We start from the raw sequence: 56,159 nt of genomic DNA, 5'->3' as shown, positions 1-56,159 counted from the left end.
GCAAGCGCGGCCGCTTTTTTTACGATAGCGAGCGCATTGATCATTTCCTCATGGATACGGTACCCGGTAATCGGAAAGTTTTCTTTCGCCCGCAGCGTTTGAATTCCGTAATACACATCAGCTTCGATTTGTTTTTCTCCAAGAAAATCTTTTTCCTGACGATATTCTTTTTGCCCGTTTGACATGCTAAAACCCTACTTTCTCTTTGTTGATGGTCATTGTTTTACAGTACAACGTCGTCTGCGATCGGTGTTTCCATAATTTTTTTGACTTCAGCCAAACTGTGTGACTGGCCGAGCGCCCACATTAATTTCGGCACGATGGCTTCTGTGTTCATGTTTCTGGAGCGGATAATGAGGTCTTGATTGACTCTTCGGCCGACTTCATACACGCTCATGTCCTCTCCCTCTTCCAAGCATTGTGTCGTAATCACGACGACAATGCCGCTTTCGATCATTTCATTGACCTTGGCAAGGATGTCCCTTCCTTCGAACGGCACGCCTCCGCTTCCGTAGCTTTCAATGACGATTCCTTTGTACATGCCCTTTAACGCATCAAGCATTTCCGGTTTGAGTCCCGGATGAAGCTTAAGGAGGCACACGTCTGTGCATAGTGATGTATTCACAGTAAATGAATCGTTTTCGGGTACATGCACATGTTTATTGTATTCAATTCCGTCCTCTGTGATAAACGCGATATACGGATAGTTAATGCTCTCGAATGCATCATAGCTTTTTGTTCTCAGTTTAATGGCGCGGGTGCCTTGAATGACTCTGCCGTCGAATACGACGTATACGCCGCCCACTCCTTCACATGCGAAGCGGATCGCATCTGTGATATTTTTTTTGGCATCGGTTTTTTGAAATGTAATCGGAATTTGCGAACCTGTAATGACAATCGGCTTATCAGCATGCTGGAGCATATAAGACAATGCCGCTGATGTGTAAGCCATCGTGTCCGTGCCGTGAGTAATGACAAACCCGTCATAAGCATCATATTTCTCTTTTACGGCTTCAGCTATATCGGCCCAATACTCAGGCTGCATATTTGTGCTGTCGATGTTCATTAACGAATGGGTTTCCATCGTGTAATCGTTATCAAGTTTTGATACGTAAGTTAACAATTCATCTGCTTTTACCCCGGGTGCAAGCCCGTTTTCTCCTTCGACTGAGGCGATTGTTCCTCCGGTTGTTAACAGCAATAATTTTTTCATACCCTGCACCTCTTCATCATTTCTCAAGATGTATTAAGCATTCGCTTTTCGCATACTTTTAATCAAATTATAGACAGACAAATGAAATTAATCAAGCTATTGTTATTCAATTCGCGTACACTTTTACATATCGATATGATATAATTTGCTCAAGTGAAAAGGAGCGGTTTTGAATATGAATTTAGATCGTTTAACTGAACTGAGAAAAAAGAAAAACTGGTCGCTGCAGTATACAGCTGACCGGCTCGGCATCGCCAAAAGCACGTACGCCGGATATGAGTCAGGCTACCGGCGTCCGTCTTTTGAGGCGCTGGGTACGCTCGCTGATCTGTTTGATACGACATGCGACGATTTACTCGGCCGTGCTGAAAAAAAAGCAAAACCCTTCGCCCATGCCGTTGAATTAACGGAAGCAGCCGAAGGATCAGGGACGCTGACTGTTGACGGACAGCCGCTGACTCAGGATGAGATCATCCAATTGATCGCATTTATCCGAACGAAAAAGAAGATTCAAGAGGAGCTCGGATAAACACCGCCTTTAAGGCTTGAGCCGTCCATACGTTCCTCCGCCTCCGGCCTCAAGCCCTATTTGTCCTGTGCGCGCTTTGTGGATGACGGCCGCTATTTTACGCGGCACCACGCGCGCTAAGTCCTCTTCTTCCGCCTGATGCAGGATCGCCATCTCGGTCCCGAAGGCCAGCTTCAGCTTTTCCAATGTTTTCGGCCCGACGCCGGGAACAAATTGCAGCGGGATTTGATGGATATACGGGGGCCGCACAGCGCGGCTTTTTTTTTGATCGCTGAGTTCTTCCAGCCGCTCACTGACACCCTTTGTAAATGTTTTGCCGCCGCACTCCGCACAGACTCCATCCCCTTTTTCAAGCGGACTTCCGCATGTATCGCAAGCCGTCCGGTAATACTTCCCAAGCTTCGGGTTCAGTCCGTAATTAGCGGCGATCTTTCTGCCGTCTTTCCCTTTTAACGCCAGAGAAAATTCCGTAAAATTCGCTTCTTGAAGAAGCAATTGATTATATTCTCTGCCGATTTTCCCTAAGGAATGCGCATCAGAATTTGTTAAAAATGTATATCGGTCAAGCTCCGATAACCGGGAGGCCATTTCCGTGTCACAGCTTAAACCGAGCTCAACCGCATCAATGAGCGAAGGCTCGAATACTTCAGCCAAGGAAGCGTTGACGCCTTTCCCGTAGAGACTTTTGTGCGGAGTGAATATATGGGCGGGAATAAACAGCCCGCCCAACTCCTTCGTTTTCGTTTGAAGATTCAAACCGGTTTCGTAAATGCGCTGTGAGCTGAGATGAATGTTTTTGAGCCGCTCAGCCAGCCACGCGGAAAATTCCTTCATCTCCGCAAGAGCCGGCATAAAGACCAGAACGTGAATCGGCCCGCGGCAGGATTGATCATATATCTCCAGTTCACTTCCTAACAGAAGCGTTGTATTCCGGTAACGGATACCGCCCTCTTTCAGCTCATGGTATTTCCCTGAGTCAATTCCGTGTTCAATTTCTTGAATGACTTCCGGAGAATGGCAGTCAATAATGCCTAACAGCTCAATTCCTTTCCCCTCGCTTGCTTCAGCTAATATCCGGTCCAAGGTCAGCGTTTTGGCTCCGGTGATCTTGACCGGTCTCCCCGTATAGGTACGTCCGATATGAATATGCAGATCCGCATATACGGTTTTCATCATTTTCTCTTCAGCGCTTCCTTCAGCTGAAGATACTGAATTGCATACGCCGTTTTTGCATCGTACACTTGGCGGGATTCCGCCAGCTCCAGCGCTTCTTCAAGCGTGACCAGCATCACTTCGACAAATTCGTCCTCATCAAGCTCCCGTTTTTCTTCAAGCGGGGAAAGCCCTTCGGCAAGGAAAAGATGCACGATCTCGTCCGCAAACCCGGGCGATGTATAAAAAGCGGTGATTTTCGTCAAGGTTTCCGCCGTATACCCCGTCTCTTCTTCAAGCTCTCTTAATGCCGTATGCTCCGGCTCTTCACCTTTTTCGAGCTTACCGGCCGGAATCTCAACGATTGTCCGCTCCAGCGGCTTCCTGAACTGGCTGACCAAAATCATTTTTCCTTCTTCCGTCAACGCGAGCACTGCAACTGCCCCCGGATGCTTGACGATTTCCCGTTTGCTTGTTTTTCCGTTCGGAAGTTCTACATCCTCCAAGTAAAGGTCTATTACTTTCCCATTATAAAGCTGCTTTTTAGAAAGTGTTTTTTCTTCTAAATGTTTCATCATTTCATCTCCCGTTCTGTCTCTCTATTATGCCTCATACATTTTATCATACATGCATAATAGGGAGGTGCTTTTCGCTTGAAGGTGTACCGGATGGAAAAAAGCATCGTTTTGGTCGGAAAGGCTTGGGAAGTGCGGGCTAAGCTGAAAGAGTACGGGCGCACATTCCGTTATGTCGGAGATTGGATCGCCGGGCCTTAACAGTTGAAAACTTCGCGCCTTTATATTACGGTCAATAAAAGACCAGAAAAAGGAGCGAAACCATGAGAAAACGCACGTTAGGCCGTTCTGATTTAGAAATAAGCGAAATCGGGCTCGGCTGCATGTCACTCGGTACAGACAAAAACAAAGCGCTGTCCATTTTGGATGAAGCGATTGAACTCGGCATCAATTATTTAGACACCGCCGACCTTTATGATTTCGGCCGGAATGAGGAAATTGTCGGGGAAGCCATTCAAAACCGGCGGCACGATATCATTTTAGCCACTAAAGCCGGGAACCGCTGGAGTGATGAAAAAGACGGCTGGTATTGGGACGCTTCAAAAGCATACATAAAAGAAGCGGTCAAAAACAGCCTTGCCCGGCTGAAAACGGATTATATCGACCTTTATCAGCTGCACGGCGGCACGATGGAAGACAACATTGAGGAAACGATCGAAGCGTTTGAGGACTTAAAACAAGAAGGAGTGATCCGTTACTACGGCATCTCCTCCATCCGTCCGAACGTCATCAAAGAATATGTAAAAAAATCTAACATCACAAGTGTTATGATGCAATTCAGCCTTCTCGACCGGCGCCCTGAGGAATGGCTGCCTCTTTTGGAGGAGCACGGAATCAGCATAGTCGCAAGGGGCCCGGTCGCAAAAGGGCTGCTGACGGAAAAACCGCTGGATCAGGCAGGCGGCCGCGTGAAACAGCACGGTTATTTAACGTATTCTTTTGAAGAATTGGCCGACACCAAAAGAGCCATTTCCGGTGTCGCCCCGGATCTCAGCATGACGGAATTGTCTCTTCAATACCTGCTTTCACAGCCGGCTGCCGCCTCTGTCATTACGGGAGCAAGCTCACCGGAGCAGCTCAAAGAGAACTGCTTGGCGGCAGAGGCCCGCCGTTTAAGCGGACAAGAAATAAAAGCACTGCAATTTTATACAAAACGAAGCGTATACGAAGCTCATCGCTCCTAAACAAATAAACCAGCATCTTTTTCAGATGCTGGTTTATTTATATTTGTGCCAATCAAGATTGCTTTCATTCAGCAGTTCTTCAAAGCTTTTATTCTTTTCGATTTCTTTGCGTTTTCTGATCTGTTCCGCCTTTTTTTGCGCTTGTTTTTTCTCACCCTCTTCCTTCAGCTCACTTTTCATTTGCAAAAGCTTGGCCTTCAGGTCAGCTTGCAGGTCGTCTTTCAAGCTGTGTTTTTCCTTAGATGACTGCTTCTTTTTCATCATTATGCCCCCGTATTCGGATGATTGTGAAGCAAGTGTATCACGGACGCGGAAGGCGGACAACTATCTTTCCTCTTGTTCGGCAAGATGTGCTGCTGCCTCATCAGCATCATTTGAAATATGTTCGGTAAACCATTGCATCCCTTCTTCCTCATGCTGATAGTGCCATAAAAGTGACAGTACATTATCGCTGTCAGCCCGACTTTTATTCTTGATCATTGCTTCCGCTCGGCTGATGGTATCAATTGCTTTGTCTATATGTCGTCTTTTGTTCATAAGCTGTTGTTTATGCTTGATTAATGTGTCTATTACTTGTTGTGCAGGTGAATGTATGTATTTCTTTATTTCTGCCAGAGAACAGCCGATAAACGTTAATGCTAATATCTTATTCAATTCAAACAATGATCCATGTGAATAAACGCGGCGGCCGTTTGCTTCGCAGTCCGCGGGTTTACACGCCTTTTTGGTCGTAATATCTTAAAGTGCGTTCTGTCAGTCTTGCAGATTCCCCTACTGTATATGTTTTTTCCCCTCCATGTTCGTTATATGTTAATGATACGGCATGACGCTGCGTAAAGAGCAACGTTCACCTGAAGGATTTTTTGAAAATGTGTCATATTAAACCTTATGCGTTATTCAGAAAGGAGAATGCTTCATGAAAAAATGGCTGGCGGTGTTCGGTTCGGTTTGCACCGTTATTTTGGCGGCTGGGATTGGGTTTACGAATGTGATCATGTTCATTAAGAAAAAAACCGATGAAGAGATTATGAAGAAGGAAATCGCAGACGGGCACGACATATTTGAATCCTTTCACACGATGGAAAAAGAAGAAGCGGTCATCCCGTCCCGCCACGGGTATGACATAAAAGGCTATTATATCGCGCCTTATGATACGGCAAATACCATCATCATCTGCCACGGCGTCACGGTAAATGTGTTCAATTCACTGAAATACATGCACTTATTTTTAGATTTGGGCTGGAATGTGCTGATGTATGACCACCGCAGACACGGAAAAAGCGGCGGCAAAACGACGAGTTACGGATATTTTGAAAAGGATGATTTACATGAAGCGGTAAACTGGGTGCGCAAAAAAACCGGAGCCGGCGGGCTGATCGGCATCCACGGCGAATCGATGGGGGCCGTGACGGCTCTCTTATACGCGGGAGACTGTCAGGACAACGGCTGCGCCGATTTTTATATAGCTGATTGTCCTTTTGCCAGCTTTCGCGGACAGCTCGCCTACAGGCTGAAGCGCGAGTTTCGGCTGCCTCCATGGCCGGTTTTGCCTTTGGCTGACGTCTTTTTACGGATAAGGGAGGGGTACTCCATCCGGGATGTGTCGCCTTTATCCGTCATAAGCCGCATCAGACAGCCTGTTTTGTTTATTCACAGCAAGGAAGATGACTATATTCCTCCCGCTTTCTCGGAATTACTGTACCGCAGAAAACGCGGGCCGAAGATGCTGTATCTTGCCGAAGCTGGCGGCCATGCCATGTCATATTCGAAAAATCCGGAGAGCTACCGAAAAGCCGTGAAAACATTTTTAGAAACGATAGCGCCAACTTAAAAAAGCGAAAGAACGATTCTGTTCTTTCGCTTCCCGTCATAAAACGTCGGTAATTCCGTCCATATGCTCCCCGATCCAGTCAATGGCAAGATCTATTGTCGTAAACTCCTGGGCTTCAAAGGTCATTTCATCCTGAAGCAGCCAGACATCCTTCTGAACGGCTTCGGCGCCTCCGATAGACCAGTGCAGCAGGCTGTACGGGTGATTTTTATTCAGGAAGGATACCCACGTTTTATGCTGTGCTGTTTGTTTAATGGCTTTCAGCTTTTGATCCACTTTCGCTTTCTCCCTGCTTTACTAATATACTCATTCTCGGGCTCAGCATCTGCGCCGGGCTTTTTAAGGCCAGCGTTTTTGCCTTTTCATTGTAATCGATTGTCATTTCCTCGTCAAAAAACACTTTTTGTGAGGTTTGGATATAAAGCGGGAGCCCGTTTGTTTCAATGCGTTCACATTCTCCCGTTAATTCTTCCGCCAGCCAGATTGTCGGCACGCCGCTTACGGCGCAGCCGCAGCCTTCAGCATCGAAACGGAGCTGAGCTTTTTTTCCCGGGTTGGCATCCATCGCCGGCTGGAGCGTTTGTTTGGCCGCATCGGTCACATGTATTTGCATAAGGTGATCCCCCGTTTTTTTCATTTTCGCCATTGTAGCATACCGCACGGCTGGATGCACCGTTTCTGTTTCATTTACAGCCGTCTGCTTCCCAGCTTTTCGCCCTTTGTTCAGCAGCCTTGATCCATTCATTTTTCCCTTCGATATACTTTGAAATATCGTCCGGGTATGTATCGGCGAGCTGCCGTTTCAGCTTTATATATTCTGCGGCTTGCCCGGGGCAGGCAGTGAGATAATCCCTGAACAGCAGATGCCGCTTGATTTCCGGATGCCCGGATTCATATATGTGAACATGGTGCGTGCGCTGATTGCCTCCCTTTTGAAAAAAGCGCCGGTCCTTGATCCCGTTTTCCCCTTTTGCTTCATAGCCGAGTGCTTGCATCTGCGGACAATAACGGTCCGCGGCATGGATGTTATCGACCTCTGCTACTATATCAATGACAGGCTTTGCGGCCATATTGGGGATGGAGGTGCTTCCGATGTGGCTGACAGATCGGAGGGCTGAGCCGAAGACCTGAATCAGATTCGCTTTTTCTTTGTTAAACATCGCTCTCCACTCAGGCTGATACGGAATGACTTCCACTTTTCTTTTCGGACAGAGCTGAAAAACCGAGAGTGTCAGTCCTTCTGCCGCCTCGATCTGTTTTGTTTCTGTGAATCCGGCCCTTAGATAGAGAGAGACTGCCGGGGTATTGTCTTTGGCTGTTGTCACTTCTATTGTTTCAGCGTCTACATTCATGTCTATCACAAATTGAACAAGCGCCCTCCCGATTCCTTTTCTAAAGCCGGACGGATGCACCGTCAGCCGGCATATGACAAGTTGATGCCCTTTTTTTTCATACGAAATGACGCCGAGGAGCTGTTCCTTTTCTCTAAAGCCGGCAAACGTTTCCTGTGATCGTTTTACATCGGTTTCTGTCTCATGCAGAGCCGGAATGCCGAAAAATCCGATCAGCTCGGCTTCTTTTTGATATGAGCAGCGCTGAACCGCCACAATTTCCCGCGCCGTCTGTTCTTGTGTATGCGGTAAAAATGTAATCAACCTTCTGCTCCTTTTGGCGCAAAAACCCGCTGTGACTCCGCCTTCGTAATGCGGACGGCATATGATTCATACCAGGTACTTCTCCCTTTTTGTTTCGCCGTTTGATGGTCAGTATGGTCTTTCCACCGCTTAATCGCATCCATGCTGTCCCAGTAGGAAACGGTGATGCCGCGCCCGTTTTCCTCCCGGACGCTTTCAACGCCTAAAAAGCCCGGCTGTCCGCTTGCCAAAAGCATCATCCGCTCTGCCGTATTCTCATATTCTTCATCATATTTTCCCTTTATTGATGAAAAAATGACCGCATAATAAGGCGGCTCCGGCGTATTGGCTAAAAAACTCATACTCCGCCTCCTCTCTAAATGTGCTTCACAAACAGAACCCGGTCTTGACCCGAACCGTCGTAATTCGCAAAAACAGGGATTCCGTTTACGGTTTTGGTGCCTTTTTCAACCTCGAATCCTAATTTTGTATGATAAGCAATTGACACTTTATTGACAGGCGCCGTGACGCAATTGACTTTTGTGCAGCCTCTTTCTTTAACCGTTTCAATAAATCGGTCATAGAGCTGTTTCCCAATTTGCATTTTTCTGAAATCAGGGTGCACACCTGAAAAATGAATGTAGGCTGTCTCAGGATCTGATTGTGACTGAAACCCGATTAAAAAACCGGTCATTCCCTCCTGGCCGTACGTAATAAAGCTTGTGTCCTGAAAATGTTCAAAAAACAAACGCGGCAGTTTTTCTTTTATCTGTCTGCCGCCCCACCATTCATTCAAAACAGACGTAACCATTTCATAGTCTTCAGACGTGATTGTTCGAATGTCCATTGTCAATTGACTCTCCTTTTCGCCCGGCAAAATGAATGTCAGCTCTTTTTACTGGAATATAAAAAATTATATGTGGGTTGTTAGTAATTGTAAATGTTTTCTTTTCAGGAAAAAAGCAGTCCGATAGACCGGCCTGAGAAAGAAAAAAGATAAACATCGAAATAACAGCGGTTTACAGCTTCTTTTCTTTATCCCATCCGAAGAACTATTTACCAGTATAAACGCCGTCATACTTCGGATACAATAAAAATAGAACAAGTGTTCCTAAAGGTGGTTTTTTTATGACTGAGATCCTTCTTGTGGATATGGAATCATTTTACGCGTCTGTTGAAAAAGCGGAGGCGCCTCATCTCAAAAGCCGGCCCGTGATTGTCTCGGGAGATCCAGCAAGGCGCAGCGGCGTCGTGCTTGCAGCCTGTCCGCTTGCCAAACAATTCGGCGTAAAAAACGCTGAACGGCTGTGGGAAGCGCAAACCAAATGTCCGGATGCCGTCATTGTCCGCCCGCGGATGCAGCGGTATATTGACGTGTCCGTCATGATTACCGAGCTGCTTGAGCGGTATACAGATCTGGTTGAGCCCTACTCCATAGATGAGCAGTTTCTCGATGTGACCGGAAGCAAGAGGCTGTTCGGCGATCCTTTTACCATTGCCAAAAGCATTCAAACGGCGATTATGAATGAATTTGGCATTTATGCCCGCGTCGGCATCGGGCCGAATAAAGTGCTCGCGAAAATGGCTTGCGACCATTTTGCCAAGAAAAATGCGTCAGGCATTCACAGATTGGATCTGTCAAACATCCAGCAGGATCTGTGGACTCTGCCGGTCGGAAAACTATTCGGCGTCGGAAAACGGATGGAACACAATTTAAGACGAATGGGCATCAGCACGATTGGCGGTCTTGCCGAGCACCCTCCCGAACTGCTGAAAAAGCGCTGGGGAATTAACGGCGAACTGCTTCAGCGGACAGCGCACGGCATTGATCCCTCACCTGTCACCGTAAACACGCACAGCCGGCAAAAAGCGGTCGGCCATAACATGACTCTCCCGAGGGACTACTGCAGCTTTGAGGATATTAAAGTCATTTTACTTGAGTTAAGCGAAGAAGTGGCCCGCCGCGCCCGCTTTAAACAATATATCGGCCATACAGTTTCCGTAAGCATCAGAGGCGCTGATTTTGATTTCCCCACAGGGTTTCACAGACAAAGAAAGCTCGCTTCTCCAACAAATGTCGGAATGGATATTTTCAAAGAGGCGGTCAAGCTTTTTCGCGAGCATTGGAACGGCGAGCCCGTCCGAAGCGCCGGAGTCGCCCTCTCCCAGCTTGAGCCCTGCCATTATTTTCAGCTGAGCCTGTTTGATGCCCAGGAGAAAAAGATCAGCCTCGGCAAAGTATTGGATGATATTCACGAACGATACGGCCCCGCGGCGCTGCTTCACGCCGCCTCTCTTACTGAAGCCGGCCAGGCTTATCACCGGGCTGAAAAAATCGGCGGGCATTACAAATAATCGAGGTGGTATACATGAATCCGAATAAATTAACGCCCGGGTATAATGTCATGTGGGAATCAAGCCGAATGATGCTGCCCGAGCACAGAGAACAGCTGCTTGCCAAAAAACGAAAAGAAGAGGAATTCCGGTTCCCGGAGCTGAGCGAGGATCAAACGAACGATATGAATTGCATCATCACAAAGTCGATCGAAGAGGACAGAGCCATTATGGTCACCTATGCCTCAGCTCAAGGCCCGCTCCGGTTTTGGGGGTGGATAAAGCAAGTGATGCACCATGAAAAACGCTTAAAAATCATCAACGATGAAGATGCGTTAACTTTACCTTTTCACCGTATCATATCAGTCGAATTGGAATAACTAAAAAGCGGTATTAGCCTGACAGAAAATATGATGATACAAGGGTGTGAGAATGGCATCATATCTAGTAGAATAAAGGCGAATCATAAGAATAGGAGAGTAAATGATGGATCAATTTATAGAAAAAATGATGGGACAGGCTCTCCGCCAGTATGGGCGGAATGTGGCAACAGACCCGCTGAGCCCGTATGAAAAGCAAAGCTTAAAAAAAGCCTTGGAAGAGAGAAGAAACGAAGAGCCCGATGAGGATCTCCATGCCCATGTAGAGGATATTATTTATGATTATGTCACCAATCAAGGGCAGTTTTCCTGACAGGTACACGTTTATGCGCCGGGCAATAAGGAATCGTTCGGGGGTGAACCTTTCAGATTGCATGGTGCAAGTGTGTGCCTGTCGGGCCCTATTTCAAAATCGGTTATGCCGTTCTTTTGTTATGTCTCATTATTTATCTCGGAACATTAATAGATTTTTTGTTTTTGCCTATTATCATTACTCTTAAAAACCTTGTTTCGCCCATTGTGTTATCTGACGCCCTTTACTTTATGCCGTCCGCTCGTCCGGCTGCTTCAAACGGGAGCAGAGCTGCCGAAAGGAATCGCCGTTTTAGCGATTTTTGCGGGCGGACTTTTTGCGCTCTTTCTCTTTACGGCTTGCAAACTTTATAGATCATTTCCAGAGTGACCGCACAGGCTGAAAACTGGATCGGACAAATTCAGAGCACCCAGAAACTGGCGATTCTATCCGCTGACTATCATTTTTCTTTTGCTTGCCGCCGATAAGTTTGCAGGCATTATCGGGATGCTGCTAGTGGTGTCAAAGGTCATTGTCAGTCCTCTGCAAAAGCTGTTCATTCTCAGAAAATAGCTCTGTGAAACTGTTCTGGATTCTTTTTTGATTGGAAGAGGAAATTTTTTCTTGTATGATAGAGAAAGATGACATACAGGAGAGAAACAGATGAAAAAATGGAGAGAGATTCATCCCATCAGTTGGACCATTATTATCGGAACCATCTTCGGCCGCATGTCTACGTCAATGAGCATCCCTTTTTTGGCGATATATTTAACAGCCGAAAAGGGAGCATCAGCCTCATTTGCGGGGCTTGTCATTGCCGTGAGCTCGTTAGTCGGCATATTGGCCAGTTTTTACGGCGGGTATATATCAGACAAACTCGGCAGAGAAAAGGTGATGCTCGCAGCCATCTTCGGCTGGACATTTGTATTCGCCGGTTTTGCGCTCGCATCCCACATTTGGATTTTCATAGTAATGAATGCTTTAAACGGGCTATGTAAAGCTTTGTTCGAGCCGTCCTCAAAGGCTCTGTTATCCGCTATGACAAAAGAAGAAACGAGATTGCTTGTCTTTAATTTAAGATATACGGCCATCAATATCGGCGTTGTGTTCGGCCCGCTCCTCGGATTGTATCTCGGCTCGTCGCATTCCACCGCGCCGTTTCTCGCGCCCGCGGTCATTTACGCACTGTACGGGCTGATGCTGTTCATCCAGTTTAAAAAACACCCGGCCGGAACGGGAGCCCGTGTAAATGGAATCACCGTCCGGGAGGCTTTTTTCACTGCAAAAAACGATCGGCTGTTTACAATCGCCCTCGCCGGAATCATTTTATCTGCGTTTGGGTATTCGCAATTAAGCTCCACTTTTCCTCAATATATGGCAGAGAGCCCGTTTATTGAAAACGGAGCAAAGCTGTTCGGGTATATGCTGACATTAAACGCTGTGGTGGTATTGGTGACGCAATACCCGATCGTCCATGCCGCCAAGCGGTTTCCGCCGCTGTTTTCGATTATGCTCGGCAACGTGATGATCAGCGCAAGTCTGCTCATTTTCACAATTTCTCATAGTCTTTCTTCCCTTGTGGTGATTGTGATACTGTTTACGGTCGGAGAGGTGCTTCTGTTTTCAATGATGGATCTGTTTGTCGACCGCATTGCCAAACCGGATATGAAAGGAACGTATTTCGGAGCGATGGGTTTTTCGCAGCTTGGCAACGTAATCGGACCGTGGGCCGGAGGAGTGTGCATTGATTTATTCGGTCCAGATCATCCGTCCCTGATTTTTTCCGTTCTTGCGGGAGTGACGCTTCTCGGCATGCCGCTTTTAGCATTGGCTTACCGGCAAGTGAGGACAGCCGCTCACAGCACGCCGGAAATGGAAAAACCGCTGTAAAAAAAGGCGGGCTCTTAAAAGCCCGCCGCAAAAGCGAGGTGAGACGATGAATATTGGTGATGTAATCTTTCAATTGTTTTCGTTTGTCATTGCCGCCCTTTTCTTTTTTGCCGTTGTCTATGTATTCAGAAGTTTGAAGCAGCGCAGCGTGCAATTAGACAGAATCGAAAAGAAGCTTGATGCGCTCCGCAAAGAAGAAAACGAAAAGTTATAGTTCAGAAGCAGGAGCAGCCAATTCGACCTTTATCCGATCCGGGTCCTCCGTATATACGGCGTAATGCGTGCTTCCGCCCGCATACGGATGGCGGTCCCTGTAAAGCACGGGGCAGCCTCTGGCAAACAGCTTTTCCGTCATCTCGTCCACCTGCTCTCTTGATGCAGCATGAAAGGCCAGATGGTTCAGTCCGACCCGGCATCTGTGGTACTCCGGCTTTAAAAAACGCTCTTTTGTCTGTACAAGCACTATATAAAATCCGTCTATTTTCCAGCTGATGCCAGAGTCCCACTTTTGAAATTCCGTATAACCGAGTTCACCTAAAAACCACTCCCAAAACTGCGAGGAGGCCTTCAGGTCAGATACATACAATTCAATATGATGCACCATAGCATCCGCACCCTCCTCAAATCAAATCAGACTCTTCTTACCAACACCTCTTCCACCTTATGGCCGTCCCCTTTTCGTAAAATCAGATCAGACCTGAATTTCGTCGGCAGAATATTTTCGTACAGATTAGGGCGGTTGACGCTCTCCCAGATGGAGGCGGCCATCGCATCCGCCTCCTCGTCAGACAAGTCCTTAAATTTATGAAAATAAGAAGCAGGGTCCTGAAAAGCGGTTTCCCTCAGAAGGCGGAAACGCTGTAAATACCACGTGAAAATACGGCTTTCTTCCGCATCCACATAAATCGAAAAATCGAAGAAATCGGATACAAAGATGCGGGGGTTTTCCCTGTCATCTTTTAAAGTCGGCGACTGCAGGACGTTGATTCCTTCTATTATGACGATGTCCGCTCCTTCCACCACTTCGACAGCGCCCTCTTCCCTGTCGTAGGTGAGGTGGGAATATACCGGGGCTTCCACTCTCTCTTTTCCCGACTTCACATCATTCAGAAATTCAAGCAGCGCCTTTACGTCATAACTCTCAGGGAATCCTTTTCTGGACAGGAGGTTTTTCTTTTTTAATTCGGCTGTCGGGTACAAAAAACCATCGGTTGTCACAAGGCTCACCTTCGGCCTGTCCGGCAAACGGGAAAGCAGCTTTTGCAAAATTCTCGCCGTTGTGCTTTTGCCGACGGCAACGCTGCCGGCAATCCCGATGATAAACGGTATTTTCGCTGAGTGGGGATGCTTCAAAAACACGTTTACATGCTTGTTCCGTCTGGCGGCAGATGTCACATGAAGATGAAGCAGACGCACAAGCGGAATATAAACCGTTTCCACTTCCTCCACCGATAAGAAGTCATTCAGCCCCTCTACGGCCTTCGCCTCGGCCTCTGAGACAGCAATGGAGAGGTGGCCGCCGAATCCCGACCACGACTCGCGGCTGTGCTGCGTGTACAATGTATGTAAGTTTAACTCTTTACTTTTCACAATTTACACCAATCTCTCTGTATAGCTTCCGGTTTAAACAAACGCTTACAAAGATTGTAACGGAAATCCGCCTCACTGTCTGCCCATTTTTTTTGCAAATGAGAAGCCGATTCGGCAGTACTCTTCCATTTCTTCCGGCGGGACCATGCTCCCGCCCGTGCTCCAGACAAGGTGGACGGCATTTTTCATATTCAGTCCGCGCTCTTTCATATAGCGTTTGCCGGCTTTCGTTTGATATAACTTGACAGGCCCGGCCATCCCGGCGAGTGCAGAAGGCTCCAGGCTTTTATCTTCGGACGCTTTTAACTTATAAAGAAGCGAAAAAAGCGTGCTGTCATCCGCGGTGTAACAGCCGCTGAGCAGAGGCTCCATGAGCGGTCCGGCTAACCCGGACGGCCTTCCCACCGCCAGCCCGTCGGCGGCCGTTTGATTATCGAGGCCGATATCCTGCACGCTGATGCCGTCATGCAAACCGGAAAATAAACCTAAAAGCATACACGGGGAATGTGTCGGTTCACCGAAAAAGATATGGACATTCTCTCCATAGATAAGTTTTAAAGCGAGCGCAACTCCTCCCGGCCCGCCGCCGACACCGCACGGCAAATAGACAAAAAGCGGCTCATCAGCGCCCGGAGTTATATTCATGTGCTCCAGCTGTTTTTTTAAACGGCCGCCCGCTGCCGCATAGCCTAATAACAGATCCCGCGAATGTTCATCGTCAATAAAATAACAATAAGGATCTTGTTCAGCCTGCCGGCGTCCCTCTTTTACCGCCTGGCTGTAGTCGGCTTTGTATTCTATCACGGAGACCCCTTTTTCGCGCAGCAAATCCTTCTTCCACTGCTTCGCGTCACTAGACATATGAACGGTTACGCGAAAGCCGAGCTTTGCGCCGATTATGCCGATACTTAAACCTAAATTGCCTGTAGATCCGACAGCTATTGAGTAGCGGGAGAAAAAAGCGGTAAACCGCTCGTCATGTAATATGCTGTAATCATCATCGTGTTTCAGCATTCCCTCTTTTACCGCAGTGTTTTCAGCATGTTTCAGCACTTCATAAATACCGCCGCGGGCTTTGATTGAACCGGAAATCGGCAGGTCATGGTCACACTTTAAAAGCCAGCGCCCGGGAAAAGCTTCACCGCAGTCTTGTTCCAGCTGCTTCTTCATGTCATTGATGGCGGCAAGCGGCGATTCAATAAGACCGCCTGCCTCTTTTGTCTCCGGAAAGGCAGAAGCGATGTATGGCGCAAACCGGAGCAGCCTTTCTTCCGCATCGGCAATCTCCTCTTCCCACTTAGCGCGATTTTTTACCGCCTCGTCTGTTTTGTCCGGGTTGATCCAAAAAACTTCATGCGCCAGCGCCAATTGTTTAACAAGCGGCTCTTCCATAAGAGATGTGCGTATATCCCGACCTGACATTTTATTTCTCCCCTTTTTTACTTTTTCTTTAATACGCGTCCCGCCAGTTTTTCTGCAAACGAAGGAAAGAGCTGGTACAGCTTCGTTCCCGCATTCATCCAGCGCGGAAGGTTGATTTCCCGTTTATTCGTTAAGATCGCTGACGTAATGCGCTCCGCAACGCTGTCCGGATCAAGCATCCATCTTCCCACGCTTTTGACATAACCGCCCTCTTTGTCAGCAATCGCAAAGAAATCAGTTTGGATGGGTCCCGGATTGACGGTCGTCACAAATATCCCCGTGCCGGCCAATTCCATCCGCAGCGCGTTGGAATACCCTAAAACGGCATGTTTTGTAGCGGAGTAAAGGCTTGATTTCGGCGTCGCCAGTTTGCCGGCCTGTGATGCAATATTGATAATGTGACCGCTGTTTGCGTGAAGCATAACGGGCAAGCAAGCTTTCGTACAGGCGATTAAGCCGAATACATTGACTTCAAACATGGCTTTCATATCCTCTAATGATGAATCAGCCGCAGTCTCAAATATGCCGAACCCGGCATTGTTGATCAATACATCAACGGATCCGATCCGGCGCCGCACTTCTTCAGCTTCTTCTATGTTGCTGACGTCAAACGGAAACACATCACACCATCCGCCTCGCCCGGTGATTGTTTTCTTCACTTCTTGTAAGCGATCCTCGCGCCGGGCGGACAAAAAGACATGCGCTCCTTCTGCTGCGCATAAGTACGCAAGCCGCTCGCCAAGCCCGCCGGACGCTCCCGTGATCCAAATCCGCTTTTCTGTTAATCGGCCCACTTCCTTCACCCCTTCACAGCTTTAAACATCAGAGTATTTCCCGACTGACAGGAAACAACGCTCCCCTCTGCAGTCAGCACATCAAGATGCCCGATCGTTTCTGACATCGTCAAAAACAATTCATTTTCATACACAGCCGGAAATAAACGCCGGCATACTTGATAAGCGGTCAGCGTTTCTTCTGACAGCATGTGCAGCACGTACTCCGCCCGGTTTCTCTGTTTTTCTAATCGTCTGTCAGCTGCCGGTCTTACTTGTGTCAGCAGATCCCCGTGCCCCGGATACGCAATGGACGGATTTATGTCATACAGCCGCTTCATAGATTTTAAATAGTCGAGCATCGGCAAAGTGCGGTCGCCCTCCTGCTCGGGAGCCTCCAAAATCGGATTTGTAGAACTGTTTGATAACAGAAGGTCTCCGCTGAACATTTCGCCGCTTTCTTCATGGAAGAGCGCGATGTGAGAAACGGCATGGCCCGGCGTTTCAAGCACCGTCCAGCCGTCAAGGCCGTCGATTTTCCCGTTTTCTCTCACCGTTTTTGTTAAAGAGCGCTTAGCGGAAAATAAGTATGACATCTTGATCGTTTTATGTATGTCTTCAGGGGTGAGAGGAACGCCCATATCAGTCAAAAACCGCAGAAAAAAATGTTCCTGCTGCGCCATATACGACTTATCCTGTGTGATGTATCTCTCATTAAGCGGATGCCCGATAATTTCCGTCTGTTCGGAAAACAAATGCAGTAAACCTGAATGATCGGCGTGATGATGAGTCAGCACCACCTGCTCAATATCCGAGACAGCGGCCCCGTTCTCCGCGAGCTGCCTGCTGAGTGATTCAGCCGCCTCCTTTGTATTCGGGCCGCAATCGATAAGGGTCAGGGCTTCATCCTTTACTAAGTAGACGATAACGTCACCGACTGCAAACGGAGTCGGCACACGCATCGGAATGATTTCTCTCGCTGCCATTTTTACGCTCCTTAGTTCTTTAATTCCTGAACACTCATATTTTAGCCTTTTCTTTTCGCCGTGTCATTATTGCCGCATATCAGAAAAAAAGATTGACATCCCGCTGTGCCGCATAGCATAATGAACAACAAACTATGAAAAACACGGAACGCTATGACGGGGAACCAGTATATAAACAACGGCAGCAGAGAGCGATGTCCCAGGCTGAAAGACGTTGCGGCCCTCTTGTTTACAGAACCTGTCCTCAGAGCGGTTAGGAAAACCTAAACGTATCCCTCGTTACGGGAGTTGAGCTGAGCACGGCCCATTCGTGCTAATATAAGGTGGTACCGCGAAACCTTTTCGTCCTTTTGACGGGAAGGTTTTTTTGTGTTTTGGAAAGAAGGAGGATTCATATGAAGAAAATTGGCTTTATCGGAGCAGGATCAATGGCGGAGGCAATGGTTAACGGGCTATTGCAAAGCGGAATGACGAAACCCGAACATATATATATGACAAACCGGTCAAATGACCAAAGGCTTCATGAGCTGAAGGAAACATACGGTGTGCAGCCGTGCCGGGATAAACGGGAGTTTTTCAGCCAGACCGACATCATCGTTCTCGCTTTTAAGCCGAAGGATGCCGCAGAAAGCATTGAGAGCATCCGTGATTATGTGAAAAATCAGCTCGTCATCTCTATTCTCGCCGGATTGACAATTGATACCATCCAGCATTATTTCGGCAGAAAGCTTACCGTCATCCGGGCGATGCCGAATACATCGGCGGCAATCAGAAAATCAGCGACCGGCTTTTCCGCAAGCCCTGAAGCGAGTGAGGATGAGATCAGCTTGGCCAAGGCGCTTTTGGAAACGATCGGGGAAGCTGTATTATTTGAGGAAAGGCATCTTGATGCAGTCACAGCCATTGCCGGAAGCGGCCCCGCCTATGTGTATCGATATGTCGAAGCGATGGAAAAGGCCGCCCTTCAAGTCGGCTTACCGGAAGAAACGGCGAAACAGCTGATTTTACAAACAATGACAGGTGCGACTGAAATGCTCATGAAAAGCAGCAAACGCCCTGAACGCCTGCGCAAGGAAATCACAAGCCCCGGCGGCACAACAGAAGCGGGTCTGCGCGCATTAAGCGAACGCCGTTTTGAAGAAGCCATTATTTACTGCATTACAGAAACAGCTGCACGGAGCGCGGCCATTAAAGAACAATTTGCCGGAGCCGCCTTGGAAAAAACGAAAAAATAATGTGACAAACAAAGCATGGGCCATTGCCCGTGCTTTTTTACTCTATTTTTCTGCGGAATCGTACCGCACACATCGTTTATCAAAGAACGCCGCGCTCTATTTCAGCGAAGGAAAGGCGCCCAAATTTAGTTTAATCATTGGTTTATCGGTGTTTGATGAAGCAGCGAGAGGGGGATCAATGTTAACGTTAAGGCTTACAGCTCACTGAATCAGCCATTCTTATGAAAATTTCAAATGGAATGTTCGGGGCGGTTATTTACATCAGCAGTATTTTTATCCTTTCTAACTGGTTAAAAGCAGGCTACGCTGTTCTCGGTGCGTTTATCATTTATATCTCCTATATGATCGGCTGTAAATGCCTTTTATGAATTGGCATGAAAAACCAGTACAATACAGCTGCTTCACGCTTATGTATAAAATGACTCCTATCCTCAAAAATAAGAAAGCTGCCCTCACGCCCATACCCGCCTGAGCAGTTTATATGACGGGGAAGAATTGAGTTGTTATAATCAATGTCTAAAAACATTACGGGAGGCGAAAGAAATGGCCAGAAAATTATTTACACCTTGGACGATAAAAGATGTAACGATTAAAAACCGCATTGTCATGTCACCGATGTGCATGTATTCTTCTCATGAAAAGGACGGAAAAGTACAGCCGTTCCACATGGCGCACTACATATCACGTGCAATCGGGCAGGTCGGACTAATTATCGTTGAAGCAAGTGCGGTCAATCCGCAGGGCCGCATCTCCGATCAGGATTTAGGCATTTGGAGTGATGAGCATGTTGAAGGCTTTGCTGACCTGACTGAACAGGTCAAAGCACAGGGTTCAAAAATCGGCATTCAGCTTGCGCATGCCGGCCGTAAAGCCGAGCTGGAAGGAGAGATTTACGCTCCTTCAGCCATCCCTTTTGATGAACAGTCCGACACACCCGTTGAGATGAGCGCGGAGCAAATTAAAGAAACAATACACGAATTTAAACAAGCTGCAGCGCGTGCAAAAGAAGCCGGCTTTGACATTATCGAGCTACACGCGGCTCACGGCTACTTGATACATGAATTTTTATCGCCGCTGTCCAACCATCGCACAGATGAATACGGAGGCTCACCTGAAAACCGCTACCGTTTCTTAAGGGAAACGATTGATGCGGTGAAAGAGGTGTGGGACGGCCCGTTATTTGTCCGTGTATCTGCATCTGACTACACAGACAAGGGTCTAGACATCGCCGATCACATCGGTTTTGCGAAATGGATGAAGGAACAGGGAGTCGACTTGATTGATTGCAGTTCAGGCGCACTTGTTCAAGCGGATATTAACGTCTTCCCGGGCTATCAAGTAAGCTTCGCTGATAAAATCCGCGAGCAGGCCGAAATCGCAACGGCCGCTGTCGGCATGATTACGACAGGAACGATGGCTGAAGAAATTCTGCAAAACGGACGCGCCGATCTTATTTTTATTGCCAGAGAACTTTTGCGCGACCCGCATTTTGCAAGAACCGCAGCAAAGCAGCTGAATACAGAAATACCTGTTCCCGTCCAATACGACAGAGCCTGGTAACAGAAGAGACAGCCGGAAACTTTCTTTCGGCCGTCTCTTTTTTTATTTTGTGAGAAACGATTGCCGAAGGTTCTCCGTCTTCCCTATAGAACCAATTAGAGGAGATGACTCCAATGAATGCAGCATGGATGGAAAAGACATATCTGATTGACGGCTGTCCGTTTTATACGAAACACCGCAAAGGAACCAGCGAAGTAACGATCGTCTTTGAAGCCGGCTACGGCATTTCTTCTGAGACATGGACATCATTAATCACTGACGTGGATGAAGAATTTGGGGTTTTCACATACGATAGAGCCGGAATCGGCAAAAGCGGACGAAGCGCAAACAGCAGAACGGCAGACCACATGGTTCAGGAATTACAAGCCTTGCTCCACAAAGCAGGCGTAAAGCCTCCGTACCTTGTCGTCTCTCATTCATACGGCACGATTATCAGCAGACTATGGGCCAGCCGGAACCGCCGGGATATTATCGGCATGGTCCTGCTTGATCCGGCATCTGAAGATCAGGAACAAAAAGTATTGCCGCTTTTGCCTGAAGAGATGAAAGCCGCCTATTTGAAGCAGTTTATGCTGGAAGGATCACACGCGGAATTCCGTGCCAGTCTTCGGCAGATGAAGCAGCAGCAGCTCCACTTAGGCAATATGCCGCTTTTGATTTTATCTTCGGGAGAACGAAATGAACGTTTAAAGACAGCACATCAGCAATGGATCAAGCTGCACAGAAATCTCCTGAATTTTTCTCATCAGAGCGGCTGGATACAGGCAACAAACAGTTCTCATGCCATTCATCACGATGAACCGCACATTGTTCACCTTGCCATTTACGATGTATGGTGTGCGGCCCGCCAGCAATTGAACGTTCCGGCTTATCAGGCAGTGAACTAGTAAAAAAACAAAAGCCATTGTGGGATATGCACAATGGCTTTTCTTCTTGTTCGATTATTTTGTTTCACGATGCACGGTATATCTTTTTAACCGCGGTGAATATTTTTTAAATTCCAGACGGTCTGGATTTGTCCGTTTATTTTTCGTTGTGATGTAATTTCGGTCCCCTGTTTCTGTACAAGCCAGTGTAACGTTTACCCGCATGATCTTTCCTCCTAACAAATCGTAATAATTACGCTTTATTATACATGAACAAACAAACTTGTCAACTGCTCTTTTTTAAGGCTTTTCCACAATGACTTCCATAAAATCGGATGCAACCGTACTGTTTTCAAAAACCGCTCTCGCCTCATTCTGCAATCGTTCAAGCGGGGCTTCTCCCTGATATCTGGCGCTGATATGGGTCAGAATCAATTTTTTGGCCCCGGCCTCCTTTGCAGTTTGTGCTGCCTGCTCTGTCGTTGAATGATAATAATCATGGGCAAGCTTTGCATCCTCCTTGGCAAACGTCGCTTCATGGATAAGCACATCTGCATCATGCGCAAGCTCTGTTACATGCTCTGACACTCTGGTATCCCCGGAAAAAGCGACAATCCTTCCCTTCTTTGGCGGTTCCAAAAAATCCTTTCCATTTATGACTCGTCCGTCATCAAGCGTGACGGTTTCGCCTTTTTTTATGTCCTGATAGACGGGACCTGGCGGGATGTTCATTTCTTTCAGTCTGTCTGCCTTTAAAGCGCCTGGCAAATCCTTTTCCTGAACCCGATAGCCGAACGCCTCTACGCCGTGAATAACTGGTTTTGCGGTAACGATGAATTGATCATCCTCAAATACCGTTCCTTCTTCGATTTCATAGACGGCAAGAGGATATGTCAGATGAGTCGCGGTCACTTTCAGGCTCGTTTCAATAAACGATTTTATGCCTTTTGGTCCGTAAATGGCCAGCTCCTCTTCCCCGCCCTGAAACGACCTGCTTCCTAAAAGCCCCGGCAGGCCGTAGACGTGGTCGCCATGAAGATGGGTGATAAAGATCTTTTCAATTTTCCGCGGTTTGATGGTTGTATGTAATATTTGGTGCTGAGTGGCTTCCCCGCAATCAAACAGCCAGACGGAACGCCTTTCTTCAAGAAGTTTCAGCGCGATGGACGTTACGTTTCTCGTCTTGGCCGGCATGCCGGCCCCCGTCCCTAAAAATAATAATTCCACATTACTTCCTCCTAAATCTTTGTACTACTAAGAATACAGGATCAGGGTGAAAATGTGAATTCAATCAGGGTTCAGCCGCTCCGCATCATTTTTTTCAGCATTCCGCAAAAAACAGGCTGAAATGTTTGCTTTCAACGAATTTTAGATTTAAAATGAAGAAAATATGCGGGGTTTTAAACCATGCTTCAGATAAAGTGAGGTACTCTAAGTGAAAACAAACGACAAACCAAAAGCAGTTATTGTAATATTTGGTGCCACAGGGGATTTAGCAAAACGAAAACTTTACCCATCCATTCACCGTTTATATAAAAATGGTCAAATTGGTGAAGAGTTTGCAGTTGTAGGTGTTGGCAGAAGACCTTGGTCAAATGAGGATCTCCGGGAAACCGTTAAAACGTCTGTTTCTCCATCAAGAGAAAAAGATATAGATGATTTCACATCTCATTTTTATTATCACCCGTTTGACGTAACGAATCCAAGTTCCTATCAGGAGCTGAAGGGCCTGCTTGATCAGCTTGAAGATACATATGAAATTCCGAATAACAGAATGTTCTACCTTGCGATGGCGCCTGAGTTTTTCGGCACAATCGCAAAATCGCTAAAAAATGAAGGCGTCACAGCGACAAAAGGCTGGTCCCGACTCGTGATTGAAAAACCGTTCGGCCATGACTTGCCAAGCGCCAAGGAACTTAACCAAGAAATTCGCGAAGCGTTCACAGAGGATCAAATCTACCGAATTGACCACTATTTAGGAAAACAAATGGTTCAAAATATAGAAGTGATCCGGTTTGCCAACGCGATTTTCGAACCGCTGTGGAACAATCGCTACATCTCAAATATTCAAATTACGTCTAGTGAGGACCTCGGTGTCGAGGATCGAGCGAGGTATTATGAAAAATCAGGCGCTCTACGGGACATGGTGCAAAACCATATTTTACAAATGGTTGCTCTCTTGGCGATGGAACCGCCGATTAAACTGAACACTGAAGAAATCCGCAGTGAAAAAGTGAAGGTGCTGAGAGCCCTCCGGCCGATTGCCACAGATGAAGTTGATGATTACTTCGTCCGCGGCCAGTATCAAGCCGGCAGCATTGACGGCGATCCTGTGCCGAGCTATACGGAAGAGCACAACGTAGCACCTGATTCAAACACAGAAACCTTCGTGTCCGGGAAGCTTTTAATCGATAACTTCCGCTGGGCGGGCGTTCCGTTTTATATCCGCACAGGTAAACGGATGAAAGAAAAATCAACGAAAATCGTCGTACAGTTTAAAGACATTCCGATGAACCTTTATTACGGCAATGAAACGAATGTGAATCCGAACCTGCTTGTTATCCACATCCAGCCGGATGAAGGCATCACTCTTTATTTGAACGCAAAAAAATTAGGCGGAGCCGCTCACGCTCAGCCTATCAAACTCGATTACTGCAGCAACTGCAGTGATGAAATGAATACACCGGAAGCCTATGAAAAATTAATTCACGACTGCTTGTTAGGAGATGCGACAAACTTTGCGCACTGGGATGAAGTGGCGCTTTCCTGGAGCTTCGTCGATGCGATTTCCGAAACATGGGCGGCAAACAAAACACTCTCTCCAAACTATGAAGCAGGCTCAATGGGCCCGAAAGCTTCTGATGAGCTTTTGGAGAAGGACGGCTTGCATTGGTGGAACATATAAGAAAAAAGCAAAACCGCGGCGGTTGATCATAACTGCCGCGGTTTTTTCATAACAAAAACCCCCGCATTTGCGGGGGTTTTGTTTTATTACTTCATCCACTCAGTGTGGAAAATGCCTTCTTTATCCGTACGCTCATATGTGTGCGCGCCGAAGTAGTCGCGCTGCGCTTGAATTAAGTTCGCAGGAAGCACAGCCGTGCGGTAGCTGTCATAATACGCAAGTGCGCTTGAGAATGAAGGTACCGGCACACCTTGGGCTACGGCAAGTGAAATCACTTGGCGCAGAGCTCCTTGGTAGCTCTCTGCAATATTTTTGAAATAGCTGTCGAGCAGTAAGTTATCAAGCTCAGGCTCACGGTCATACGCATCTTTGATTTTTTGCAGGAATGCAGCACGGATGATGCAGCCGCCGCGGAAGATCATAGCGATTTCACCGTATTTCAGATCCCAGTTATATTCATCAGACGCGGCTTTCATTTGTGCAAAGCCTTGTGCGTAAGAACAGATTTTACTCATGAAGAGCGCTTTTCTGACTGCTTCAATCAGCTCTTCTTTACTTTCAGTAACAGGTTTCACGTCAGGTCCAGCCAGAAGGCCGCTCGCTTTCACACGTTCTTCTTTCATCGCTGAGATAAAGCGCGCAAACACAGATTCAGTGATGATCGGAAGCGGTACGCCTAAGTCTAGTGCGCTTTGGCTTGTCCATTTACCCGTACCTTTTTGGCCGGCTTTGTCAAGAATCACGTCAACAAGCGGTTTGCCTGTTTCTTCATCTTTTTTAGTGAAGATGTCAGCCGTGATTTCGATCAGATAGCTGTCAAGCTCGCCTTTATTCCACTCAGCGAATACTTCGTGAAGCTCTTCAGCAGACAGCCCGAGCACCTGTTTCAAGATGAAGTAAGATTCAGAAATGAGCTGCATGTCTCCGTATTCAATACCGTTGTGCACCATTTTCACATAGTGTCCCGCTCCGTCCGGGCCGATGTATGTCGTACAAGCATCGCCGTCAACTTTTGCAGAAATGGCTTCTAAAATCGGCTTCACGAGCTCATGCGCTTCTTTTTGTCCTCCCGGCATAATAGAAGGCCCTTTGAGCGCTCCTTCTTCACCGCCCGATACACCCGTTCCGATAAAGTGAATGCCGCTTTCGGCAAGCTCTTTGTTTCGGCGCTGTGTATCTTTGTAGTATGTATTTCCGCCGTCAATCAAAATATCGTCTTTTTCCAGGTGCGGAAGAAGAGATTGAATCGTCGCATCTGTTGCAGTTCCTGCTTTTACCATTAATAAAATCTTACGGGGTTTTTCCAGAGACTGGACAAATTCCTCAATGCTGTATGTACCGACAACGTTTTTGCCTTTTGCCTCTTCCAAAAACTCTTCCGTTTTACTGCTTGATCTGTTAAACACAGAAACAGAAAATCCCCGGCTTTCGATATTAAGAGCCAGATTTTTACCCATTACCGCAAGACCGATAACTCCGATTTGTTGTTTTGACATATTCTAACGTCCCTTCTAAAAACGTTTAACCATTTTAAAATTTAAATTAAAATAAAATGATATTTATACTAAAGAAATTATCATACATAACCCCTTTTTTCAAGTTATTCAGCTTTTCTTTTCATCCTGAAAAAAGTCTCTGTTAAAGCTCGTCCCTTTTGTTTTGCTTTCTTCTTTTTTTAATGTGACGCCTTTTCTGATCAGGTTTGAGCCATACTTCTCATTCAGCTGATTTATCATTTGATAAATCGGTTCGTCCTTTGCGTCCTCTTTGAACGAAAACAAATCAAGCTGTTTGTAAGCCTGTTCTTTTTCGACTAGTTCAGTGCCGGTTATGCCGAGGAGCCTGACAGGATTCTGATTCCAATGCTTTTCAAACAGCTGCATCGCCGCATTCAGAATGTCTTTTTTTTGATCAATCGGGTTGGTAAGGGTCATGCTTCTCGTGACCGTTTTCCAATCCGCGTAACGGATCATGATAAACAGCCGGCAGGCCATGACTTCCTTACGCTGAAGACGTTCGCTTACAGACAGCGCCAGTCTTTCAAACACACCGAATAATTCGCCCTCGTCTGTGCTGTCATGCGAAAGAGTTGTTGAGTTTCCGACGCTTTTGAATTCATAAATCCGCTCAGGGTCAACCTCCGCATGGTGAATGCCGTTTGCTTTTTCCTTCAGCCGCGGTCCGTTAATGCCGAGCAGCGTTTTCAGCGCGTGCTCATCCCCCTTTGCTAAATCTCCGATTGTAGTGATGCCGAGTGTTTTTATTTTTTCCGCGGTTTTCATTCCTATACCGTACATTTCTTCGATCGGCAGAGGCCACAATACAGCCGGCAGCTCCCTTTTTCTTAAAATCGTGATACCGAGCGGCTTTTTCATATCAGACGCCATTTTTGCGAGAAATTTATTCGGGGCGATGCCGATGCTTGAGGGGAGCAGCAGCTCTTTTTGCAGCCTCTCCTGAATTTCTTTCGCCGTTTCATACGCCCGGCTTCTGTACGGCGTATCCGTTATATCCATATAACCTTCATCAATAGAGACAGGCTCGACTAAATCCGTATACTCACGGAGGATGCTGAACATTTCTTTTGACGAGCTTCGGTAGCGGTCAAAATTGGGAGGAACCACGATCAGTTCCGGACAGTTGCGTTTTGCCTGCCAAACAGGCATCGTGGTTTTCACGCCGCGAGCTCTTGCTTCGTAGCTGCAAGTGACGACGATTCCTTTTCGTTCCTTGACGTTTCCGGCAACGGCAAGGGGCTTTCCCCTTAAAGACGGATCATACGCCATTTCAACTGAAGCATAAAAGCTGTTCATATCAATATGAAATATAATTCTTCCTTTTCCAGTCATCGCCGCCCCCCCTTTCATTCGATAGACAACCTCTTATATATATAGTAAAATAAGGACTGAATGGATGTGATAAAATGATTCTTGAGTCAATGAATGACTTTTTATTCTTAGTCGATTTTTTCACAATTATTCTTCCCGCTCTGACTGCGATCGGTATCGCTTTTCTTTTACGTGAGTGCCGTGCAGGCGAGCATTGGAGAACGAAACGCATAGATGAACATCAAACAGTCGTTCAGCTGAACCGAACAGACTTTCTTATTATTATATATCATCGCATTACCACGTGGATACGTAAAGTCATCCGCATGAATTCACCGGCGAATGATGATGAAGATGTCAGCTTCCTCCTTTTATAACACAAAGCAATGATTAAAAGGAGGAATTATGATTGTCTAAAACATATCAAAAACTTATTGCGTTCGGACTATTTTTCATCGTGCTGTTCACAGGCCAGTCGGCTTTTGCCGCGACAGCTCAGACTCAGACGGGAGGACTCGGGAATATCGGATTTTTCCATCATTACCTGATTGAGCCGTTTTCCGCACTGTTAAAAGGAGTGGCCGGCCTGTTCCATGGTGAATACGGCCTGTCGATTATTCTTGTGACGATTATCGTCCGTATTGTTGTATTGCCTTTGTTCGTGAACCAGTTTAAAAAGCAGCGGATGTTCCAGGAAAAAATGGCTGTGATTAAACCGCAGGTAGACAGCATTCAGGCAAAAATGAAAAAAAACAAAGATCCTGAGAAACAAAAAGAACTTCAGATGGAAATGATGAAGCTGTATCGTGATCACAATCTGAATCCGATGGCGATGGGCTGTCTTCCGATGCTGGTGCAATTCCCGATTCTGATCGGTTTTTACTATGCCATCCGTTCGACACCGGAAATCGCTTCGCACTCTTTTCTGTGGTTCAGCTTAGGGCATTCCGATATCCTTGTATCACTTTGCGCGGGTGCCATGTATTTTTTACAGGCTTATATTTCTCAAAAATTAAATGCGAAATATTCACCGGCCGCTCAAAATCCGGCCTCTATGCAGTCTGCTAAAATCATGGTCTTTCTCTTCCCTGTCATGATGACGATTTTTTCGCTTAACGTGCCGGCCGCACTTCCGCTTTACTGGTTTACTAGCGGATTGTTCCTGACCGTGCAAAACGTGCTGTTACAGCAAACTCATCATAAAAAGAAAGTAACGGCGGCTCAAGCGGAGCCTGCAAAATAATACAGAAACCTGCCGGAAGGATTCCGGCAGGTTTTTCTTGATGGACACCAGGAAAATGTTTCCCCTAAGGTGTTTTTTTCACAAAGAATATATCACCAAAAAGGACATGATAGGATGCGATCTGCGCAGAAGCATCCTGTTATAATCTGTATGTTCAGGTTTAGGAGATTACTTGCGACGACAGAACCATTTTAGTGAACATTTACTAATAATCTTCAGCAATCCGGAGCGAACTTTACTCTAAAGCCATGTAAATAAAATAACAAGGACAAAAGTGTTAAACTAGACTTTTGCTTCTTACCTATTTTCTCACTGTTTTCTTAAAAAATATCTATAACCCAATATTCTCCATCCGATTCATCTTTCTATGAGATTTGCGCATAAAAAAGCACCCAAGTCATCTTGGGTGCTTCGTCTTTAGTTTGCCGCCACTTCGATCACTGCAACGACCATTTCTGCTGTTTTGACAAGCTCTTCAATCGGCATTTTTTCGTTTTTCGTATGAATTTGTTCGTAGCCGACTGACAGGTTGACTGTCGGAATGCCGTGGCCGGCAATGACGTTTGCGTCACTGCCGCCGCCGCTTGTCTGAAGCTCACTCGGCCGGCCGATTTTCGCCGCCGCTTTTTTAGCGACTTCTACAACTTGGTCTCCGTCCTGGTATTTGAAGCCGGGATACATGACCGCTATGTCCACTTCAGCGCGTCCTCCCATGTCAGCTGCAGCCGACTCAAAGGCCTCTTTCATTTTTTGCACTTGCGCTTCCATTTTTTCAGGGACTAATGAACGCGCTTCGGCGAGGATGTCGACTTGATCGCACACGATATTGGTTTGCGTGCCGCCTTCAAAACGCCCGATATTTGCCGTCGTTTCTTCGTCAATTCGGCCCAGCGGCATTTTTGAGATCGCTTTTGACGCAATCGTAATGGCTGAAATGCCTTTTTCCGGTTCTACTCCGGCATGGGCCGTTTTGCCGTAAATCGTCGCTTTTACTTTCGCTTGTGTCGGTGCGGCTACAATGATATTGCCGACTTTGCCGTCTGAATCAAGCGCAAAACCGTATTTTGCGGTAATGTCTGAACGATCCATCGCTTTGGCTCCGACTAATCCTGATTCTTCGCCGACTGTAATAATGAATTCAACCGTGCCGTGCTCAATATTTTGTTCTTTCAGCACTTTAATGGCTTCAAACATTGCAGCAAGGCCTGTTTTGTCATCGGCGCCAAGAATGGTCGTGCCGTCTGTTTTCACATAACCGTTTTCTACGATCGGTTTTACTCCGTTACCCGGGACAACCGTATCCATGTGTGATGTAAAATAAATCGTATCTGCTTCTTTTGTGCCTTTCAGCGTACAAATTAAGTTGCCGGCTCCGTGCCCCGTCACATTTTTTGTATCGTCTTCTTTTACGCTCAAGCCTAAATCAGTAAACTTTTGTTTGAGCACCTTGCAGATTTCCGCTTCATGTTTTGTTTCTGAATCGATTTGAACGAGCTCTAAAAATTCGTCGAGCAGGCGTTTTTCGTTTACCATTTGCTGTTCCCTCCGTTTAAAGCGGTATATTACCGTGCTTTTTTTTTGGTCTTTTCTCTTCCTTATGCGCAAGCATGTCATATGCTTGAATCAATTTTTTCCTCGACTCTTCCGGCCTGATGATGTCATCCACCATTCCGCAGGCTGCGGCTCTGAACGGGCCTGAGTTTTCCTTTTGGTATATGGCTGTTTTTTCGCGTTTTGTTTTTTCCGGGTCATCAGAAGCTTTAATTTCTTTGCCGTATAAAATCGAAGCGGCTCCTTCCGCTCCCATGACGGCAATTTCTGCATTAGGCCAGGCAAATACAAGGTCTGCTCCGATCGCTTTCGAATTCATGGCGACATAAGCTCCTCCGTAAGCTTTTCTGATGATCAGCGTTACTTTCGGAACGGTCGCTTCGGCGAAAGCATACAGCAATTTCGCTCCGTGCCGGATAATTCCGCCGTGCTCCTGCTGAATGCCGGGCAGAAACCCGGGGACATCTGCTATCGTTAACAGCGGAATATGAAACGCATCGCAAAAACGGATGAATCTTGACGCTTTATCAGCGGCGTCAATCGTCAGGCTTCCCGCCAAATGTTTCGGCTGGCTTGCGACAACGCCCACTGTGCGCCGGCCGAGCTTCAGAAAACCGACAACAATGTTTTTGGCAAAATACGGCTGAATGTTAAAAAACGTTCCGTCATCCGCCAGCTCTTTGATCACCTGTAACACATCGTAAGGCTTCGAGCTGTCTGGGGGAACGCGGGTGTGTAATAACGGCCTGACGTCTTCCTTTTTGGCAGGGGAAGGTGCTTCTGCGCCATGCGGGAGATAAGAAAGCAGTGTTTTTACTGCGGAAAGCGCCTCTTTTTCCGTTTTTGCCGAATAGTGGGCATTTCCGCTTATGACATTATGTATTCCCGCACCGCCTAAGCTTTCCGCGTCAATCTGCTCACCCGTTACATGCTCAATCACTTTCGGTCCTGTGATAAACATTTGCGACGTGTTTTCCGCCATAAAGATAAAATCTGTCAGGGCGGGAGAATAAACGGCGCCGCCCGCGCAAGGACCTAAAATGACCGAGATTTGCGGGATCACCCCTGAGTAAAGGACGTTGCGCCTGAAGATATGGCCGTATCCATCTAATGATACCACACCCTCTTGAATTCTCGCACCACCTGAGTCATTCAGACCGATCATCGGGGCTTTATTTTTCGCCGCAAGATCCATCACCGCAGCGATTTTTTTCGCATGTGTTTCACCAAGCGTACCGCCAAGCACAGTAAAGTCATGGGCAAACAAATAGACGGGCCGGCCTTCAATCGTGCCGTATCCGGTAATGACACCGTCCCCGGCTGCGCTTTGAAGCCCCGGTATGCGGCTTTCTGCGAATGGTTGGAACTCTGAAAAACTGTCTTTGTCCAATAAATATGTAATTCTCTCTCTTGCCGTCAGCTTGCCTTTTTTATGCTGTTTTGCATTTCTGACGGTTCCGCCGCCGTTTGTTAAAAGGGAACGCTTTTCATTTAAGTTTCTGATATGGTCACTCATGCTCATCGTGAGGTTCTCCTTTTTCAATTGTTTCGCAAAGCTCAATCAGGACCCCGTTCGTTTCCCGGGGAGAAAGAAACGCGATTCTTTTCCTGCCGGCCCCGGTTTGCGGCTCTTTGTTGATCATCGTCATGTGTGATGCTTCAAATTCCTTTATCGTCTCCGTTATATCATCGCACTGAAATGCGAGGTGATGCAGCCCTTCGCCCCTTTTTTGCAAAAATGAAAAGACCGGGCCGTCATCAGACAGGGGTTCAATGAGTTCAATCCTTGTTTCTCCCGCCTCCAAAAAACAGACTTTCACCTTTTGTTCCGCAACCAGTTCATCTCCCATATCCTTCAGCCCCAGCATACGTTTGTAAAACTCTTTTGCAGCCTCAACGGAGCAGACGGCAATGCCGATATGATCAAGTTTTTTCATAGCGTAACAGACCTGCTTTCCGCCATAGGATATGGCTTGTTCATACACGCAAAACACGTTAAAATGTAGACAGTAAAGATAAGGAGTGAAACGATGTCCCAGAAATTCATAAAAAGCGCAGTCATCGTCATTTTGAGCGTATTTATACTGTCAACAGTCCTCTCAGGCATCATTATGTATTTGCAATAAAAAAGCAGGCACCTCATTGAACGGGTATTTCCTGCTTTTTTATGAGGGCATTCCGCTCTTTTGCAATGTCCTCAAATGAACGGCTGCCTTTCGTAATGAATACCTTTGTTCCGGCAGGGATGATTTGAAATACGTGAATGACATCCCGGTTCCTCATGCGTATGCATCCGTTTGATACAAACCCGCCGATCAGCTCTTCTCTGTTCGTCCCGTGAATTCCGTACATTCTTCCGTCAGTTCCTTTGGCGTCAAAGCCGATCCACCGGACTCCGAGCGGGTTTTCAGGCGCTCCGCCCTTTACGTTTTTCTTTCGGTAAAACGGATTAACAGCTTTGACCGTAACCGTAAACTCACCCTCCGGCGTCAAATCATCTGTTTTCCCCGTCGCCACCTGATAAATACCTTCTATCTTATTGTCTTTCACAACGGCCAGTGCGTTGGTTGTTTTATTGACGATGATATAAGGGTCACCCGGCAATGGATTTGCGCCAAGCGGCCAGAGCGGGGACAGCAATAAGGCAATTGAGCATAAAAAAAATCGCATGAGCTCCTCCTTTTTTCATTAGAATGACCAATGAAGGAGGAGCTCATGCGATTATCCAAGTGTTTTTTGCAGCCTAATGCCTTTAAAATAACTTTTAATGACCAAGTATTGTTCCATCTCACCGAGCAGGTGGAACAATGCCGCCCGTGCTTCAAACTCCTCGCGTGTTGCCGGAAGCGGCATTTCTTCAAATTCCATTCTCATTTCAGCAAGTCTTTTTAAAAATTTATGGGCCGTATTCCCCGGGTGAATGGCTTCCCTTAATTCGTGAATGAAATGGGCGATCATTTTTCCCTGTTCTACGGTCATTGAAATAGATGTAATCTTCGGCAGCAGCCTCTCAATGATTTCAAATTGCTTCTGTCTCATTTTAAAATAATGATAGTAAAGATTTTCGTGGCGCATGATATGGTTTTGCACGTCACGATAGGCCAAGTTTTTCGCCTCTTGAATCAATTGGTGCGTTTCCGGTATTTCCTTCCCGGTCCAATCTTGCTCACCAGTTAACAAATAACGCTCGATTTCGGCAAAGATGACAGCGAAGTTATCCTCGATTTTTTTTCGGTACGCAGCGAGTTTTCTATCCAGGCTGGGCATATACAGGTTCATTAAAAGCGCTACGCCGATGCCGACCGTGATTAACTGAAACTCATTCCAGATAAACGACATCGTAATGCCTCCGGACATATATAAATGAAGAATAATAACTGAGCTGGTGACGATTCCTTCGTTAATTTTTAAGACGACGGTAGTCGGAATGAACAGCACCAGCAATACTCCGATCACAAACGGTTGATACCCGATCAGTCCAAAAAAGACATAAGAAAAGACGATCGCCAATAAACATGCGGCAAATCGGGCCCATGATGCTTGAAGTGATCGCTTTTGCGTAATTTGTATGCACAAGATGGTGATAATGCCTGCGGATGCGAAGTTTTGCAAATGCAGCTGCTGGGCTAAATAAATGGCCAATGCCGTTCCAAGTGCCGTCTTCAGTGTGCGATAACCAATTTTAAACATTGCTGACTCCATTCTGTTGTTTCTTTCTCAATAAAAAAGAAGAAGATATAACCTTCTTCTTTTCTCACAGTTTTATTTTATAATATTTTTTCTAAAAAGTCCTGTGCTCTTTTCGACTCCGGAGAAAGAAAAAATTCCTTTGGCGGTCCGTCTTCAACTATTGTTCCCTCGTCCATAAATAATACGCGGTCGGCCACTTCTTTGGCAAAACCCATTTCATGCGTAACGATGACCATGGTCATGCCCGTTTCAACAAGCTCTTTCATAACCTCAAGCACTTCTTTTACCATTTCCGGATCAAGGGCTGAGGTCGGTTCATCAAACAGCATGATGTCAGGGTTCATAGCAAGAGCCCGCGCAATGGCGACACGCTGCTTTTGGCCTCCTGACAAACGGTTCGGATAGTCGTTTCGTTTCTCAAGCAGTCCGACTTTTTCAAGGAGCGCGCAAGCCTTTTCCTCCGCTTCTTTTTTTGAAACCTTCTTCACGTTTACAGGCGCGTACATGATATTTTCCAGTACCGTTTTATGGGGAAACAGGTGGAAATGCTGAAAGACCATTCCGATATTTTCCCGCACCTTCAGTGTATTCGTTTTAGCAGCCGTAATTTCTTTTTCTTTAATCGTAATTGTTCCGCCGCTTGGTTTTTCCAACAGGTTTAAACAGCGCAGAAATGTTGATTTCCCTGAACCTGAAGGCCCGATTACCGCTACGACTTCCCCCTCGCCTATCTGTGTCGAGATATTTTTTAACACTTCATGTTTTCCAAATGATTTTGACAGCTTGTCAACTTTAATCATTGGCTTTCAGCTTCCTTTCTACGCCTTTGCCGATAAACGCTAAAATCAGCACGAGCACATAATAGATTAAACCGGCCGCGATGAGGGGCTCCAAATAGTTGTATGTCGCCGCTCCCGCCTGATAAGCCCGTCTCATAATGTCGCCGAGACCGATGACTGTGACGATCGCCGATTCTTTCGTCAATGTGATTAATTCATTAATGATTGCCGGTGAAATATTTTTAAACGCCTGAGGCAGCAGCAAATCTTTCATCATTTTTCCGTACGGCACGCCAAGGGCGACAGCCGCCTCTTTTTGGCCTTTGTCAATCGCGTTAATTCCGGCCCTGATAATTTCAGAGACGTAAGCGGCAGAATTGAGCGATAATGCCGTGACCGCCGCCCAAAATTGATCAATCTGAAAACCGAGCAGCTGAGGCATTCCGAAATAAATGATCATCAGCTGCAGCACGAGCGGCGTGCCGCGGAATATTGAAGTATAAAAGTCCGCAATCCATTTAAGCGGACTGAATGTGCTGATTTTAAATAAGCTGAGCACAATTCCTAATATAAGGCCGATCACTGCTGAGACGAGCACAATTTTCAATGTAATCGCGAGGCCTTCTAATATAAAAGGAATTTGGGGTATTGTCGCTGAGAAATCCAAATTCATACGCTTTATCTCCTTTATATTCATTCACGATAAAAAGCTCAACGAAAAGTTGAGCTTTCTTTTATTTCTCGTTGCTGAACCATTTTTTCTTCAGTTTTTCAATGTCTCCGTTTTTCTCCATTTCTTTGAGCGCTTTGTTAAATTTCGCTGTTACATCGCTGTCTTTGCGGAACGCAATCGCGGAGCCGGATTCGTCTGATTTTGCATCCTCGGCCGTAAAGCCCTGCAAATCGTTATTTGAGCTGAAATAACCTTGCGCTACGATGTCTTCAATAATCGCGGCATCAAAACGCCCGGATTTGATTTCCTCGGTTAGGTCTGAAATGCGGTTGCGGTCTTCAAGCTGAAATCCGTATTTAGAAGAAAGCTGTTTTCCTTTTTCCTCTTGAATGGAACCGAGCTGAACGCCGACGGTTTTGCCTTTTAAATCTTTCAGGGATTTGATGCTGCTTCCCTTCTTCGTAACGATCATATTATTAGCGGTATAGTAAATATCAGAAAAATCAACTTGTTTTTTTCGTTCCGGTGTAGGTGTCATTCCTGATAAAATCATGTCAACCTGCTTTGATTTCAGTGCAGTAATCAAACTGTTAAAGTCCATATCCTGCACTTCAACTTCATACCCTGTCTTTTTGCCCAAAGCTTTTGCCAAATCAACGTCAAATCCGACGATTTTATCTCCATCTTTATATTCAAACGGTTTATAATCAGCCGATGTACCCATAATCAGTTTTTTCTTTCCGTCTCCTGAGTCCGAATTGCCCGATCCGCAGGCCGACAGCGCAAAAGTGATACATGCGGAAATCAATACCAACAGCCATTTTTTCATGATCATTTTCCCCCATATCTTTTTCTCTCGTAAACTTGAATATTTATTCGTTAATTTGTATTTTAAACACTTTTTAATTGTTATGCAATACTATTTTTAAAAAATATCTACCCCTTTCTATATTTATTATTGCAATAGATTTAAAAATAGATTACTGTCGGGTGCAACGTGAATGAACATTAATATTTATGCATTCTTAACGCAAAAAAAACCCCTCAGCTCCAGGCTTCGGGGTTCGTGTTTCTTTATACTTCTTCACAATATTCTTCAAATGCTTCTTGCAGTTTTGTCACAACAGCCATCGGTTCGTGTCCTTCAATTTCATGACGTTCGACCATTTTCATAATTTTTCCGTCTTTTAGAACAGCAAATGACGGAGAAGACGGCGGGTAGCCTTCAAAGTATTCTCTCGCTTTCGCTGTCGCCTCTTTATCCTGTCCGGCAAATACCGTGACGAGCTGATCCGGGCGTTTATCGTAATGAACGGAATGGTATGCCGCAGGTCTTGCAATTCCGCCTGCGCATCCGCACACTGAATTGACCATGACAAGCGTCGTTCCTTTTTTCGAAAGCGCTGCGTCCACTTCCTCAGCTGTTTTCAGCTCCGTATAACCGGCCGCCGTAATTTCCTGACGGGCTTGACGCACAACATCATTCATAAACAAATTAAAATCCATATTCAAGTAGGACCTCTCCTTTTTCGTCATCTCTTCTTATGATAGCAAGGAACCTGCCGAATCGGCAAATCACACCGCTTCATTTGCCATTGTTTTTCTCACTTTTATGTTTCGGATAACAGTTTATGACCATTCAAAAACGGGAAACGTGATAAAGAGATTGACTGAGACAAAGGAGCAGTTGTATGAGCCAACGGAAAGCTGTTTTAATCTATAACGGAAACGCAGGTCAAAAACAGATAGAAAAAACACTCGGCACGGTCGTTCCCATATTAGCCCAATCAGTTGATGAGCTTCTGATTAAACCGACTAAACATCCGAATGACGCCCGGCAGTTTTGTGAGGACCTTGACAGCTCGGTCGATGTATTATTCATCCTGGGCGGTGACGGAACCGTTCACCAATGCATCAACAGCATCAGCACGCTTAATCACAAGCCGGCTGTCGGCATTTTGCCGGGGGGAACGTGTAATGATTTTTCTAGAGCGCTCGGCATACCACAAAACCTTCAAAAGGCCGCTGAAGCGCTCGTATCCGGAAAAAGGCGGAATATTGATGTCTGTAAAACGGATGACGGCTTTTTCCTGAATTTTTGGGGTATCGGGCTGATCACCGAAGCCTCCAGCCATATCAACGAAACAGAAAAAGCGCTTTTCGGTAAAATCAGCTACTTGACAAGCGCGTTGAGGACGATGACAAACTCGAACACGTTTTCCGTCAGGCTGACGATAGATGGAAAAGTGAAAGAGGACGAGGCCGTCATGCTGCTTGTAATGAACGGGCATTATATCGGCACAAACCGGGTTCCCTTGCCTGATGCAAACCTTCAGGACGGCTTGGCTGATATCTTAATCTGCCGCAATACAAGCCTTTCCGCTTTACGGGAGCTGATGACAATGGAGCAGGGCTCATTTGATGATTTCTCAGGAGAGCTGTCCTATATTCAAGCCTCGCGGGTTGAGATCGAAACCGGGCGCGAGATGCATGCGGATACGGACGGTGAGGTGTACGGAAAATCGCCTTGCACGATCGAGGTGCTGAAACAGCATATATGCATGCTTGTTCCGGAAGAAAATACAGAATTGAAATAAAAGAATCTCCTTTTACCGCCGGGGCAAAAGGAGATTTTTTTAGTATATTGATGTTTTTTCATCGATATTTTCTAAAATTTGTTTCACGCGTCCGAGGAAACGGCCGCAAATGAGTCCGTCGAGCACTCTGTGGTCTAAGGACAGGCAAAGATTAACCATATCGCGCACAGCAATCATCCCGTTATTCATGACAACCGGACGCTTGACGATTGATTCCACCTGAAGGATCGCGGCCTGCGGATGATTGATGATGCCCATTGACTGAACGGAGCCGAATGATCCCGTATTATTGACGGTAAATGTACCGCCCTGCATGTCTTCGGCCGTGAGTTTTCCGTCTCTCACTTTTTTCGCGAGATCTGTTATCTCTCTGGCAATGCCTTTAATTGTTTTCTCATCAGCCCGCTTAATGACCGGGACAAACAGAGAATCTTCTGTAGCGACGGCAATGGAGATATTGATATCTTTCTTTTGAATGATTTTGTCTCCGGCCCACATGCTGTTCATCTGCGGGAACTCTTTCAAAGCCTGCGCTACCGCTTTTACAAAGAAAGCGAAGAACGTTAAATTGAAACCCTCTGTTTGTTTAAATGTATCCTTTATGCTGTTTCGGTACGCCGTCATGTTTGTGACGTCGACTTCCATCATCGTCCAGGCGTGAGGAATTTCTGTTTTGCTTTTGTGCATATTGGATGCGATGGCTTTTCTGACGCCTGTCACCGGAATTTCAATATCTCCGGCTGCCGGTACAGGGGATTGCACTTGCTTTTGCTCTTGCTTCGGTTCTTTCGGCTGCTGAACAGAGGCTGCCGGCGCTTCTGTTTTTTGCGGCATTCCTGAATCAATGATCCGCTGAATATCTTTTCTTGTGATTCTTCCGCCGGCTCCCGTTCCTTCAACTTGTTCAAGCCGGATGCCGTGTTCTCCCGCTAATCTGAGGACTGCCGGCGAATAACGCGCTTTATTTGATGTTCCACCGCCTGAGAACTGCGGCGCGGCTTCAGCAGATGTTTTCTGCTCAGCTTCGCTCTGTTTCGGCGCCTCTGCCGTTTGCGCTTCTTCTGTTTCAATTTTGCAGATAACCTCTCCGACTGCAAGAGTTTGGCCTTCTTCTCCTACAAGCTCGGTAATCGTGCCGGAAAAAGAGGAAGGCACCTCTGCATTTACTTTATCTGTCATGACCTCTGCGATCGGGTCATATTTATTCACTTGATCTCCGGGAGAAACCAGCCATTTGCTGATCGTCCCCTCCGTTACGCTCTCTCCAAGCTGCGGCATCGCCATTTGTTCGATCGCCATGTCAAAAACCTCCTTACGTCTTTAAAACTCCGCTAATTCTCTCATTGCGGCTTCTGCTTTGTCAGGATTCATCATAAAGTATTTTTCCATCGTCGGCGCATATGGCATTGCCGGAACATCAAAACCTGCCAGCCGCTTGATCGGCGCGTCTAAATCAAATAGGCAGTTTTCAGAAATAATGGCCGCGACTTCACTCATGATGCTGCCTTCTTTTGTATCCTCTGTGATTAAGAGCACTTTTCCGGTTTTAGACGCCGCTTCGATGATGGCCTCTTTATCTAACGGATAAACTGTACGCAAGTCTAATACGTGCACAGAAATTCCGTCTTTTTCAAGCCGTTCGGCTGCCTGCAAAGCGAAATGGACACATAATCCGTACGTAATGACGGTAATATCGCTGCCTTCGCGTTTGACATCGGCTTTTCCGATTGGCAGGACATAATCCTCAGCCGGAACTTCTCCTTTAATAAGGCGGTATGCACGCTTATGCTCGAAAAACAGCACCGGATCGTCATCGCGGACCGCAGCCTTTAAAAGCCCTTTTGCGTCATAAGGAGTTGAAGGCATGACAATTTTAAGTCCTGGCTGATTGGCGAAAATAGCTTCTACTGATTGAGAATGATATAATGCGCCGTGAACGCCTCCGCCGTATGGCGCTCTGATCACTATCGGGCAGCTCCAATCATTGTTTGAGCGGTAGCGGATTTTCGCCGCTTCCGAAATGATCTGGTTGACCGCAGGGAGAATGAAATCTGCGAACTGCATCTCTGCAATCGGGCGCATACCGTACATCGCTGCGCCGATCCCGACACCTGCAATGGCTGACTCTGCAAGCGGCGTATCCATGACCCGCTCTTCACCGAACTGATCATAGAGGCCGGCAGTTGCTTTAAACACGCCGCCTTTTCTCCCAACGTCTTCTCCGAGCACAAAAACCCGTGAATCTCTTTCCATTTCTTCTTTCATTGCTGCATTAATACTGTCGATATAAGACATTACAGACATTCGTATTCCTCCCTACTTCGCATAAACGTGATCAAGCGTTGATTCAGGAGATGCATATGGTGCTTTCTCCGCTTCGTCTGTCGCTTCGTTTACGATGGCCATGATCTCATCAAGCATCGTTTTTTCTTCTTCTCCGCTGAGAAGCCCGATTTCTTGCAAGTATGCTTTGTATATGAGAAGCGGATCATGTTTTTTAGCTTCTTCTACTTCTTCACGTTCTCTGTAACTGCTGTCGTCGTCATCACTGGAATGCGGCGTCAGACGGTAGGAGATCGTTTCTATTAATGTCGGCCCTTCTCCTTTAGAAGCCCGTTCGCGCGCTTCTTTCACAACCTTATATACTTCAAGCAGATCATTTCCGTCAACGGTTACTCCCGGCATGCCGTAGCCCACTGCCCGGTCAGAAATATTCTCGCAGGCAACCTGTTTATCATATGGAACTGAAATGGCATATTTATTGTTTTCGCACATAAAGATCACCGGCAATTTATGCACGGCGGCAAAGTTTGCCCCTTCGTGAAAATCTCCCTGGTTGGAAGAGCCTTCTCCGAACGTAACAAATGCGGCGATATCCTTTTTGTCCATGCGTCCTGCAAGCGCAATGCCGACTGCGTGAGGCACTTGTGTCGTAACAGGCGATGAGCCCGTAACGATTCTGTTTTTCTTTTGTCCGAAGTGGCCCGGCATCTGTCTGCCTCCGGAGTTCGGGTCTGCCGCTTTCGCAAATCCGGACATCATTAAATCCTTGGCGGTCATGCCGAATGCAAGCACGACTCCCATATCTCTGTAGTACGGGAGCACGTAGTCGGTGTCACGGTTCAGCGCATAGGCTGCGCCTACCTGAGCGGCTTCTTGCCCCTGGCATGAAATGACGAACGGAATTTTCCCCGAACGGTTTAACAGCCACATTCTTTCATCGATTTTTCTGGCTAGCAGCATGGTTCTATACATATCAACGGCTTCTTCATCAGAAAGCCCTAATACTTGATGGCGGTTTGCAGTCATTCAAACCCCTCCTTCTTCCTTTTAAAAATGAATCGCGTTTCCGTCGGCGCTTAACGCCGCTTCTCCAATCGCCTCAGAAAGAGACGGGTGCGGGTGGATGGACTGCCCGATTTCCCACGGTGTAGCATCCAGCACCTTGGCGAGACCGGCTTCTGAGATCATATCGGTTACATGCGGACCGATCATATGAACTCCGAGAATATCGTCTGTGTTTCGGTCTGCGACGATTTTGACAAAGCCGTCGCTTTCTCCGTAAACAAGCGCTTTCCCGATCGCCATGAATGGAAATTTGCCGATTTTGAGCTCGTGCCCTTTCGCAGCGGCCTCCTCTTCTGTCAGGCCGACACTCGCCGCTTCGGGATTTGAATAAATACATTTCGGCACAAGCGCAGCATCCAGCGGAGCGGGATTGAGGCCTGCCATATGCTCAACGGCGATGATGCCTTCGCGGGAGGCGACATGGGCAAGCTGGAGGCCGCCGATGACGTCCCCAATCGCATAAATGTGCGATTCCTTTGTTTGGCCCGCTTCGTTTACCGTAATGGCGCCGTTTTCAACTGCAATTTCGGTGTTTTCAAGGCCGATCCCTTCAATGTTCGGCTGACGGCCGATGGAGACGAGCATTTTTTCAGCATGATAGGCAACGGCTTTTCCGTCCTTTTCCGCTTCGATTTTGACGCCGTCCGTTTTATCTAATGTATCCGGCAGCACTTTAGCCCCCGTTACGATTGTAATTCCTTTTTTCGTCAGAAGGTTTTTCATTTCATTCGAAATATCCCGGTCTTCTGTCGGCAATATCCGGTCTGCATATTCAATGACCGTGATATCTACGCCGAAGTCATGCAGCATGGACGCCCATTCAATGCCGATTACTCCGCCGCCGACGATGATCATGGATCGAGGCAGCTGCTCCAGCTCCAGCGCTTCGTCTGACGTCAAAATATATTCTCCGTCGGCTTCTACACCAGAAAGCATTTTCGGCCTTGAACCGGTGGCGATAATTAATTGCTTCGGTATCAGCATGTCATTTTCTTCGCCGTTCGTGTATTCTACAGAAATCGTACCCGGAAGAGGTGAAAAGATAGAAGGGCCGAGCATACGCCCATACCCGTTGTATACATCGATCTTTCCCTTTTTCATAAGGTGGGCGACACCGCCTGCTAATTTATCAACGATTCCCTGCTTTCGTTTTTGCACGCTGTCAAAACGAAGGGAGACACCTTCCGTTTCAATGCCGAATTGCGCGGCTTCCTTTGCAGTTCGATACACCTCTGCGCTTCTTAACAGCGCTTTGCTCGGAATACAGCCTTTATGAAGGCAAGTTCCGCCGAGTTTTTCCTTTTCCACTACGGCTGTTTTTAAGCCGAGCTGAGCCGCTCTGATGGCAGCAACATAACCGCCCGTGCCGCCGCCCAGAATGACCACATCATATTCAGTCGCCATTTGTTTTCACTCCTTCGCTGATCTGATATTGTTTTGACTTCTCCTCGCCGAGCAGCACTCTGAGTGCTCCTTGCGCCAGCGATTGCAGTTCATTTTCTCCCGGATAAACGAATACATCCGAAATCCAATCTATGTACGATCTGATAGCGGAAACGAAGCTTTTTCCGTAAGCTAATCCGCCTGTCAGGACGATAATGTCGACTTTTCCTTTTAATACGGCGCTTGCCGCCCCGATTTCTTTTGCTACTTGATAAGCCATGGCGTCATAAATGAGCCGGGCATTTTCATCTCCCGCTTGAATGAGATGTTCCACTTTCACCGCATCCGTTGTGCCGAGATAACCGGAGAGTCCCCCTGTACCGACAAGCTTCTTCATCATATCCGCTTTTGTATACTTGCCGGAAAAACACATTTCCACCAAATCTCCCGCCGGAACGGTTCCGGCTCTTTCCGGGCTGAACGGGCCTTCTCCGTGAAGCCCGTTATTAACATCCGCCACCCGGCCGCAGTCATGGACACCGACTGTGATGCCGCCGCCCATATGGGTGACAATCATCTTCATTTGTTCATACCGTTTGCCGAGAGACGCCGCCGCTTGACGGGCTACAGCCTTTTGGTTTAACGCATGGAAGATGCTTTTCCGCTTGATTTCGGGCATCCCTGACACTTTGGCGAGCGGCGACATTTCATCAACTACGACAGGATCGACAATATAGGCGGGAATATTTAAGCCGTCCGCTATTTCCCTGGCAATAATGCCGCCGAGATTTGATGCATGCTGACCGTTATATCCGGTTTTTAAATCGGATATCATGGCGTCATTCACCTCGTACGTGCCGCCTTCAATCGGTCGAAGCAGGCCGCCTCTTGCACAAACGGCATCAAACTTTGAAATGTTGATGCCCTGTTCGTGCAGAGACTCCAATATGCTTAATTTACGAAATTCATATTGATCAATAATGCTGTTATATTTCTTCAGCTCTTCCTCGGGATGTCGCAGCGTCTTTTCAAAAATACAGCGTTCATGGTGAAAGACGCCAATTTTCGTTGATGTTGAGCCTGGATTAAGAATGAGAATGCGTTTTTCCTGTTCGAACATTTTCACACCTCCAGATCAAGTCCTATCGCCTGCTTAATACACTTTGGCCGTTTTGAAGAAATTGGCTTCTTGAACGGCGCATGCGTTCAATTCGTTCTTCGGCTAACCGGTCAGCCGCTAAGTAAGTCGGAATACCGTCACGTGCAGAAATATCGAGCACCCGTTCAATATTTCCATAGATGCCTTCCACCTTTTTCAAAGCCCGCTCAGCATTATAGCCGTAAAGCTCGTCAGCTACATTTATCACGCCGCCGGCATTGATAACATAATCCGGCGCGTAAACGATTCCCATTTCATGAATCATATCGCCGTGGCGCGCTTCTTTCAGCTGGTTATTGGCGGCTCCGGCAATTACTTTTGCCTTCAGCTGCGTAATCGTGCTGTCATTAATGACGGCGCCGAGAGCACACGGGGCATAGATATCGCACTGCTGCGAGTAGATGTCGTCAGGATCAACCGCACGGGCGCCAAAGTCTTGAACGGCACGTTCAACTGACTGCTTATTGATGTCTGTAACGATTAGAGAAGCACCCTCTTCGTGAAGATGGCGGCAAAGATTATACGCCACATTTCCCACGCCCTGTACGGCAATCGTTTTTCCTTCTAAAGAATCCGTTCCAAACGCCGCCTTAGCAGCAGCTTTCATCCCTCTGTACACGCCGTAAGCGGTGACCGGAGAAGGGTTTCCTGATGAACCGAATGCCGGGGAAATCCCAGTTACATAGTCGGTTTCATCATGAATAATATCCATATCTTCAACAGTAGTGCCGACGTCTTCTGCTGTAATATATCTTCCGTTTAAGCCTTGAATATAGCGGCCGAATGCACGGAACATTTCTTCATTTTTATCTTTTCGGGGGTCGCCGATAATGACGGTTTTTCCGCCGCCTAAATTTAAACCGGCAGCGGCATTTTTGTATGTCATGCCTTTTGCAAGTCTCAGCGCATCTTCAATCGCCGCTTCTTCATTTTCATATGTCCACATTCTTGTTCCGCCGAGCGCCGGGCCAAGCGTCGTATCGTGAATCGCGATGATCGCTTTTAAACCTGACTGCTCATCTTGGCAGAATACCAGCTGTTCGTAATCGTATTTCTCCATATATTTAAAAATTTCCATGTTCGTTCCTCCTACTGTTCTTGTGATGCGCAAATGGCAAGCGCAATGGAATACAGTTTATTTTCTGCGGTATCCGCTCTGCTCGTTAATGCAATCGGCGCCTTCGCACCCGAGATGACGGCCGCGACGTTTGCCTTGGCAAAATAAATCATTGACTTATAAAGCATATTGCCAGCTTCAATTGACGGGACGAGCAAAATGTCTGCCTGGCCCGCTACACTTCCGGAAATATTTTTTTGCGCTGCCGCCGCTGCTGAGACGGCATTATCCAAAGCAAGCGGCCCATCCGCAACACAGCCGGTAATCTGCCCTCTGTTGCACATCTGGACGATCGCTGCCGCGTTCAGCGTTGCCTCCATTTTCGGATTAACAGTTTCAAGGGCGGCTAGAACTGCAACTTTTGGCATATGATTCCCTACTGAATGCGCAACATGAACGGCATTTTGCAGAATATGCCGCAAATCTTCAAGAGACGGGGCAATGTTCAGCGCTGAATCGGTGACATATATCAGTCTGTCATAGTCCGGCACCTCAAAAACTGCTACATGGGATAACACCCGTTTCGAACGGAGCCCTTCTTGACGGTTTAAAACCGATTTTAAAAGGGTCGAGCTCGGCAGATTCCCTTTCATCAGTATATCGGCTTCTTTTTCACGCACTGCGCGGACTGCTTTTGCCGCAGATTCTTCAGGTGAATCAGCATGTATGATCTCAGCATTGAACTTCGGCTCGTTTGCCAGAAGTTCTTTCAGCTTTTCACTGTCACCTGTCAGTAAAAATCGCGCCGACAGATGCTCTGCCGCCATTTTGACGGCCTGGATCACTTCTTTATCTGCTGCGTGGGCCACTGCTATCGTTTTCGCATTTTTTGCCGCAGCTTTTTCAATTAGGTCTTTCAGCTTCATTTTGTACCACCTTCCTTGTGCGAATCCGTTCTGTTCAGATGCAAGTTCTGTGCCATATGAGCAAGAGGCATTTTTCGGCTTCTCTTTTAAAAAACATGCAGCGGCTTGCGCTGTCCCTGCAATTTATTGCATGCCGTCATTTGCAAGACCGTACTTGTCCATTTTGTAGTACAGATTTCGAATGCTGACGCCGAGCGCCTTTGCCGTTTTTGTACGATTGTATTTATGCTTTTCAAGCGTTTTTTGAATTAAATGAGCTTCAAATTTTTCAACGGCCTGAGACAGCTTTTCTCCTTCTACATCAGGAAAATCACTTTGGCCGCCATTCTTTTCGTTTTGTTCCGTTTCAAAAACAGGCAAATGCTGCTGTTCAATCCGCTCCATATGCGGCTCCAGAAATATCATGGCCCGTCCGAGCACATTTTCCAGCTCACGCACGTTTCCCGGCCAGCGGTAGGCTGATAAGGCACGCAAAGCATTGGGGGTCAGCCCCTTCACATTGCGGCCGTAATCCTGATTGATTTTTTCAATAAGCCGGACGCTTAACGCTTCGATATCTTCTTTTCGCTGCCGAAGCGGCGGAATGGAGATCGGATAGCGGTTGATGCGGTAATACAGATCCTCACGAAATGTTCCGTCCGCCATCGCCTTTTCAATATTGACGTTTGTCGCTGCAATGATTCTGACATTTACAGAAATCGCTTTTGTGCCGCCGACTCTGATAATCTCTTTTTCCTGAAGCACCCTGAGCAGCTTCGCCTGCGTATTTTGCGTCAGCTCTCCTATCTCATCTAAGAATATGCTGCCGTTATTCGCTTCCTCAAAAAGCCCTTTTTTGCCTCCGCGCCTGGCACCCGTAAAAGCTCCTTCTTCGTAACCGAACAGCTCGGATTCTAGCAGGGATTCAGACAGCGCCGCACAATTAACGCGAATGAATTTATTGTATTTTCGGTCGCTTTCATTATGTATGGCGTGGGCAAACAGTTCTTTTCCGGTGCCGGATTCCCCCCGCAATAAAATCGTTGCCGGCGTTTTTGCGCCAAGCTTCGCCTGTTCAAGCGCAACCAGCATCTGTTCACTCGTGCCGATAATATCGTCGAACGTGTATTTTGCTTCCAGCGTCCGGATGATCTGCCGCGCCCGATTCAGTTCGGCAGTCAGTGTTTTAATCTCTGACACGTCATGAATGACCCCGACACTGCCTTTTAAAATGCCGTCCACAATCACAGGGGCAACATTGACGATGACGTCTTTTTTATTAGGGCCGACCTTCATTCTCACACCCCGAACGGGCCGCCTTGTCCCTAATACCTTTAAGTGCATGCTTTCCCCCTCGGAAATATCCGTGCCGGCGGGTTTGCCGATCACTTCACTTTCAGAAAGCCCGGTCATTTTCGTATATGCTTTATTAATTAACAGGCCTATGCCGTTTTCATCCACAACTGAAATGGCCTCGTCTGACGATTGAATAATCGCTTCCAGCATCGTACGGATTTCTTTTAAGTTTGTCACCTCTTCTGCAAGCTCGACCGCGTCTGTAATGTCTTTAAAAACGCATAACGCGCCGAGAAGCTTTCCGCCTACATCAATGATCGGCAGCCTTGTGGTGACAATCTGCAAGTGCTTTCCGAGAAGCTGCTTTTGATTGTATTCCGGTTCTCTCGTCTTTAAAATCCGCGGCAGCTTCGTATTCGCCACCACCTCTTTTATCGGGCGGCCGATGACGTCCTCCCGTTTTTTCCCGACCATTTTTTCCGCCATGTGATTAAATAAAATGATCGTTTCGTTGACGTCTATAAAAATCATTCCGTCATGTGTTGAATTAAAAATCCGGTCGTGCTTATAGGTTTGCGACTTCAGCATTTGAATGAGCTGCTGTTTTTCTTCCATCAGCTGAAATACCATGTACGCCAATTTTCCCGGCATAACAATGGTTTGTTCGCATTTTTCACGGAGCAGCTCGTCCATGACCGCTTTGTCGCCCGTTGTATGAATGATGATATCAATTTCCTTGGTTATGTAGGGTTTCCAATCTGATGAGGTTGCAATTCCGTATTTCTCGGCTTCTTTCAGCCCTTGCGCCTCCGAATCTTGATCAACAACAGCAATGATTTCAATCAGCTTTGTTTTCATCAAAATCTGTAAGAGCGCTGTGCCTCCTTTACCAGCACCTATAATCAGCACCTTCTGCATCCCGATACCCCTTTGTATGAAAGAATTTGCACACCTGTATTTTCCGTTGCAATAATTTGCACAACCCTTATGTTACCACGTTTTCTTCTCTTGACAAAATATTTTTTCAATTGGACAATAAAGGAAATATAAAAGATAAAGGGGTTTTCTGAATATGAGCCGGCTTGCTGCGCTTTTGATTTTAGTCATTCCCGGCGCTGTTTCCGCGCTTGGCATTAAACTGATGAGAGATGCTTTATTCGGACATACATTTGCTCCGTTTCCCTCACTTTTTCTTCAAGGTTCAGCCGGATTGGCGTTTTTTCTGTTCGGCATGTATATTTTGGCCGGATTTATTTTGTACAGAGACCGGAAACGCAATCAAGTAAGCCCCCGATTCAGGAAAAAAAAGCTGTAAAAAAGCCCTTGAAAAGAAGGGCTTTTTACTCATCCGGCAAAATCGTTTTGGCAATGGAATCATCCAGAGCTTCATAATCATGGTAAGCGATTGTTTCATATAATTCTTTTCGCGTCTGCATCTGTGACAGCCCCTCTTTTTGCGATCCTTCTTCCTTTATGAGACGAAATATCCGTTCAAAAGCCTTGGCTGCGGTTCTGAGAGACGTGACCGGATAAATGACCATCTGACAGCCCATCTCGGCAAATTCTTCTGCGCTGTAATACGGCGTTTTTCCGAATTCAGTCATATTTGCGAGGATCGGGGCGCCGAGCTGTTCGGCGAACTCTCTGAACTCACTTTCTGATTGGAGCGCTTCAGGGAAGATGGCGTCGGCGCCCGCTTTTATATATGCGGCGGCTCTTTTTAAAGCCCCCTCTATTCCTTCCTGCTGTCTGGCGTCTGTCCTTGCGACAACGACAAGCGTCGGCGCTGCCTGCTTGACGGCTTGGATTTTTTGCGCCATTTCTTCTATCGGCACGAGCTGTTTCCCGTTTAAATGCCCGCATTTTTTCGGCAGGCGCTGGTCCTCCATCTGTACGGCGGCCACACGCGCTTCGTACATTTCCCTCGCTGTGCGGGAGGCATTCAAAACACCGCCGAAGCCTGTGTCGATATCCACAAGGACGGGCAGGTCGGCTGAGCGGACTAAATCTTTTGCCCGCTCAGCCATTTCCGCCGATGTGACGATGCCTAAATCAGGAAGCCCTCTGCTGGCGGTGTACGCTGCTCCTGATAAATACAGCGCGGAAAATCCCGTTTTCTTGGCGATAAGAGCGGCCATCGCATCATGAGCGCCAGGTATCTGCAAAAGCTCCGGCGCTGTCATCAGAGTGCGGAACCGTTCTGCAAGCTCCTCTTGTGTTGATTGCCTGCTGACGATCCACGTCATGTTTGTAATCCTCCTTTTTTATACACAAAATAAATCCATAAATTCATTGACGGCCATCTGCTGAAGCCGGTCATGGTGTTTACAGGCTTCTTCTATCTTATACTGCTGCTTTGCTGAGAAGTGAGTGCCGATGTTAGCTGAAAACTTAGCGAGAATTTTCGGAACGGCTTCCTCCCGGCGGAACCGGTGCCCGAGCGGATATTCGCATTCTATCCGCTCCGTGCTTGTGCCGTCTTTAAAATGTACTTGTACGGCATTTGATATGGATCGCTTATCCGGCTTTAAGTAATCCTCAGAGTACACTTTATGCTCAGTCACCTCCATTTTGCCGCGCAATATATCAATTCGCGGATCTGACGCTGTTTCCTGTTCATAATGATCAGCTGTAATATCCCCGAAAATTAAACCGACCGCTGTAATATACTGCAAGCAATGATCTCGATCCGCCGGATTTTTAAGCGGCCCTTTTTTGTCAATGATCCGAATCGCTGATTCATGTGTCTGAATCGTAATCCGATCGATGTCCTCTATCCGGTCTTGCACTTCCGGATGGAGCAAAACCGCACATTCTGCCGCTGTTTGAGCATGGAATTCCGCAGGATAAGAAACTTTAAATAAGACATTCTCCATGACATAGGATTGAAGCGGGCGGGCAAGCTTTATTTCCTGGCCGTTAAATAAAACGTCTTGAAATCCCCAGCCCGGGGCGGTCAGAGCTGTCGGATATCCCATCTCTCCTTTTAAGGCCATAAGCGCCAAATAAACACCCCTGCTCGCTGCGTCACCGGCCGCCCATGATTTTCGCGAGCCGGTGTTCGGCGCATGCCGGTATGTTCTGAGACTTGAATTGTCAAGCCATGCGTGAGATACGGCGTTGTTGATTTCCTCTTTTGTACCGCCTAACAGTTTTGCGCAAACAGCGGCTGTTGCCACTTTGACAAACAAAACATGATCAAGCCCGACTCTGTTCAGGCTGTTTTCAAGGGCGAGCACACCTTGAATTTCGTGCGCTCTTATCATCGCATCCAGGACATTCCGCACTGTAAGCGGCTCTTTCCCCTCAGCAAGACGCACTCTTGATATATAATCAGCTGCAGCCAAAATTCCTCCGAGATTGTCAGACGGATGTCCCCATTCGGCTGCAAGCCACGTATCATTATAATCAAGCCAGCGATTGATACACCCGATATTAAAAGCCGCCAAGACAGGATCTAAGACAAACGGCGTGCCGGGGACTCTGCTTCCGTTCGGAACGGCTGTGCCGGGGACAATCGGTCCGAGCAGCTTCGTGCATTCCGGATAGCTGAGCGCCAGAATGCCGCAGCCAATCGTATCGAGCAGTACATGTCCGGCAGTAGTGAAAGCTTCTGAACTGTCAATCTCTTGATGAAGCACGTAATCTGAGATTTCTTCTATCACTGTATCCATTCGGGTTGCTGTCATTTTTCCTCTTCCTTTCTCTTGCATATCTGTTTACAGGCGCGCCCCGGTATAGCGGACACGCGGGCGGAAAAGCCGGTTGTTATCGTGCTGTTCCATAACGTGAGCGCATAAACCGACGGTCCTTGCGCTGAAGAAAATAGGCGTATACAGCGGAATCGGAATGCCGAGCATGTAATAGACGGGTGCGGCGTAGTAATCTAAATTCGGATAAAGACCTTTTTCCTCCAGCATGACCTTTTCACCGGCTTCACACATGTCATAAAGGCTGGCATCGCCGGAAAGATCGCACAGCTTTTTCAGCGCATCTTTCATCATAAGAGCTCTCGGGTCCATTTTTTTCATGTAGACACGGTGTCCGAAGCCCATGATTTTTTCTTTCTTTGCCAGCTTTTGAGCTAACAATTGTTCGAATCCGTCTCTATCCTTCGCTTCTTGAAGCATATACATGACTGCCTCGTTCGCTCCGCCGTGAAGATTTCCCTTCAGCGATGCGACAGCTCCCGTTAAAGCGCCGTATAAATCTGACTGAGTGGATGCAATGACGCGGGCGGCAAACGTTGAGTTGGGCAATTCATGCTCACTGTACAAGATGAGGGAACGGTCAAAAATATCCTCTTCAAGCGATGAAGGTATTTTTCCTGTAATCATGTATAAAAAATTTGCGCTGTATGATAACGACTCGACCGGCTCCAGAGGCTCCAGGCCGTTTATAATGCGGTAGCTGTTTACGGTCAAGTTCGGCATTTTCCCCAATAGCTCACAGATACGGTGCTGATTTTCAGAAGGCGAGCGGCCGTCAAGGTTTTTGTCAAAACCCCCTAGTGCAGAGAGTCCTGTTCTCAATCCGTCCATCGGGTGAGTATTTCGGGGCAGCAGCCGGCAGATCTGCAAGATTTCCTCAGGGATTCGCCCGCCGCGCTTAATATTTTCCTCAAGCGCTGCCTTTTCTTCTGAATTCGGAAGCCTGCCTGCCAGCAAGAGGTGGACAATGTCCATGTAGCTGTTCGTTTTAGAAAGTTCAATCAGATCATGGCCTTTGATTAAAATGTTTCCTTTTTGTGTATCGAGAAAAGAAATCTCCGTTTCCACTGCGATGACGCCTTCTAAACCGGGAGAATATGATTCCATGATTTCGCTCCTTTTCTGCTATTATTGAAGAAGATACTTTGAAATAATCAGTCTTTGAATTTCATTTGTACCTTCATAGATTTGTGTCACTTTCGCATCCCGAAATAAACGTTCTGCCGGATAGTCTTTCATATAGCCGTAGCCGCCGTGAATCTGAACAGCTTCCGTCGCTGCTTTCATCGCTGCATCGGACGCGAATAGCTTCGCCATGGACGCTTCTTTTCCGCAGGGAAGCCCCCGCTGATACAGATCAGCGGCTTGATAGACTAACAGTTTCGCCGCTTCGGCATTCACAGCCATTTCAGAAAGCTTAAATGAGACTGCCTGATTGGAGGCGATGGGCCGGCCGAACTGCGTCCTGTTTTTCGCATACTCAACAGAACAGCCAAGAGCGGCTTCTATAATGCCGAGCGCCTGAGCCGCGATGCCGATCCGTCCGACGTCAAGGTTTTTCATGGCAATTGAAAAACCCTCTCCTTCTTCACCAAGCCTGTTTTCAACGGGGATTTCCGCTTGATCAAATCGCAATTCAACCGTGTTGGAACCCAAAAGCCCCAGCTTTTTTTCTTTTTTTCCGATGTGAAAGCCTGATGTGCTTTTTTCAACGATAAAAGCAGATATGCCCTTTCTCCCTTTTTCCGGATCTGTCAAGGCAAACGCGAGATACAGATCTGCTGCTCCGCCGTTTGTAATAAATATTTTTGAGCCGTTAAGAATATAAGAGCCGCCTTTTCGCACCGCCGTTGTTTTTAAGCTTGCCGCGTCAGATCCGGATTGCGGCTCGGTGAGGGCAAACGCGCCCACATATTCGCCCGCAGCCAGTTTGGGGATATATGTTTGTTTTTGGGCTTCTGTCCCGAAATGCAAAATCGGGATTGTCCCTACTGATGTGTGAACCGATAAAATAACGCCAACGGCCGCGCTGATTTTTGAGATTTCGTGTATCGCCATGATATAAGACACTGTGTCGGCTCCGGCTCCGCCATAGGCTTCCGGAACAGGGATCCCCATAAGGCCTGCCGCACCCATTTTTTTGATCAGGCTGCTTGGAAATTCATCTGTTTGTTCCATGATCTCGACCATCGGCGCGACTTCTTTACGGGCAAAATCCCGAACCATTTTTCTCATCATGATGTGCTCTTCCGTCAAATGCACGGCTGCCGCCTCCCGCATATTTTTGCCATACTTACGTCACCTTTCATACTCATAAAAACCACGGCCGCTTTTTTTGCCGAGCCAGCCGGCGCTTACATATTTTCTGAGCAGCGGACATGGACGGTATTTCGAATCCCCAAGCCCCGTGTGCAGGACCTCCATTATGGAAAGGCATGTGTCCAAGCCGATTAAGTCGGCTAACGTTAAAGGCCCCATCGGATGACGCATGCCGAGCTTCATCACCTCATCAATCGCTTCTTTTGACGCAACTCCTTCATAAAGGCAAAAAACAGCTTCATTTATCATCGGCATCAATACACGGTTGGACACAAAGCCCGGAAAGTCATTGACTTCCACCGGTGTTTTTTTCATCTTTAAGGCAAGCCTCTGTACGGTTTCCGTCGTTTCATCGGATGTTGCGAGCCCTCTGATTACTTCAACAAGTTCCATGACCGGAACCGGGTTCATAAAGTGCATGCCGATCACTTTCTCCGGCCTTTGCGTGACAGCCGCAAGCTCTGTAATCGGAAGAGAGGAAGTATTGCTGGCTAAAATGGCATGAGGCTGGCAAATGCGGTCTAGTTTTTGAAGCAATTCAGCTTTGGCTTTTTTGTTTTCGGCAATGGCTTCAATGACAAAATCGGCTGTTTCCGCTTCATCCAGCCCGGCCGGAGAAATGCGGCTGAAAATGGTTTCTGTCTCAAGATGTGACTTGCGCCCTTTCGCCTTATCTCTATCCAGATTTTTTTGTATGTATTGAAGGCCTTTTGTCACTGCAGCCGGCTCCCAATCATATAAAATGACGTCACACCCTGCTTCTGCGGCAGTCTGGGCAATGCCTGCCCCCATCTGTCCCGCGCCTGCGACCATTATCCTTTTCATCTTCATCTGTTTCTCCCTTCGCTTGATATTCAGTACACCTCAAGCAGCACGGCGTCCCCTTGAGCGGCTCCGCTGCATATGGCCGCCACGCCTAAACCGCCGCCGCGCCGCTTCAATTCGTATATGAGAGTCATGATGATGCGGGCGCCGCTTGCTCCGATCGGATGGCCGAAAGCAATCGCGCCGCCGTTTACATTTACTTTATCAAGGCTGAAGCCGGCTATTTTCTCACTCACCAGTACGACGGACGCAAACGCTTCATTCACTTCGAACAAATCAATGTCCTCAATCGAATAGCCGGTTTTTTTCAGCAGCTGAATGATGGCCTCCCCCGGCGCGCTTGCAAGCTCAGAAGCTTCCAATCCGACAGAAGCAAATCCGAGAATTGAAGCAAGCGGTTTGACATTGCGCTTTGCGGCTTTTTCCTCTGACATCAGCACAAAGGCTCCCGCACCGTCGTTTACACCCGGAGCATTGCCTGCTGTGACCGTTCCGTCTTTAGTAAAAATAGGAGAAAGTTTCGCAAGCTGTTCGAGGCTTGTATCAGGGCGCGGCCCCTCATCAGCTGCTACAGTGTATTCTTTGCCTTTTTTGCCGGTCCAAGTGACGGGGACGATTTCTTCTGCCAATTTGCCTGCATCAGCTGCATCAGCGGCCCGTTTCTGGCTCAGCAAGGCGTAATTGTCCTGTTCGTTTCGGGAAATGCCGTACTTTTTGGCCGCATGGCTCCCGTGAACGGCCATATGAACGTTTTCAAATGCACATGTCAATCCGTCATGTACCATTAAATCCTGAAGTACACCGTCTCCCATCCGAACGCCCCAGCGGCCGGCCGGCACGGCGTACGGAATGCTGCTCATACTCTCCATTCCGCCGGCGATAAGCACGTCCGCATCATGCGCCCGAATCATCTGGTCACAGAACGTGACGGCTCTGAGCCCCGATGCACATACTTTATTAATCGTCTCAGCCGGAACGGACCAAGGAAGCCCTGCGAACCTGGCAGCCTGCCGCGCCGGAATCTGGCCCGCTCCAGCCTGAACGACCATTCCCATGACGGCTCCTTCTGCTTCCCCGGTACTGACACCGGCGCGTTTCATTGCTTCTTTTATAGCAATGCCGCCTAGCTCTGCCGCCTTTACTTCTTTTAATGCCCCACCAAATTTTCCAAACGGCGTTCTAGCCGCACTTACGATTACCGTTTTCCCCACAATTTTGCCTCACTTTCATCAAGATAAAGATAACGCTTACATAAAACGCCCTGTTTGATTATATGAAGCCTTAGATGATGTTATGTTTTTTGCCTACAAAAAAAGAAGACTGCATGAACAGTCTTCTTATTTGCCGCATTCTTGCCTTACAGAAACAGCCCGCTCAGGGTAATCTGTAAAAAATGCATCGGCTCCCGCCTTTATCAGCCATTTCATATCTTCCGGACGGTTGACGGTAAACGGCCGCAGCGCCACCTGATTCTTCGCCAACTGTTTCACGGCTTCCGCGCTGACAGCCGGCGTGCCAAGCTTCGGATGATAACCTGAAGCCGGAATCTCTGCCGCGTACCGTTCGGGCTGGTGAATCACATCCATTGTCAGCACCGCTCTTTCAATGTCGGGTGCAAGCGTATGGCAAAGCGCCATGCTTTCATGATTAAAGGAAGAAAATATAATGCGTTTTTCCAGCCCGTAATACCTGACCTTCTTAATGACTTCTTCTTCCATTCCTTCGTAACGGAATATGCTGTTTTTCAGCTCTATATTGATAAGAAAGTCAGCCTTTTCCGCCAAGCGCAGCACATCTGACAGAAGCGGCACTCGGACGCCTTTAAAGGAATCCTTCCATTTGCCGGCTGCACTGGCAGTTCTGATTTTCTCATAAGCCGTATCCTTCACAAAGCCTTTCAGCGTCGTGGTTCGGTCAAGTGCTTCATCGTGAATGACAACGATGCGGCCGTCTTTTGTCATTTGTACGTCAAGCTCGATTCCGTCCGCGCCCGCCTCAAGCGCTTTTGTAAAAGCAAGCATTGTATTTTCGGGATAGTGTCCCGACGCCCCCCGATGGGCAAAGATATTTGTCATATGTCACCTCAGATGTTTGTCATCGGTTTTCTATATTATAATCGTTTTGCATAAAAGGAGGGCGCCATTTACGCAATTTTTACATTCACTGATTTTCATAATAGGCTTCGATTCCGTTTACGACAGCATCGGCGGCATGCTCTTGGCCGCTGTTGTTTTTCAGCTTGTCCGCATCTGAAGGATTTGTGATAAAGCCTAATTCAGCGAGCACACTCGGCATTTTCGAATATGTAATGACATAAAAAGGCGCTTCTTTTACACCTCTGTCTCTCGTGCCCAAGGACGAGACAAGCTGATGCTGAATTTCTGAAGCAAGCTTTTCGCTGTTTGCTCCTTCATATGCCGAATTAAAATACGTTTCCGTTCCCGC

At 47.2% G+C, this 56,159-nt stretch carries 63 protein-coding genes (2 of these 63 only partly in view); 18 read left to right on the top strand and 45 right to left on the bottom strand.

Annotated elements, in window-relative coordinates:
- Positions 1-185, bottom strand: the beginning of a protein-coding gene (aspA, locus tag J7E26_RS11370) for an aspartate ammonia-lyase (protein ID WP_061520873.1). It extends 1,243 nt beyond the left edge of the window; the window shows 185 of its 1,428 coding nt (coding positions 1-185); its start codon is at positions 183-185; its stop codon lies off the left edge, out of view.
- 38 nt (positions 186-223) lie between these two features.
- The gene (locus tag J7E26_RS11365) at positions 224-1,213 is read right to left on the bottom strand and encodes a type I asparaginase (protein WP_214798806.1); all 990 of its coding nucleotides are present in this window, start codon (positions 1,211-1,213) and stop codon (positions 224-226) included.
- Positions 1,214-1,388: 175 nt separating this feature from the next.
- Between J7E26_RS11365 and J7E26_RS11360 the strand changes: the two genes are divergently transcribed.
- Positions 1,389-1,742: a helix-turn-helix domain-containing protein gene (locus tag J7E26_RS11360; RefSeq protein ID WP_214798803.1), complete on the top strand. Its 354-nt coding sequence runs from the start codon at positions 1,389-1,391 to the stop codon at positions 1,740-1,742.
- Positions 1,743-1,751: 9 nt separating this feature from the next.
- Here J7E26_RS11360 and J7E26_RS11355 read toward each other — a convergent pair whose 3' ends face one another.
- A complete protein-coding gene (locus tag J7E26_RS11355) occupies positions 1,752-2,915 on the bottom strand; it encodes a TIGR00375 family protein (protein ID WP_214798800.1) in 1,164 nt (387 codons plus the stop codon).
- Complete coding sequence (locus J7E26_RS11350) at positions 2,915-3,469, bottom strand: NUDIX domain-containing protein (RefSeq protein WP_214798797.1); 555 nt, start codon at positions 3,467-3,469, stop codon at positions 2,915-2,917. Before J7E26_RS11350 ends, J7E26_RS11355 begins: the two co-directional genes overlap by 1 nt.
- A 78-nt stretch (positions 3,470-3,547) precedes the next feature.
- On the opposite strand from J7E26_RS11350, the gene mciZ reads away from it, so the two are divergent.
- Positions 3,548-3,670 (top strand): Z-ring formation inhibitor MciZ, encoded by a 123-nt coding sequence (gene mciZ / locus J7E26_RS11345; RefSeq protein WP_214798793.1) that lies wholly within the window; start codon positions 3,548-3,550, stop codon positions 3,668-3,670.
- 62 nt (positions 3,671-3,732) lie between these two features.
- Positions 3,733-4,653, top strand: coding sequence for an aldo/keto reductase (locus J7E26_RS11340; protein WP_214798790.1), 921 nt, complete (start codon positions 3,733-3,735; stop codon positions 4,651-4,653).
- Between the two features lie 33 nt (positions 4,654-4,686).
- On the opposite strand, the gene J7E26_RS11335 is transcribed toward J7E26_RS11340, so the two are convergent.
- Together J7E26_RS11335 and J7E26_RS11330 are read right to left on the bottom strand one after the other, a co-directional pair.
- Positions 4,687-4,914 (bottom strand): YqkE family protein, encoded by a 228-nt coding sequence (locus tag J7E26_RS11335; protein WP_214798787.1) that lies wholly within the window; start codon positions 4,912-4,914, stop codon positions 4,687-4,689.
- 63 nt (positions 4,915-4,977) lie between these two features.
- Positions 4,978-5,307 carry a MerR family transcriptional regulator gene (locus J7E26_RS11330; RefSeq protein WP_214798784.1) on the bottom strand — a complete coding sequence of 110 codons (330 nt, stop codon included), beginning with the start codon at positions 5,305-5,307 and terminating at the stop codon, positions 4,978-4,980.
- A 262-nt stretch (positions 5,308-5,569) separates the two neighbouring features.
- Between J7E26_RS11330 and J7E26_RS11325 the strand changes: the two genes are divergently transcribed.
- Entirely contained in the window at positions 5,570-6,484 is a 915-nt protein-coding gene (locus J7E26_RS11325) for an alpha/beta hydrolase (protein WP_214798781.1), read from the top strand.
- Positions 6,485-6,520: 36 nt separating this feature from the next.
- Here the strand turns inward: J7E26_RS11325 and J7E26_RS11320 are convergent, their stop codons facing one another.
- From J7E26_RS11320 to J7E26_RS11300, 5 genes are all read right to left on the bottom strand, one after another.
- Positions 6,521-6,760: a DUF2552 family protein gene (locus J7E26_RS11320; RefSeq protein ID WP_061520864.1), complete on the bottom strand. Its 240-nt coding sequence runs from the start codon at positions 6,758-6,760 to the stop codon at positions 6,521-6,523.
- On the bottom strand, positions 6,735-7,097 hold the full coding sequence (locus J7E26_RS11315) for an iron-sulfur cluster biosynthesis family protein (protein ID WP_214798973.1): 363 nt from the start codon (positions 7,095-7,097) through the stop codon (positions 6,735-6,737). The genes J7E26_RS11320 and J7E26_RS11315 overlap by 26 nt, the downstream gene beginning before the upstream one ends.
- A gap of 70 nt (positions 7,098-7,167) precedes the next feature.
- A complete protein-coding gene (locus J7E26_RS11310; RefSeq protein ID WP_214798778.1) occupies positions 7,168-8,139 on the bottom strand; it encodes a GNAT family N-acetyltransferase in 972 nt (323 codons plus the stop codon).
- Entirely contained in the window at positions 8,136-8,480 is a 345-nt protein-coding gene (locus tag J7E26_RS11305; protein WP_214813311.1) for an antibiotic biosynthesis monooxygenase family protein, read from the bottom strand. The genes J7E26_RS11310 and J7E26_RS11305 overlap by 4 nt, the downstream gene beginning before the upstream one ends.
- A 14-nt stretch (positions 8,481-8,494) precedes the next feature.
- Positions 8,495-8,965, bottom strand: coding sequence for a GNAT family N-acetyltransferase (locus J7E26_RS11300; protein WP_214798773.1), 471 nt, complete (start codon positions 8,963-8,965; stop codon positions 8,495-8,497).
- A gap of 281 nt (positions 8,966-9,246) precedes the next feature.
- On the opposite strand from J7E26_RS11300, the gene J7E26_RS11295 reads away from it, so the two are divergent.
- The 5 genes from J7E26_RS11295 to J7E26_RS11275 all read left to right on the top strand — a co-directional run bounded on the left by J7E26_RS11295 (position 9,247) and on the right by J7E26_RS11275 (position 13,228).
- A complete protein-coding gene (locus tag J7E26_RS11295; protein WP_214798770.1) occupies positions 9,247-10,473 on the top strand; it encodes a DNA polymerase IV in 1,227 nt (408 codons plus the stop codon).
- A 14-nt stretch (positions 10,474-10,487) separates the two neighbouring features.
- The gene (locus tag J7E26_RS11290; protein WP_214798767.1) at positions 10,488-10,832 is read left to right on the top strand and encodes a YolD-like family protein; all 345 of its coding nucleotides are present in this window, start codon (positions 10,488-10,490) and stop codon (positions 10,830-10,832) included.
- 106 nt (positions 10,833-10,938) lie between these two features.
- Positions 10,939-11,145 (top strand): YqzH family protein, encoded by a 207-nt coding sequence (locus J7E26_RS11285; protein ID WP_214798764.1) that lies wholly within the window; start codon positions 10,939-10,941, stop codon positions 11,143-11,145.
- Between the two features lie 642 nt (positions 11,146-11,787).
- Complete coding sequence (locus J7E26_RS11280; RefSeq protein WP_214798761.1) at positions 11,788-13,014, top strand: MDR family MFS transporter; 1,227 nt, start codon at positions 11,788-11,790, stop codon at positions 13,012-13,014.
- 46 nt (positions 13,015-13,060) lie between these two features.
- Complete coding sequence (locus tag J7E26_RS11275; RefSeq protein ID WP_214798758.1) at positions 13,061-13,228, top strand: DUF4083 family protein; 168 nt, start codon at positions 13,061-13,063, stop codon at positions 13,226-13,228.
- Here J7E26_RS11275 and J7E26_RS11270 read toward each other — a convergent pair.
- The 5 genes from J7E26_RS11270 to J7E26_RS11250 form a co-directional block, all read right to left on the bottom strand.
- Positions 13,223-13,615, bottom strand: coding sequence for a VOC family protein (locus J7E26_RS11270; RefSeq protein WP_214798971.1), 393 nt, complete (start codon positions 13,613-13,615; stop codon positions 13,223-13,225). The two genes, J7E26_RS11275 and J7E26_RS11270, sit on opposite strands and share 6 nt — an antisense overlap.
- A gap of 29 nt (positions 13,616-13,644) precedes the next feature.
- Entirely contained in the window at positions 13,645-14,604 is a 960-nt protein-coding gene (coaA, locus tag J7E26_RS11265; protein ID WP_214813310.1) for a type I pantothenate kinase, read from the bottom strand.
- Between the two features lie 72 nt (positions 14,605-14,676).
- Entirely contained in the window at positions 14,677-16,026 is a 1,350-nt protein-coding gene (dsdA, locus tag J7E26_RS11260) for a D-serine ammonia-lyase (protein WP_214798750.1), read from the bottom strand.
- 17 nt (positions 16,027-16,043) lie between these two features.
- The gene (locus J7E26_RS11255; protein WP_214798747.1) at positions 16,044-16,820 is read right to left on the bottom strand and encodes an SDR family NAD(P)-dependent oxidoreductase; all 777 of its coding nucleotides are present in this window, start codon (positions 16,818-16,820) and stop codon (positions 16,044-16,046) included.
- A 5-nt stretch (positions 16,821-16,825) separates the two neighbouring features.
- Positions 16,826-17,785 (bottom strand): MBL fold metallo-hydrolase, encoded by a 960-nt coding sequence (locus tag J7E26_RS11250; protein ID WP_214798745.1) that lies wholly within the window; start codon positions 17,783-17,785, stop codon positions 16,826-16,828.
- 395 nt (positions 17,786-18,180) lie between these two features.
- On the opposite strand from J7E26_RS11250, the gene proC reads away from it, so the two are divergent.
- From proC to J7E26_RS11235, 3 genes are all read left to right on the top strand, one after another.
- The gene (gene proC, locus J7E26_RS11245; protein ID WP_214798742.1) at positions 18,181-19,020 is read left to right on the top strand and encodes a pyrroline-5-carboxylate reductase; all 840 of its coding nucleotides are present in this window, start codon (positions 18,181-18,183) and stop codon (positions 19,018-19,020) included.
- 543 nt (positions 19,021-19,563) lie between these two features.
- Positions 19,564-20,580: an NADPH dehydrogenase NamA gene (namA, locus tag J7E26_RS11240; RefSeq protein ID WP_214798739.1), complete on the top strand. Its 1,017-nt coding sequence runs from the start codon at positions 19,564-19,566 to the stop codon at positions 20,578-20,580.
- Between the two features lie 113 nt (positions 20,581-20,693).
- A complete protein-coding gene (locus J7E26_RS11235; RefSeq protein WP_214798736.1) occupies positions 20,694-21,467 on the top strand; it encodes an alpha/beta fold hydrolase in 774 nt (257 codons plus the stop codon).
- A 54-nt stretch (positions 21,468-21,521) separates the two neighbouring features.
- On the opposite strand, the gene rpmG is transcribed toward J7E26_RS11235, so the two are convergent.
- Both rpmG and rnz read right to left on the bottom strand, forming a co-directional pair.
- Positions 21,522-21,671, bottom strand: coding sequence for a 50S ribosomal protein L33 (gene rpmG / locus J7E26_RS11230; RefSeq protein WP_214798733.1), 150 nt, complete (start codon positions 21,669-21,671; stop codon positions 21,522-21,524).
- A 75-nt stretch (positions 21,672-21,746) separates the two neighbouring features.
- Entirely contained in the window at positions 21,747-22,673 is a 927-nt protein-coding gene (gene rnz, locus J7E26_RS11225; protein ID WP_214798730.1) for a ribonuclease Z, read from the bottom strand.
- A gap of 208 nt (positions 22,674-22,881) precedes the next feature.
- Between rnz and zwf the strand changes: the two genes are divergently transcribed.
- Positions 22,882-24,351, top strand: coding sequence for a glucose-6-phosphate dehydrogenase (gene zwf, locus J7E26_RS11220; protein ID WP_214798727.1), 1,470 nt, complete (start codon positions 22,882-22,884; stop codon positions 24,349-24,351).
- Positions 24,352-24,437: 86 nt separating this feature from the next.
- Here the strand turns inward: zwf and gndA are convergent, their stop codons facing one another.
- The gene (gene gndA / locus J7E26_RS11215; RefSeq protein WP_214798724.1) at positions 24,438-25,847 is read right to left on the bottom strand and encodes an NADP-dependent phosphogluconate dehydrogenase; all 1,410 of its coding nucleotides are present in this window, start codon (positions 25,845-25,847) and stop codon (positions 24,438-24,440) included.
- Between the two features lie 108 nt (positions 25,848-25,955).
- Positions 25,956-27,200: a DNA polymerase IV gene (locus J7E26_RS11210; protein ID WP_214798721.1), complete on the bottom strand. Its 1,245-nt coding sequence runs from the start codon at positions 27,198-27,200 to the stop codon at positions 25,956-25,958.
- Between the two features lie 74 nt (positions 27,201-27,274).
- On the opposite strand from J7E26_RS11210, the gene J7E26_RS11205 reads away from it, so the two are divergent.
- Both J7E26_RS11205 and J7E26_RS11200 read left to right on the top strand, forming a co-directional pair.
- Positions 27,275-27,556 (top strand): hypothetical protein, encoded by a 282-nt coding sequence (locus tag J7E26_RS11205; RefSeq protein WP_214798718.1) that lies wholly within the window; start codon positions 27,275-27,277, stop codon positions 27,554-27,556.
- A 32-nt stretch (positions 27,557-27,588) separates the two neighbouring features.
- Positions 27,589-28,422, top strand: coding sequence for a membrane protein insertase YidC (locus tag J7E26_RS11200; RefSeq protein WP_214798715.1), 834 nt, complete (start codon positions 27,589-27,591; stop codon positions 28,420-28,422).
- Between the two features lie 417 nt (positions 28,423-28,839).
- Here the strand turns inward: J7E26_RS11200 and J7E26_RS11195 are convergent, their stop codons facing one another.
- The 3 genes from J7E26_RS11195 to mce are packed head-to-tail and all read right to left on the bottom strand — an operon-like array spanning position 28,840 to position 31,910.
- On the bottom strand, positions 28,840-29,955 hold the full coding sequence (locus J7E26_RS11195) for a tripeptidase T (RefSeq protein ID WP_214798712.1): 1,116 nt from the start codon (positions 29,953-29,955) through the stop codon (positions 28,840-28,842).
- A gap of 16 nt (positions 29,956-29,971) precedes the next feature.
- Positions 29,972-31,489 carry an acyl-CoA carboxylase subunit beta gene (locus J7E26_RS11190; protein WP_214798969.1) on the bottom strand — a complete coding sequence of 506 codons (1,518 nt, stop codon included), beginning with the start codon at positions 31,487-31,489 and terminating at the stop codon, positions 29,972-29,974.
- Complete coding sequence (mce, locus tag J7E26_RS11185; RefSeq protein ID WP_214798709.1) at positions 31,482-31,910, bottom strand: methylmalonyl-CoA epimerase; 429 nt, start codon at positions 31,908-31,910, stop codon at positions 31,482-31,484. Before mce ends, J7E26_RS11190 begins: the two co-directional genes overlap by 8 nt.
- Before the next feature lie 93 nt (positions 31,911-32,003).
- On the opposite strand from mce, the gene prli42 reads away from it, so the two are divergent.
- A complete protein-coding gene (gene prli42 / locus J7E26_RS11180) occupies positions 32,004-32,099 on the top strand; it encodes a stressosome-associated protein Prli42 (RefSeq protein WP_214798706.1) in 96 nt (31 codons plus the stop codon).
- Between the two features lie 13 nt (positions 32,100-32,112).
- Here the strand turns inward: prli42 and J7E26_RS11175 are convergent, their stop codons facing one another.
- The 6 genes from J7E26_RS11175 to brxB form a co-directional block, all read right to left on the bottom strand.
- Positions 32,113-32,643 (bottom strand): L,D-transpeptidase, encoded by a 531-nt coding sequence (locus tag J7E26_RS11175; RefSeq protein ID WP_214798703.1) that lies wholly within the window; start codon positions 32,641-32,643, stop codon positions 32,113-32,115.
- Between the two features lie 51 nt (positions 32,644-32,694).
- Positions 32,695-33,663, bottom strand: coding sequence for an aromatic acid exporter family protein (locus J7E26_RS11170; RefSeq protein WP_214798700.1), 969 nt, complete (start codon positions 33,661-33,663; stop codon positions 32,695-32,697).
- Between the two features lie 77 nt (positions 33,664-33,740).
- The gene (artM, locus tag J7E26_RS11165) at positions 33,741-34,463 is read right to left on the bottom strand and encodes an arginine ABC transporter ATP-binding protein ArtM (RefSeq protein WP_214798697.1); all 723 of its coding nucleotides are present in this window, start codon (positions 34,461-34,463) and stop codon (positions 33,741-33,743) included.
- The gene (gene artQ, locus J7E26_RS11160) at positions 34,456-35,115 is read right to left on the bottom strand and encodes an arginine ABC transporter permease ArtQ (RefSeq protein ID WP_214798694.1); all 660 of its coding nucleotides are present in this window, start codon (positions 35,113-35,115) and stop codon (positions 34,456-34,458) included. The genes artM and artQ overlap by 8 nt, the downstream gene beginning before the upstream one ends.
- 61 nt (positions 35,116-35,176) lie before the next feature.
- Positions 35,177-35,944, bottom strand: a complete 768-nt coding sequence (gene artP, locus J7E26_RS11155; protein WP_214798690.1) for an arginine ABC transporter substrate-binding protein ArtP — start codon at positions 35,942-35,944, stop codon at positions 35,177-35,179.
- 245 nt (positions 35,945-36,189) lie between these two features.
- The gene (gene brxB, locus J7E26_RS11150) at positions 36,190-36,627 is read right to left on the bottom strand and encodes a BrxA/BrxB family bacilliredoxin (RefSeq protein WP_214798687.1); all 438 of its coding nucleotides are present in this window, start codon (positions 36,625-36,627) and stop codon (positions 36,190-36,192) included.
- 179 nt (positions 36,628-36,806) lie between these two features.
- On the opposite strand from brxB, the gene J7E26_RS11145 reads away from it, so the two are divergent.
- On the top strand, positions 36,807-37,712 hold the full coding sequence (locus J7E26_RS11145; RefSeq protein ID WP_214798684.1) for a YegS/Rv2252/BmrU family lipid kinase: 906 nt from the start codon (positions 36,807-36,809) through the stop codon (positions 37,710-37,712).
- 39 nt (positions 37,713-37,751) lie between these two features.
- Here the strand turns inward: J7E26_RS11145 and J7E26_RS11140 are convergent, their stop codons facing one another.
- The 8 genes from J7E26_RS11140 to J7E26_RS11105 form a co-directional block, all read right to left on the bottom strand.
- Complete coding sequence (locus tag J7E26_RS11140) at positions 37,752-39,011, bottom strand: dihydrolipoamide acetyltransferase family protein (RefSeq protein WP_214798681.1); 1,260 nt, start codon at positions 39,009-39,011, stop codon at positions 37,752-37,754.
- Positions 39,012-39,032: 21 nt separating this feature from the next.
- The gene (gene bfmBAB, locus J7E26_RS11135) at positions 39,033-40,016 is read right to left on the bottom strand and encodes an alpha-ketoacid dehydrogenase subunit beta (RefSeq protein ID WP_214798678.1); all 984 of its coding nucleotides are present in this window, start codon (positions 40,014-40,016) and stop codon (positions 39,033-39,035) included.
- Between the two features lie 12 nt (positions 40,017-40,028).
- Positions 40,029-41,021, bottom strand: a complete 993-nt coding sequence (locus tag J7E26_RS11130) for a thiamine pyrophosphate-dependent dehydrogenase E1 component subunit alpha (RefSeq protein ID WP_214798675.1) — start codon at positions 41,019-41,021, stop codon at positions 40,029-40,031.
- A gap of 21 nt (positions 41,022-41,042) precedes the next feature.
- Positions 41,043-42,464 (bottom strand): dihydrolipoyl dehydrogenase, encoded by a 1,422-nt coding sequence (lpdA, locus tag J7E26_RS11125; RefSeq protein WP_214798672.1) that lies wholly within the window; start codon positions 42,462-42,464, stop codon positions 41,043-41,045.
- Positions 42,454-43,563, bottom strand: a complete 1,110-nt coding sequence (buk, locus tag J7E26_RS11120) for a butyrate kinase (RefSeq protein ID WP_251034461.1) — start codon at positions 43,561-43,563, stop codon at positions 42,454-42,456. Before buk ends, lpdA begins: the two co-directional genes overlap by 11 nt.
- A 22-nt stretch (positions 43,564-43,585) precedes the next feature.
- Positions 43,586-44,680 carry a Leu/Phe/Val dehydrogenase gene (gene bcd, locus J7E26_RS11115; RefSeq protein WP_214798666.1) on the bottom strand — a complete coding sequence of 365 codons (1,095 nt, stop codon included), beginning with the start codon at positions 44,678-44,680 and terminating at the stop codon, positions 43,586-43,588.
- Positions 44,681-44,691: 11 nt separating this feature from the next.
- On the bottom strand, positions 44,692-45,585 hold the full coding sequence (gene yqiS / locus J7E26_RS11110) for a phosphate butyryltransferase (RefSeq protein ID WP_214798663.1): 894 nt from the start codon (positions 45,583-45,585) through the stop codon (positions 44,692-44,694).
- Between the two features lie 123 nt (positions 45,586-45,708).
- Positions 45,709-47,778, bottom strand: a complete 2,070-nt coding sequence (locus J7E26_RS11105) for a sigma 54-interacting transcriptional regulator (protein WP_214798660.1) — start codon at positions 47,776-47,778, stop codon at positions 45,709-45,711.
- 154 nt (positions 47,779-47,932) lie between these two features.
- On the opposite strand from J7E26_RS11105, the gene J7E26_RS11100 reads away from it, so the two are divergent.
- Entirely contained in the window at positions 47,933-48,175 is a 243-nt protein-coding gene (locus J7E26_RS11100) for a DUF2627 domain-containing protein (RefSeq protein ID WP_214798658.1), read from the top strand.
- 25 nt (positions 48,176-48,200) lie between these two features.
- Here J7E26_RS11100 and prpB read toward each other — a convergent pair whose 3' ends face one another.
- From prpB to J7E26_RS11060, 8 genes are all read right to left on the bottom strand, one after another.
- Positions 48,201-49,106 carry a methylisocitrate lyase gene (gene prpB, locus J7E26_RS11095; RefSeq protein WP_214798655.1) on the bottom strand — a complete coding sequence of 302 codons (906 nt, stop codon included), beginning with the start codon at positions 49,104-49,106 and terminating at the stop codon, positions 48,201-48,203.
- Positions 49,107-49,124: 18 nt separating this feature from the next.
- Positions 49,125-50,549, bottom strand: coding sequence for a bifunctional 2-methylcitrate dehydratase/aconitate hydratase (locus tag J7E26_RS11090; protein WP_214798652.1), 1,425 nt, complete (start codon positions 50,547-50,549; stop codon positions 49,125-49,127).
- A gap of 30 nt (positions 50,550-50,579) precedes the next feature.
- The gene (mmgD, locus tag J7E26_RS11085) at positions 50,580-51,677 is read right to left on the bottom strand and encodes a citrate synthase (protein ID WP_214798648.1); all 1,098 of its coding nucleotides are present in this window, start codon (positions 51,675-51,677) and stop codon (positions 50,580-50,582) included.
- Between the two features lie 21 nt (positions 51,678-51,698).
- The gene (locus J7E26_RS11080) at positions 51,699-52,832 is read right to left on the bottom strand and encodes an acyl-CoA dehydrogenase (RefSeq protein ID WP_214798645.1); all 1,134 of its coding nucleotides are present in this window, start codon (positions 52,830-52,832) and stop codon (positions 51,699-51,701) included.
- A 36-nt stretch (positions 52,833-52,868) separates the two neighbouring features.
- The gene (locus J7E26_RS11075) at positions 52,869-53,720 is read right to left on the bottom strand and encodes a 3-hydroxybutyryl-CoA dehydrogenase (protein ID WP_214798642.1); all 852 of its coding nucleotides are present in this window, start codon (positions 53,718-53,720) and stop codon (positions 52,869-52,871) included.
- Positions 53,721-53,743: 23 nt separating this feature from the next.
- Complete coding sequence (locus J7E26_RS11070) at positions 53,744-54,925, bottom strand: acetyl-CoA C-acetyltransferase (RefSeq protein WP_214798639.1); 1,182 nt, start codon at positions 54,923-54,925, stop codon at positions 53,744-53,746.
- A gap of 126 nt (positions 54,926-55,051) precedes the next feature.
- Positions 55,052-55,789 (bottom strand): glycerophosphodiester phosphodiesterase, encoded by a 738-nt coding sequence (locus tag J7E26_RS11065; RefSeq protein ID WP_214798635.1) that lies wholly within the window; start codon positions 55,787-55,789, stop codon positions 55,052-55,054.
- 85 nt (positions 55,790-55,874) lie between these two features.
- Positions 55,875-56,159, bottom strand: the 3' end of a protein-coding gene (locus tag J7E26_RS11060) for an N-acetylmuramoyl-L-alanine amidase family protein (RefSeq protein WP_214798632.1). Its footprint extends 342 nt past the window's final position; 285 of the gene's 627 nt are visible here — the last part of the coding sequence; its start codon lies beyond the right edge, outside the window; the stop codon is at positions 55,875-55,877.

This window comes from Bacillus sp. ISL-51 (assembly GCF_018613535.1).
Lineage (GTDB): Bacteria > Bacillota > Bacilli > Bacillales > Bacillaceae > Bacillus.
This window is presented reverse-complemented; position numbering and strand designations above follow the sequence as displayed.

Excerpts from the sequence above, each read along its gene's own strand:
- J7E26_RS11365 (WP_214798806.1), bottom strand. The coding sequence starts at position 1,213 with ATGAAAAAATTATTGCTGTTAACAACCGGAGGAACAATCGCCTCAGTC.
- J7E26_RS11360 (WP_214798803.1), top strand. The coding sequence starts at position 1,389 with ATGAATTTAGATCGTTTAACTGAACTGAGAAAAAAGAAAAACTGGTCG.
- J7E26_RS11355 (WP_214798800.1), bottom strand. The coding sequence starts at position 2,915 with ATGAAAACCGTATATGCGGATCTGCATATTCATATCGGACGTACCTAT.
- J7E26_RS11350 (WP_214798797.1), bottom strand. The coding sequence starts at position 3,469 with ATGAAACATTTAGAAGAAAAAACACTTTCTAAAAAGCAGCTTTATAAT.
- J7E26_RS11340 (WP_214798790.1), top strand. The coding sequence starts at position 3,733 with ATGAGAAAACGCACGTTAGGCCGTTCTGATTTAGAAATAAGCGAAATC.
- J7E26_RS11335 (WP_214798787.1), bottom strand. The coding sequence starts at position 4,914 with ATGAAAAAGAAGCAGTCATCTAAGGAAAAACACAGCTTGAAAGACGAC.
- J7E26_RS11325 (WP_214798781.1), top strand. The coding sequence starts at position 5,570 with ATGAAAAAATGGCTGGCGGTGTTCGGTTCGGTTTGCACCGTTATTTTG.
- J7E26_RS11315 (WP_214798973.1), bottom strand. The coding sequence starts at position 7,097 with ATGCAAATACATGTGACCGATGCGGCCAAACAAACGCTCCAGCCGGCG.
- J7E26_RS11305 (WP_214813311.1), bottom strand. The coding sequence starts at position 8,480 with ATGAGTTTTTTAGCCAATACGCCGGAGCCGCCTTATTATGCGGTCATT.
- J7E26_RS11300 (WP_214798773.1), bottom strand. The coding sequence starts at position 8,965 with ATGGACATTCGAACAATCACGTCTGAAGACTATGAAATGGTTACGTCT.
- J7E26_RS11295 (WP_214798770.1), top strand. The coding sequence starts at position 9,247 with ATGACTGAGATCCTTCTTGTGGATATGGAATCATTTTACGCGTCTGTT.
- J7E26_RS11290 (WP_214798767.1), top strand. The coding sequence starts at position 10,488 with ATGAATCCGAATAAATTAACGCCCGGGTATAATGTCATGTGGGAATCA.
- J7E26_RS11285 (WP_214798764.1), top strand. The coding sequence starts at position 10,939 with ATGGATCAATTTATAGAAAAAATGATGGGACAGGCTCTCCGCCAGTAT.
- J7E26_RS11280 (WP_214798761.1), top strand. The coding sequence starts at position 11,788 with ATGAAAAAATGGAGAGAGATTCATCCCATCAGTTGGACCATTATTATC.
- J7E26_RS11275 (WP_214798758.1), top strand. The coding sequence starts at position 13,061 with ATGAATATTGGTGATGTAATCTTTCAATTGTTTTCGTTTGTCATTGCC.
- dsdA (WP_214798750.1), bottom strand. The coding sequence starts at position 16,026 with ATGTCAGGTCGGGATATACGCACATCTCTTATGGAAGAGCCGCTTGTT.
- J7E26_RS11250 (WP_214798745.1), bottom strand. The coding sequence starts at position 17,785 with ATGGCAGCGAGAGAAATCATTCCGATGCGTGTGCCGACTCCGTTTGCA.
- proC (WP_214798742.1), top strand. The coding sequence starts at position 18,181 with ATGAAGAAAATTGGCTTTATCGGAGCAGGATCAATGGCGGAGGCAATG.
- namA (WP_214798739.1), top strand. The coding sequence starts at position 19,564 with ATGGCCAGAAAATTATTTACACCTTGGACGATAAAAGATGTAACGATT.
- J7E26_RS11235 (WP_214798736.1), top strand. The coding sequence starts at position 20,694 with ATGAATGCAGCATGGATGGAAAAGACATATCTGATTGACGGCTGTCCG.
- rpmG (WP_214798733.1), bottom strand. The coding sequence starts at position 21,671 with ATGCGGGTAAACGTTACACTGGCTTGTACAGAAACAGGGGACCGAAAT.
- gndA (WP_214798724.1), bottom strand. The coding sequence starts at position 25,847 with ATGTCAAAACAACAAATCGGAGTTATCGGTCTTGCGGTAATGGGTAAA.
- J7E26_RS11210 (WP_214798721.1), bottom strand. The coding sequence starts at position 27,200 with ATGACTGGAAAAGGAAGAATTATATTTCATATTGATATGAACAGCTTT.
- J7E26_RS11205 (WP_214798718.1), top strand. The coding sequence starts at position 27,275 with ATGATTCTTGAGTCAATGAATGACTTTTTATTCTTAGTCGATTTTTTC.
- J7E26_RS11195 (WP_214798712.1), bottom strand. The coding sequence starts at position 29,955 with ATGGTAAACGAAAAACGCCTGCTCGACGAATTTTTAGAGCTCGTTCAA.
- J7E26_RS11190 (WP_214798969.1), bottom strand. The coding sequence starts at position 31,489 with ATGAGTGACCATATCAGAAACTTAAATGAAAAGCGTTCCCTTTTAACA.
- mce (WP_214798709.1), bottom strand. The coding sequence starts at position 31,910 with ATGAAAAAACTTGATCATATCGGCATTGCCGTCTGCTCCGTTGAGGCT.
- prli42 (WP_214798706.1), top strand. The coding sequence starts at position 32,004 with ATGTCCCAGAAATTCATAAAAAGCGCAGTCATCGTCATTTTGAGCGTA.
- J7E26_RS11175 (WP_214798703.1), bottom strand. The coding sequence starts at position 32,643 with ATGCGATTTTTTTTATGCTCAATTGCCTTATTGCTGTCCCCGCTCTGG.
- J7E26_RS11170 (WP_214798700.1), bottom strand. The coding sequence starts at position 33,663 with ATGTTTAAAATTGGTTATCGCACACTGAAGACGGCACTTGGAACGGCA.
- artM (WP_214798697.1), bottom strand. The coding sequence starts at position 34,463 with ATGATTAAAGTTGACAAGCTGTCAAAATCATTTGGAAAACATGAAGTG.
- artQ (WP_214798694.1), bottom strand. The coding sequence starts at position 35,115 with ATGAATTTGGATTTCTCAGCGACAATACCCCAAATTCCTTTTATATTA.
- artP (WP_214798690.1), bottom strand. The coding sequence starts at position 35,944 with ATGAAAAAATGGCTGTTGGTATTGATTTCCGCATGTATCACTTTTGCG.
- J7E26_RS11145 (WP_214798684.1), top strand. The coding sequence starts at position 36,807 with ATGAGCCAACGGAAAGCTGTTTTAATCTATAACGGAAACGCAGGTCAA.
- J7E26_RS11140 (WP_214798681.1), bottom strand. The coding sequence starts at position 39,011 with ATGGCGATCGAACAAATGGCGATGCCGCAGCTTGGAGAGAGCGTAACG.
- bfmBAB (WP_214798678.1), bottom strand. The coding sequence starts at position 40,016 with ATGTCTGTAATGTCTTATATCGACAGTATTAATGCAGCAATGAAAGAA.
- J7E26_RS11130 (WP_214798675.1), bottom strand. The coding sequence starts at position 41,021 with ATGACTGCAAACCGCCATCAAGTATTAGGGCTTTCTGATGAAGAAGCC.
- lpdA (WP_214798672.1), bottom strand. The coding sequence starts at position 42,464 with ATGGCGACTGAATATGATGTGGTCATTCTGGGCGGCGGCACGGGCGGT.
- buk (WP_251034461.1), bottom strand. The coding sequence starts at position 43,563 with ATGTTCGAACAGGAAAAACGCATTCTCATTCTTAATCCAGGCTCAACA.
- bcd (WP_214798666.1), bottom strand. The coding sequence starts at position 44,680 with ATGGAAATTTTTAAATATATGGAGAAATACGATTACGAACAGCTGGTA.
- yqiS (WP_214798663.1), bottom strand. The coding sequence starts at position 45,585 with ATGAAGCTGAAAGACCTAATTGAAAAAGCTGCGGCAAAAAATGCGAAA.
- J7E26_RS11105 (WP_214798660.1), bottom strand. The coding sequence starts at position 47,778 with ATGCAGAAGGTGCTGATTATAGGTGCTGGTAAAGGAGGCACAGCGCTC.
- J7E26_RS11100 (WP_214798658.1), top strand. The coding sequence starts at position 47,933 with ATGAGCCGGCTTGCTGCGCTTTTGATTTTAGTCATTCCCGGCGCTGTT.
- prpB (WP_214798655.1), bottom strand. The coding sequence starts at position 49,106 with ATGACGTGGATCGTCAGCAGGCAATCAACACAAGAGGAGCTTGCAGAA.
- J7E26_RS11090 (WP_214798652.1), bottom strand. The coding sequence starts at position 50,549 with ATGACAGCAACCCGAATGGATACAGTGATAGAAGAAATCTCAGATTAC.
- mmgD (WP_214798648.1), bottom strand. The coding sequence starts at position 51,677 with ATGGAATCATATTCTCCCGGTTTAGAAGGCGTCATCGCAGTGGAAACG.
- J7E26_RS11075 (WP_214798642.1), bottom strand. The coding sequence starts at position 53,720 with ATGAAGATGAAAAGGATAATGGTCGCAGGCGCGGGACAGATGGGGGCA.
- J7E26_RS11065 (WP_214798635.1), bottom strand. The coding sequence starts at position 55,789 with ATGACAAATATCTTTGCCCATCGGGGGGCGTCGGGACACTATCCCGAA.